Annotated in this window: 59 protein-coding genes and 1 other annotated feature; of the genes, 31 read left to right on the top strand and 28 right to left on the bottom strand. The window is 37.5% G+C overall.

Annotated elements, in window-relative coordinates; all coding sequences use genetic code 11:
• Positions 1–100: 100 nt before the first annotated feature.
• Positions 101–541: a universal stress protein gene (locus V7124_RS16555; protein WP_335491120.1), complete on the top strand. Its 441-nt coding sequence runs from the start codon at positions 101–103 to the stop codon at positions 539–541.
• A gap of 80 nt (positions 542–621) precedes the next feature.
• On the opposite strand, the gene V7124_RS16550 is transcribed toward V7124_RS16555, so the two are convergent.
• Together V7124_RS16550 and V7124_RS16545 are read right to left on the bottom strand one after the other, a co-directional pair.
• Positions 622–1,074: a CBS domain-containing protein gene (locus tag V7124_RS16550; RefSeq protein WP_335491117.1), complete on the bottom strand. Its 453-nt coding sequence runs from the start codon at positions 1,072–1,074 to the stop codon at positions 622–624.
• 150 nt (positions 1,075–1,224) lie between these two features.
• On the bottom strand, positions 1,225–1,983 hold the full coding sequence (locus V7124_RS16545; protein ID WP_335491114.1) for a DUF3891 family protein: 759 nt from the start codon (positions 1,981–1,983) through the stop codon (positions 1,225–1,227).
• 155 nt (positions 1,984–2,138) lie between these two features.
• Here V7124_RS16545 and V7124_RS16540 point away from each other — a divergent pair, with 155 nt between their 5' ends.
• The 4 genes from V7124_RS16540 to V7124_RS16525 all read left to right on the top strand — a co-directional run bounded on the left by V7124_RS16540 (position 2,139) and on the right by V7124_RS16525 (position 4,545).
• Positions 2,139–2,552 (top strand): RidA family protein, encoded by a 414-nt coding sequence (locus tag V7124_RS16540; protein WP_335491110.1) that lies wholly within the window; start codon positions 2,139–2,141, stop codon positions 2,550–2,552.
• A 187-nt stretch (positions 2,553–2,739) separates the two neighbouring features.
• Complete coding sequence (locus tag V7124_RS16535) at positions 2,740–2,889, top strand: hypothetical protein (protein WP_335416672.1); 150 nt, start codon at positions 2,740–2,742, stop codon at positions 2,887–2,889.
• A 174-nt stretch (positions 2,890–3,063) separates the two neighbouring features.
• Complete coding sequence (locus tag V7124_RS16530) at positions 3,064–3,306, top strand: hypothetical protein (RefSeq protein ID WP_335416674.1); 243 nt, start codon at positions 3,064–3,066, stop codon at positions 3,304–3,306.
• A 159-nt stretch (positions 3,307–3,465) separates the two neighbouring features.
• Positions 3,466–4,545, top strand: coding sequence for an NAD(P)H-dependent flavin oxidoreductase (locus V7124_RS16525; protein WP_335491106.1), 1,080 nt, complete (start codon positions 3,466–3,468; stop codon positions 4,543–4,545).
• 19 nt (positions 4,546–4,564) lie between these two features.
• On the opposite strand, the gene V7124_RS16520 is transcribed toward V7124_RS16525, so the two are convergent.
• Positions 4,565–4,900, bottom strand: coding sequence for a DUF2809 domain-containing protein (locus tag V7124_RS16520; protein WP_335491102.1), 336 nt, complete (start codon positions 4,898–4,900; stop codon positions 4,565–4,567).
• A gap of 145 nt (positions 4,901–5,045) precedes the next feature.
• On the opposite strand from V7124_RS16520, the gene V7124_RS16515 reads away from it, so the two are divergent.
• The 4 genes from V7124_RS16515 to V7124_RS16500 all read left to right on the top strand — a co-directional run bounded on the left by V7124_RS16515 (position 5,046) and on the right by V7124_RS16500 (position 8,095).
• The gene (locus V7124_RS16515; protein ID WP_335491099.1) at positions 5,046–5,930 is read left to right on the top strand and encodes an alpha/beta fold hydrolase; all 885 of its coding nucleotides are present in this window, start codon (positions 5,046–5,048) and stop codon (positions 5,928–5,930) included.
• 30 nt (positions 5,931–5,960) lie between these two features.
• Complete coding sequence (locus V7124_RS16510) at positions 5,961–6,512, top strand: DUF6155 family protein (RefSeq protein WP_335491095.1); 552 nt, start codon at positions 5,961–5,963, stop codon at positions 6,510–6,512.
• A 249-nt stretch (positions 6,513–6,761) separates the two neighbouring features.
• Positions 6,762–7,514, top strand: coding sequence for a hypothetical protein (locus tag V7124_RS16505; RefSeq protein WP_335420453.1), 753 nt, complete (start codon positions 6,762–6,764; stop codon positions 7,512–7,514).
• 104 nt (positions 7,515–7,618) lie between these two features.
• Positions 7,619–8,095, top strand: coding sequence for a hypothetical protein (locus V7124_RS16500; RefSeq protein WP_335491091.1), 477 nt, complete (start codon positions 7,619–7,621; stop codon positions 8,093–8,095).
• A gap of 262 nt (positions 8,096–8,357) precedes the next feature.
• Here the strand turns inward: V7124_RS16500 and V7124_RS16495 are convergent, their stop codons facing one another.
• The 3 genes from V7124_RS16495 to V7124_RS16485 form a co-directional block, all read right to left on the bottom strand.
• Positions 8,358–10,670, bottom strand: a complete 2,313-nt coding sequence (locus tag V7124_RS16495) for a thiamine pyrophosphate-dependent enzyme (RefSeq protein WP_335491087.1) — start codon at positions 10,668–10,670, stop codon at positions 8,358–8,360.
• Between the two features lie 20 nt (positions 10,671–10,690).
• On the bottom strand, positions 10,691–11,701 hold the full coding sequence (locus tag V7124_RS16490) for a 2-oxoacid:acceptor oxidoreductase family protein (protein ID WP_335491083.1): 1,011 nt from the start codon (positions 11,699–11,701) through the stop codon (positions 10,691–10,693).
• 316 nt (positions 11,702–12,017) lie between these two features.
• On the bottom strand, positions 12,018–13,262 hold the full coding sequence (locus V7124_RS16485) for an aminopeptidase (protein WP_335491080.1): 1,245 nt from the start codon (positions 13,260–13,262) through the stop codon (positions 12,018–12,020).
• A 133-nt stretch (positions 13,263–13,395) separates the two neighbouring features.
• On the opposite strand from V7124_RS16485, the gene V7124_RS16480 reads away from it, so the two are divergent.
• The 5 genes from V7124_RS16480 (at position 13,396) to V7124_RS16460 (ending at position 16,511) form a co-directional block, all read left to right on the top strand.
• A complete protein-coding gene (locus V7124_RS16480; protein ID WP_335491077.1) occupies positions 13,396–13,851 on the top strand; it encodes a GNAT family N-acetyltransferase in 456 nt (151 codons plus the stop codon).
• Between the two features lie 293 nt (positions 13,852–14,144).
• On the top strand, positions 14,145–14,879 hold the full coding sequence (locus V7124_RS16475) for a TerC family protein (protein WP_335491074.1): 735 nt from the start codon (positions 14,145–14,147) through the stop codon (positions 14,877–14,879).
• Positions 14,880–15,141: 262 nt separating this feature from the next.
• On the top strand, positions 15,142–15,282 hold the full coding sequence (locus V7124_RS16470; RefSeq protein ID WP_335491071.1) for a sporulation histidine kinase inhibitor Sda: 141 nt from the start codon (positions 15,142–15,144) through the stop codon (positions 15,280–15,282).
• Positions 15,283–15,580: 298 nt separating this feature from the next.
• Entirely contained in the window at positions 15,581–16,069 is a 489-nt protein-coding gene (locus V7124_RS16465; RefSeq protein WP_335491068.1) for a GNAT family N-acetyltransferase, read from the top strand.
• 19 nt (positions 16,070–16,088) lie between these two features.
• The gene (locus V7124_RS16460) at positions 16,089–16,511 is read left to right on the top strand and encodes a DUF1801 domain-containing protein (RefSeq protein WP_335416382.1); all 423 of its coding nucleotides are present in this window, start codon (positions 16,089–16,091) and stop codon (positions 16,509–16,511) included.
• Positions 16,512–16,556: 45 nt separating this feature from the next.
• Here the strand turns inward: V7124_RS16460 and V7124_RS16455 are convergent, their stop codons facing one another.
• On the bottom strand, positions 16,557–17,393 hold the full coding sequence (locus V7124_RS16455) for an RMD1 family protein (protein WP_335491062.1): 837 nt from the start codon (positions 17,391–17,393) through the stop codon (positions 16,557–16,559).
• A gap of 169 nt (positions 17,394–17,562) precedes the next feature.
• Positions 17,563–18,270 (bottom strand): cell wall hydrolase, encoded by a 708-nt coding sequence (locus tag V7124_RS16450; RefSeq protein ID WP_335491059.1) that lies wholly within the window; start codon positions 18,268–18,270, stop codon positions 17,563–17,565.
• Positions 18,271–18,599: 329 nt separating this feature from the next.
• Here V7124_RS16450 and V7124_RS16445 point away from each other — a divergent pair, with 329 nt between their 5' ends.
• Positions 18,600–19,799, top strand: coding sequence for an MFS transporter (locus tag V7124_RS16445; protein WP_335491056.1), 1,200 nt, complete (start codon positions 18,600–18,602; stop codon positions 19,797–19,799).
• Here V7124_RS16445 and V7124_RS16440 read toward each other — a convergent pair.
• Together V7124_RS16440 and V7124_RS16435 are read right to left on the bottom strand one after the other, a co-directional pair.
• Entirely contained in the window at positions 19,796–20,266 is a 471-nt protein-coding gene (locus tag V7124_RS16440; RefSeq protein ID WP_335491053.1) for a divergent PAP2 family protein, read from the bottom strand. The genes V7124_RS16445 and V7124_RS16440 overlap by 4 nt on opposite strands.
• A 132-nt stretch (positions 20,267–20,398) precedes the next feature.
• Positions 20,399–20,641, bottom strand: coding sequence for a glutaredoxin family protein (locus V7124_RS16435; RefSeq protein WP_335491049.1), 243 nt, complete (start codon positions 20,639–20,641; stop codon positions 20,399–20,401).
• A 285-nt stretch (positions 20,642–20,926) separates the two neighbouring features.
• On the opposite strand from V7124_RS16435, the gene V7124_RS16430 reads away from it, so the two are divergent.
• Together V7124_RS16430 and V7124_RS16425 are read left to right on the top strand one after the other, a co-directional pair.
• Entirely contained in the window at positions 20,927–21,649 is a 723-nt protein-coding gene (locus tag V7124_RS16430) for a TerC family protein (RefSeq protein ID WP_335491045.1), read from the top strand.
• A 108-nt stretch (positions 21,650–21,757) separates the two neighbouring features.
• Positions 21,758–22,636: a proline iminopeptidase-family hydrolase gene (locus tag V7124_RS16425; protein ID WP_335491042.1), complete on the top strand. Its 879-nt coding sequence runs from the start codon at positions 21,758–21,760 to the stop codon at positions 22,634–22,636.
• A gap of 53 nt (positions 22,637–22,689) precedes the next feature.
• Here the strand turns inward: V7124_RS16425 and V7124_RS16420 are convergent, their stop codons facing one another.
• From V7124_RS16420 to V7124_RS16410, 3 genes are all read right to left on the bottom strand, one after another.
• Positions 22,690–23,115 (bottom strand): spore coat protein, encoded by a 426-nt coding sequence (locus V7124_RS16420; protein WP_335491039.1) that lies wholly within the window; start codon positions 23,113–23,115, stop codon positions 22,690–22,692.
• 25 nt (positions 23,116–23,140) lie between these two features.
• Complete coding sequence (locus V7124_RS16415; RefSeq protein WP_335491036.1) at positions 23,141–23,698, bottom strand: spore coat protein; 558 nt, start codon at positions 23,696–23,698, stop codon at positions 23,141–23,143.
• Between the two features lie 141 nt (positions 23,699–23,839).
• Positions 23,840–24,061, bottom strand: a complete 222-nt coding sequence (locus tag V7124_RS16410) for a spore coat protein (protein WP_335491033.1) — start codon at positions 24,059–24,061, stop codon at positions 23,840–23,842.
• Positions 24,062–24,215: 154 nt separating this feature from the next.
• On the opposite strand from V7124_RS16410, the gene crcB (V7124_RS16405) reads away from it, so the two are divergent.
• The 3 genes from crcB (V7124_RS16405) to V7124_RS16395 all read left to right on the top strand — a co-directional run bounded on the left by crcB (V7124_RS16405) (position 24,216) and on the right by V7124_RS16395 (position 25,174).
• On the top strand, positions 24,216–24,587 hold the full coding sequence (gene crcB / locus V7124_RS16405) for a fluoride efflux transporter CrcB (RefSeq protein ID WP_335491030.1): 372 nt from the start codon (positions 24,216–24,218) through the stop codon (positions 24,585–24,587).
• Between the two features lie 11 nt (positions 24,588–24,598).
• Entirely contained in the window at positions 24,599–24,955 is a 357-nt protein-coding gene (crcB, locus tag V7124_RS16400) for a fluoride efflux transporter CrcB (protein ID WP_335416400.1), read from the top strand.
• 78 nt (positions 24,956–25,033) lie between these two features.
• On the top strand, positions 25,034–25,174 hold the full coding sequence (locus V7124_RS16395) for a hypothetical protein (protein ID WP_335491027.1): 141 nt from the start codon (positions 25,034–25,036) through the stop codon (positions 25,172–25,174).
• Between the two features lie 61 nt (positions 25,175–25,235).
• Here V7124_RS16395 and V7124_RS16390 read toward each other — a convergent pair whose 3' ends face one another.
• Entirely contained in the window at positions 25,236–25,748 is a 513-nt protein-coding gene (locus tag V7124_RS16390; protein WP_335491023.1) for a gamma carbonic anhydrase family protein, read from the bottom strand.
• Positions 25,749–26,206: 458 nt separating this feature from the next.
• Here V7124_RS16390 and V7124_RS16385 point away from each other — a divergent pair, with 458 nt between their 5' ends.
• Positions 26,207–30,499 carry a S8 family serine peptidase gene (locus V7124_RS16385; RefSeq protein WP_335491018.1) on the top strand — a complete coding sequence of 1,431 codons (4,293 nt, stop codon included), beginning with the start codon at positions 26,207–26,209 and terminating at the stop codon, positions 30,497–30,499.
• Between the two features lie 145 nt (positions 30,500–30,644).
• Positions 30,645–30,891: a binding site (T-box leader), on the top strand.
• An 86-nt stretch (positions 30,892–30,977) separates the two neighbouring features.
• Positions 30,978–32,249 carry a threonine ammonia-lyase IlvA gene (ilvA, locus tag V7124_RS16380; protein ID WP_335416407.1) on the top strand — a complete coding sequence of 424 codons (1,272 nt, stop codon included), beginning with the start codon at positions 30,978–30,980 and terminating at the stop codon, positions 32,247–32,249.
• A gap of 34 nt (positions 32,250–32,283) precedes the next feature.
• Here ilvA and V7124_RS16375 read toward each other — a convergent pair whose 3' ends face one another.
• The gene (locus V7124_RS16375) at positions 32,284–33,006 is read right to left on the bottom strand and encodes a toast rack family protein (RefSeq protein WP_335416409.1); all 723 of its coding nucleotides are present in this window, start codon (positions 33,004–33,006) and stop codon (positions 32,284–32,286) included.
• 244 nt (positions 33,007–33,250) lie between these two features.
• On the opposite strand from V7124_RS16375, the gene V7124_RS16370 reads away from it, so the two are divergent.
• From V7124_RS16370 to V7124_RS16350, 5 genes are all read left to right on the top strand, one after another.
• A complete protein-coding gene (locus V7124_RS16370; RefSeq protein ID WP_335491015.1) occupies positions 33,251–34,843 on the top strand; it encodes an amidohydrolase in 1,593 nt (530 codons plus the stop codon).
• Between the two features lie 91 nt (positions 34,844–34,934).
• Entirely contained in the window at positions 34,935–35,516 is a 582-nt protein-coding gene (locus tag V7124_RS16365; RefSeq protein ID WP_335491012.1) for a DUF4256 domain-containing protein, read from the top strand.
• A gap of 145 nt (positions 35,517–35,661) precedes the next feature.
• On the top strand, positions 35,662–36,123 hold the full coding sequence (locus V7124_RS16360) for a flavin reductase family protein (RefSeq protein WP_335416414.1): 462 nt from the start codon (positions 35,662–35,664) through the stop codon (positions 36,121–36,123).
• An 86-nt stretch (positions 36,124–36,209) separates the two neighbouring features.
• Positions 36,210–36,440: a DUF3953 domain-containing protein gene (locus V7124_RS16355; protein WP_335416416.1), complete on the top strand. Its 231-nt coding sequence runs from the start codon at positions 36,210–36,212 to the stop codon at positions 36,438–36,440.
• Between the two features lie 180 nt (positions 36,441–36,620).
• Positions 36,621–37,889: a S8 family serine peptidase gene (locus V7124_RS16350; protein WP_335416418.1), complete on the top strand. Its 1,269-nt coding sequence runs from the start codon at positions 36,621–36,623 to the stop codon at positions 37,887–37,889.
• A gap of 43 nt (positions 37,890–37,932) precedes the next feature.
• Here the strand turns inward: V7124_RS16350 and V7124_RS16345 are convergent, their stop codons facing one another.
• The 4 genes from V7124_RS16345 to V7124_RS16330 all read right to left on the bottom strand — a co-directional run bounded on the left by V7124_RS16345 (position 37,933) and on the right by V7124_RS16330 (position 41,939).
• Positions 37,933–38,844, bottom strand: a complete 912-nt coding sequence (locus tag V7124_RS16345; protein WP_335416420.1) for an EamA family transporter — start codon at positions 38,842–38,844, stop codon at positions 37,933–37,935.
• A gap of 126 nt (positions 38,845–38,970) precedes the next feature.
• Positions 38,971–39,870, bottom strand: coding sequence for an alpha/beta hydrolase (locus V7124_RS16340; protein ID WP_335416421.1), 900 nt, complete (start codon positions 39,868–39,870; stop codon positions 38,971–38,973).
• Positions 39,871–40,005: 135 nt separating this feature from the next.
• The gene (locus V7124_RS16335) at positions 40,006–40,410 is read right to left on the bottom strand and encodes a hypothetical protein (RefSeq protein WP_335416423.1); all 405 of its coding nucleotides are present in this window, start codon (positions 40,408–40,410) and stop codon (positions 40,006–40,008) included.
• A 260-nt stretch (positions 40,411–40,670) separates the two neighbouring features.
• Positions 40,671–41,939 (bottom strand): S-adenosylmethionine decarboxylase related protein, encoded by a 1,269-nt coding sequence (locus V7124_RS16330; RefSeq protein ID WP_335416425.1) that lies wholly within the window; start codon positions 41,937–41,939, stop codon positions 40,671–40,673.
• Between the two features lie 166 nt (positions 41,940–42,105).
• Between V7124_RS16330 and V7124_RS16325 the strand changes: the two genes are divergently transcribed.
• On the top strand, positions 42,106–42,699 hold the full coding sequence (locus tag V7124_RS16325) for a class I SAM-dependent methyltransferase (protein WP_335416427.1): 594 nt from the start codon (positions 42,106–42,108) through the stop codon (positions 42,697–42,699).
• A 132-nt stretch (positions 42,700–42,831) separates the two neighbouring features.
• On the opposite strand, the gene treR is transcribed toward V7124_RS16325, so the two are convergent.
• The 3 genes from treR to treP form a co-directional block, all read right to left on the bottom strand.
• Complete coding sequence (gene treR / locus V7124_RS16320; RefSeq protein WP_335416429.1) at positions 42,832–43,548, bottom strand: trehalose operon repressor; 717 nt, start codon at positions 43,546–43,548, stop codon at positions 42,832–42,834.
• A 12-nt stretch (positions 43,549–43,560) separates the two neighbouring features.
• Positions 43,561–45,228, bottom strand: coding sequence for an alpha,alpha-phosphotrehalase (gene treC / locus V7124_RS16315; protein WP_335491004.1), 1,668 nt, complete (start codon positions 45,226–45,228; stop codon positions 43,561–43,563).
• Positions 45,229–45,305: 77 nt separating this feature from the next.
• Positions 45,306–46,730 (bottom strand): PTS system trehalose-specific EIIBC component, encoded by a 1,425-nt coding sequence (gene treP / locus V7124_RS16310; protein ID WP_335416431.1) that lies wholly within the window; start codon positions 46,728–46,730, stop codon positions 45,306–45,308.
• 478 nt (positions 46,731–47,208) lie between these two features.
• Here treP and V7124_RS16305 point away from each other — a divergent pair, with 478 nt between their 5' ends.
• On the top strand, positions 47,209–47,619 hold the full coding sequence (locus tag V7124_RS16305; protein ID WP_335416433.1) for a VOC family protein: 411 nt from the start codon (positions 47,209–47,211) through the stop codon (positions 47,617–47,619).
• Positions 47,620–47,783: 164 nt separating this feature from the next.
• On the opposite strand, the gene V7124_RS16300 is transcribed toward V7124_RS16305, so the two are convergent.
• The gene (locus V7124_RS16300) at positions 47,784–48,176 is read right to left on the bottom strand and encodes a thiol-disulfide oxidoreductase DCC family protein (RefSeq protein WP_335490999.1); all 393 of its coding nucleotides are present in this window, start codon (positions 48,174–48,176) and stop codon (positions 47,784–47,786) included.
• A gap of 152 nt (positions 48,177–48,328) precedes the next feature.
• On the opposite strand from V7124_RS16300, the gene V7124_RS16295 reads away from it, so the two are divergent.
• Positions 48,329–48,700 carry a DUF2500 domain-containing protein gene (locus V7124_RS16295; RefSeq protein WP_335416435.1) on the top strand — a complete coding sequence of 124 codons (372 nt, stop codon included), beginning with the start codon at positions 48,329–48,331 and terminating at the stop codon, positions 48,698–48,700.
• A gap of 128 nt (positions 48,701–48,828) precedes the next feature.
• Here V7124_RS16295 and V7124_RS16290 read toward each other — a convergent pair whose 3' ends face one another.
• The 5 genes from V7124_RS16290 to V7124_RS16270 form a co-directional block, all read right to left on the bottom strand.
• A complete protein-coding gene (locus V7124_RS16290; protein ID WP_335490994.1) occupies positions 48,829–50,019 on the bottom strand; it encodes a M14 family metallopeptidase in 1,191 nt (396 codons plus the stop codon).
• A gap of 170 nt (positions 50,020–50,189) precedes the next feature.
• Positions 50,190–50,861, bottom strand: a complete 672-nt coding sequence (locus V7124_RS16285) for a DUF2642 domain-containing protein (protein ID WP_335416439.1) — start codon at positions 50,859–50,861, stop codon at positions 50,190–50,192.
• Positions 50,862–51,023: 162 nt separating this feature from the next.
• Positions 51,024–52,229, bottom strand: coding sequence for a hypothetical protein (locus V7124_RS16280; protein ID WP_335416441.1), 1,206 nt, complete (start codon positions 52,227–52,229; stop codon positions 51,024–51,026).
• A 65-nt stretch (positions 52,230–52,294) separates the two neighbouring features.
• Positions 52,295–52,840, bottom strand: a complete 546-nt coding sequence (locus V7124_RS16275; RefSeq protein WP_335416443.1) for a hypothetical protein — start codon at positions 52,838–52,840, stop codon at positions 52,295–52,297.
• Positions 52,841–52,992: 152 nt separating this feature from the next.
• Positions 52,993–54,060: a CotH kinase family protein gene (locus V7124_RS16270; RefSeq protein ID WP_335416444.1), complete on the bottom strand. Its 1,068-nt coding sequence runs from the start codon at positions 54,058–54,060 to the stop codon at positions 52,993–52,995.
• Between the two features lie 319 nt (positions 54,061–54,379).
• Here V7124_RS16270 and V7124_RS16265 point away from each other — a divergent pair.
• Positions 54,380–54,670 (top strand): hypothetical protein (locus V7124_RS16265; RefSeq protein WP_335490987.1); only part of this gene is annotated, 291 nt, incomplete at its 3' end.

Here is a 54,670-nt window from a genome sequence, read left to right as displayed (position 1 = left end):
AAGCGTAGCCCCTGTAGCGTAAATTAACAGCCTAGTTAACACAGCCATATTTTTAAAAGCACAGAACATCTTACATGTTCGAAAAGGAGATATTTACAAAATGGCAAATCATTATAAAAGTATTCTCGTAGCAGTTGATGGCTCAAAAGAAGCTGAATATGCTTTTCGTAAATCAATCGATGTTGCAAAACGTAACGCAGGTTCGGCCTTAAATATCGTAAATGTAATCGACACGCGCACATTCGAAGCTTATGGTCGCTCATTTTTGGAGCGTGCACAGCAGTTAGCAGAAGAACTTGTAAATGGCTACAAAGTACAAGCGGAGGCAGAAGGTTTAACGAATGTTAACGTAGTGATCGAGTACGGTTCTGCCAAAACCATGATCACAAGAGAGATTGCTAATTCTGCACAGGCTGACTTAATTATTTGTGGTGGTACAGGGCTAAATGCTGTGGAGCGGTTTTTCATGACTGGTTCTGTTGCAGACGCAATCGTACGTTCAGCTAAATGTGATGTTCTAGTCATTCGAACACCCGAATGATTGGTTTAATGTGAAAGTGACTTTTAAAAACAACCTTTGTAAAAGTGAATTTTTACAAAGGTTGTTTCTATTTATTTATTTCATGAAATGATTTTTCTCGAAAGATTATGAATAATGTCTCCCCGGCTCAGAACACCTACGACACGACCAGCACCATTGACCACTGGGAGTTTTTTGTAATGATGCCGTGATAATAAACGAATGGTATCTTCAAACTCTTCATCCGGTGAAACGAAAAGGATGTTTCTTTTGGTCATAATTTCTTTAACAGGTGTATCCAGTTTTGCTAGTAATACATCCTCAAATTTCCCATCCTCCATGATATACACGAGGCCAGCTACGCCCAAGGGTTTTGGAGATAGGTAGCGAAGAACGTCTCCATCGGATACGATACCTACTAAATGGTCTTTATCATCAACCACGGGTACGCCGCCAATTCGATTTGAATTTAGTATGTGTAACAACTCTTTAACCGTATTTGAAGGTTTTATCGTAAACACTTTTGTAATCATGAAGTCCCTTACTTTCATCATAAATCCCTCGCTCTCCATGGTGTAAACGTATTCATTGTGTTATTGATATTTTAACATACATTCAACTTACATCGTAATTTGAAAAATGTGTCTAAAAAGTGATTTTTTCAATCCTTACATGATATTTAAAAGAACGTCTGCCCAATTATCCTAATAAAAAGTGATCTTGCGAAAAGAATTAGTGGTATCTTTATAGGCTTGTAAGATGCCATGTTCCTCAATTTTATCTTTGAATACTTCCTTATAGGGCAGGTTTACCTCGAATTTTTGTTCAAAAGGGGAGAAGGATAGTGAAACAGTTTCTGTATACAACCAATGAGCAACGATGGGTTTGTCGGTAACAAATGCAAACAATTGCGGAAATCCATTACGGAAAAAGGGGTGTATCCTGTTATTATCTCCAGGCTCATTTAAACAAATATAAAGGGAAAGATAATCACAAAATTTCAACAAATCTAAGTGGTACATCAGGGTTTCTTCCGTTTTTTCTACTATTTGCAAATCCATTTTAAGCTGCTTTTGTCTTTGCTTTTCTTCTTCCCAAAATTCTCTGACAGCCGGATCGCTGGGATCCTGGATGAAGGAGGTATAATGCGAACTGCCTAACAAACAAGCGTACTTGCTCATGATTTCGACTTCATCTAATCCTTTTTTATAAAAAGGTATTTTGAGTGCTAACGGATAATCGATGAAAGAGTATGGCTTTTCACTTTTATCATTCCAGACTGGGGACGAATCTAGAGCGATCCAGCCCCGGTCATGCTCTTTGATGGCTAGCAGCACTTCTTCAATGCGGCTTCCATCGGAAAAATAATCGTTTTTACAGTTTTTGGCGATTTCCCCAGCGATGTTTGCATGATCATTCTGTTTCACCATCATATAGCTTAGTTCCCGTTCTAGTATAATCATTTTTGTAATCCTTTCTTTGTAAACTAATTAATCCTTTTCCTTTATTATTTCCTATTGAGAAATAAAAAAACTATTTAAAAGTAAACTGGTATATAGGAAGGGAAATTAGTGATAAGCTCGAAATAGAATAATATAAATAAGAGGATGGTATACCTATGAACAGAAAAATATCACTCATTCATTCAAACCATTTAGCTCAAGTTGATTATGCTTATGCTAGTCGCATTCCTGCTGAAATGGATTTACTATTTTTAGCTGGAGCCTGCCCACTGACAAAAGAGGGAATCGTCCCTGAATCAAGAAATGTCGAGTTACAAGCAAAGCTGTGTGTGGAAAATTTGAAAGCGGCTTTAAAAGAATGCGGTGCCACATTAGAAGATATCGCATATACAAGAATTCTTGTAGCTACTCAAAATCAGTCTGATTTGGTAATCGCATGGGAAGCAATACGAGAAGAATTTGGTGATTACGATGTTCCTAGCACTTTATCTGGAGTGACGGTATTAGGATATAAAAATCAACTGGTGGAAATCGAAGCGGTAGCGGCGGTAAATAAATCAATAGAGTAGAAGGTAAAAAGGGGACTCGAGAAGAGTTCCCTCGTTTCGCTTTTTGTAAAAATCTGAACGCTTCATTGTCTAACTATTCACTATTATTTTCCTATTCCGCCTTTTGTGTAAACGCTTTTATGTGAGAGGATTCACATGTATAATAAGGATATAAGGAATTCCAATTATACTAACTGGAGGAATCAAGATGCTAACAGAACTTTTTCTTGAATTCAAAAACTGGTGGTTAGGCGAGTCCGTTTTTAGTGATGAGATTGAAGAGTTTGAAAGAATTGAATCCAAGCATACAAGGGTTCATCATGATGAAGATATATATGAAATCATTCGAGTCCACTAATCTATTAAAAATTTTTCAAGAAGACTTCCTCCACGTGAAGTCTTCTTTTTTATTTTCAAAGGGAAGGAACTTACCAAATAGAAATGTGTACCTTTTTTGCCACATCAATCCGATTACTTCTATGCTATTCTAAATGTACTAGTTTAATAAATATAACTTCTTGGAGGGTTTAGTATGAGTTGTGGATGTTCGTCGCATGTAAAAGATGGAAGAGATATCGTTGATCATGTTAAAGGTAAGGGAAAAGAAAACTTTGCACCAGCCGTTGCACACGAGATTAACTGCGAGTGTGGAGAAACTTTTACTCTGGAAACCGTTATTATGAATTGCCCTAAATGTGAAATGACGTATGCTGTTACACCATGTAGTTCCAGTGATATCAACAATATCAAGGCTGCAGGAATTAAATACGCTTAACGAATTTGGTTGCCGCTGGCAGCCATTTTTTATTTTTAAAAAAATAACTATAATTGTAAATATATGTTCAATGGACTAATCTAAATATATAAAGAAAGGGATACACGGAGTAACTGAACCGATAGTGATTCCATCAAATATAAGTATTGAGGTGATAGTATGTTAAGTAATGAAGTTACAAATCTGTTAGAAATTAAATATCCTATAATACAAGCTCCTATGGCAGGCGGGGTAACCACTTCGAAATTAGTTGCCGGGGTTTCAAATGCAGGGGGACTTGGGATGATTGGGGCAGGATATATGTCTCCTGGTCAAATACGTGAACAAATCAGGGAAATAAAGAAGTTAACACCCCACTATTTTGGTATAAATCTATTTGTGCCTAGTGAGTTTACTTTTACAGAAGAAGAAATCAATTCTGCTGACCAGCTTTTGCAGCCTTATAAAGAGCACCTAAAATTACATAAAAAAGATACGCTGGAGATTCCAAACGCTAAAAAAATAGTAGAGACCTTTAATGAGCAAATTAAAGTTGTAATAGAAGAGGGGGTTCCAGTTTGTACCTTTACCTTTGGTATTCCTGCAAAGGAAGTGATTACTGAGTTAAAACAACGGAATATTATTCTAATGGGAACCGCGACAACGGTTGAAGAAGCGATTGAAAATGAAACCAAAGGAATGGATATTGTTGTGGTCCAAGGTAGTGAAGCGGGAGGACACCGTGGAAACTTTATACATGGACATCAGGAAAGCTTAATTGGTTTAATGTCACTTATTCCCCAGGTTGTTGACCATGTGAGCATTCCTGTTATCGCTGCAGGGGGAATAATGGATGGGCGAGGTTTAATGGCTTCTCTTTGTCTAGGTGCTAAGGGTGTACAAATGGGTACTGCTTTCTTAACTTGTATTGAAAGCGGAGCACCAAAGGTATACAAAGAAGCCATTCTTCAAGCTAAAGAAGACCAGATTGTTTTAACTAGAGCGTTTTCTGGCAAATGGGCAAGAGGTATTAAGAATAAATATATTTTAGAAATGCAGAAGCATGAAAATAGTTTACCAGATTTCCCAATTCAAAATACACTCACTCAGCCAATTCGAAAAGCATCTACGCTACAAAATAATCAAGACTATATGTCACTATGGTCCGGTCAAAGTCCAAGATTGGCTAAAAACCAAACGGTAGAAACCTTAATGAAAAATATAATAGATGAAGCGAAAAAATTAAAGGTATTATTCTAAAAAAAAACCTATGTGTGACCTAATCCATAGCAGCGGCAAGGACAATACCTGTTGTATACCTAAAAAGATCTACGGTAAGGAAGCCTTTTCCTAGAACCAATGCGCCAACTACTGTTCCTCGAAGCTGATTAATCCAGTCAGCCTGATAAAGCTGACTGAATTCGACACCAAAACTGAACAAAAAACTGAGCAAAATCGCTATAAATAATCGCTTTTGCACAAAAAGGAAACGAAAGCCGAAATAAACCATCATAGCCCAGATGACATCCCCAGCATTCTCGGCCACAAATTCACTTAATAGATGGCTGAATTTCCTGGAGGCTAAACCCAATAAAATGGTGATTATAACAGACATTAGGTACGTTATTCTCTGCTTGTTATAGGAAATCATCTTTATCACTCTTTTTTTATAATTAATATTCTTAAATTCTATTATAATCCTTCTTAATAGCAAGAGGGCAATTATATAAAAAGAAAAATACATAGAAAATGAGGTTCTAATGTTAATGACTGATGGGGAATATAGGATCGAAATAAACGGAATTAATCATTGGGTGAAAATTGATGGCAGTGAAAATGAAACAGTGCCATTAGTTATTATTCACGGTGGTCCCGGTGGAAACCTTTATACATTTGAACGAACAGTTGGTCCGTTGCTTGCTGTTAAAAGAACCATAGTCTATTATGAACAACGTGGAAGTGGTCGAACAGAAAAGCCAAGTTCTGATCAGGATTATTCAATAAAATTTCTTATTGAGGATTTCAAAGAAATAAAGAATTGGTTAGGGGCAGAAAAAGTAGATCTATTAGGGTTTTCTTTCGGTGGAGAATTAGCGCTAGAGATTTCAGATGCACTTCCAGAAGTTATCCATTCCATTGTTCTTTCTGCTCCTAGCTTAATGAATTCAGAAATAAATAAAATGGTGCAGATAACAGGTTTTATGTCAGTGGTTAATAATGAACTTTATAATGAAATTCAGAAAATCCAAAAGGAAGCTCTATCTATTGATGAAATTTATAATAAAGTTTGGAGCTTGGTTGATACTGAAACAGTTGATTTATTATTATTTGAAAATCAAGAAAATGCAAAAATGAATAGGAAATTGTGGGAAGAAAGTAATTTGGTTAACACTGGACTAATGTATAAAGCTCTTCAAAAAATTCCTGTTGAAAAACCATTAGTTGATAGACTTAAGTATATTCAGCAACGGACTTTAATCATTACAGGTGTATTTGATCGGAATACTGGAATACCTGTTTCAAAAATTTTTGCTAGGGAGATTCCTAACAATAATTGGGTATTATTTAATAGGAGTGCCCATTTTCCTGATTTGGAAGAGACTAATCAATTTGTTAGAACCGTCATCGACTTTTTAGAATCTTAAAAGGAAAAAGTGGAACAGTGGAGGGTTATTATGAAAATTAAAATAACAGAGTTAAAAAAACATTTAAAACAATTTGAACAAAAAGAATTAATAGATTTAGTCTTAGAGATGTTCAAGACCAATAAAGAGGTTCAAAACTTCTTGTCTAGTAAATTTCTTGGGGACGAAGCGATTGAGGTTCTTTTTAATCAGGCACGGAAAAAAATAGAAAATGAGTTTTTTCCAGATCGGGGACACGGTAAACTTCGATTAGCTGAAGCCAAAAAAGAGATTACTGCTTTTAAAAAGGTAACAAATGATGAAAAACGTACAGTGGATTTAATGCTTTTTTATGTTGAACAAGGTGTTGAATATACATGTGCTTATGGTGATATTTCTGAAGGTTTTTACTCCAGTATGATCAAAATGTTTGATCAAGTAGCCGTGGAATGTGACCGGGATGAGGATCTATATAAAGAGTTTTCAAAAAGACTAGAAAATGTAATATCCAAGGCACCTGAAGGCTGGGGTTTTCAAGAAGCTTTAGTAGATTCATACTACGCAATTGAATGGGTTATTGATGAAGAAGATGAAGAGTATTGAAGGTATATTAGTTACTTTTAACATGTAGTTTTATTTACAATTTGGAAAGAAATATAGTAGGTAAAATAGGCGACGATCTTGGTTGCCTTATTTTATTAAGGATTGTTCCCGATATTAAGAGATGAAGGGATATTCGTGATGTAAAATAAAGTTAGTACGTTTATACCTTAAAAATAAAATAGAAATAAAGAGGATTATGTAATACTATGTCGAAATAATTATAAGCAGTTATGAAAGGAAGGTGTATTTATGGCAAGGAAAGTGACAATTGAAAAGGTGGTACCCTTTGCACAGTCGGAAAAGAATGCCAAAAAATTTCGGAATGATTTACCTGTTTCTGATGAATTAAGGGAGGTTATGCTGAACGAGGTTATGCTTGATTTTATGAAGTATACTTGGGAGTGCTGCTATCTTGAATACCTACCGATATTAAAGGAATATGTAAAAGATCATGATCCTAAGGAAGAAAAACAGTATGGCTTAGTGAAAAACCTATTTTGGTGGAAGATTTTTTATGAAAGCAGTCAGGATTTTAGAAATAGTTTTATTGAGGATTACATTGCTGATCATTATTCTAAGCTAAGCAAAACACCCATTCTTATTTCATGGCTCAGAGAATGCAAGAAATCAATTTCTAAATTCTATTTTGTTGGGTATAAATTTAATGATTACAACCTTGTTGTAATGGATATTTTGGATGAAAAACCTCTCAATGTAACCATTCTAGATCCGCTTGCTATTGCACCTAGGCAAGGTGAAATCGTCATGGGAACATTGCTCCCATTAGGTGATGGATTATTTACCCCAATTATCGACTTTTATCATTTCGATTACGAGGCTAGGAAAGATATTGCTATGTGCATTCACCACTACTATGATCAACATTTAAATACTTCTTCTATGCATGACGCATTTATCCACGTACTATCCGCAATGTTGCAAATAGAAAGACTGGTTTTCTTAGAGCAACAGGAAAAACTACTTCATAATATTAACTCCTAATTACCTACTCATCATAATTCAAACTAAATTATAGTTTCGTTCAGATTTACAATCCTAATGAATAGCGTTAAGGTTAAAATAATTTAAAATCGGAGGCAAATAAAATGAAAGAAGCTATAAATGAAATTCTATATATATTGCAAAAATCCGATGGTCGGTTAGGGAATATAGAAAATGGACAAATAGAATTAACAAAGGGTCAAAAAGAATTATCCAATCGTATGGAAAACGTGGAAAAAGGACAGATTGAATTAACAAAAGGTCAAAAAGAATTATCGAGTCGCATGGAAAATGTGGAAAAGGGACAGATTGAATTAACTAAAGGTCAAAAAGAATTGTCAAGTCGCATGGAAAATGTGGAAAAAGGGCAGAGTGAAATATCCAGCCGAATGGAAGAGGGATATAAAGAAATCAAGGAAACGATTAAACATACAACAACCCTAATGACGGAAAATTTCACACATATCCGGAAAGATATCCGATCCATTGAAAGAGATTTTAATACTGATATTGAACTTGTATTTAAGGAAGGCGTAGACCTGAAAAGAAGAGTAAATAAGCTAGAACAATCAAACAATTAGCAAGAAAGCAAGCGCCAGATTTCTAGTAAAATCGAGTAATATTAATAATTTATGAAGCCCAAAAACCAAAGAATCTCAAAAAAATGGACCTCATGAAGCGTTCATGAAGTCCAAACTCAACGGTTACCAGAGAAAACAGGCCTCATAAAGAGTTCATGAGGCCCAAATTCAACTGGCAACAGAGAAAACGGGTCTCATAAAAAATCAGCCATTATTATAACGTAAAAATCCCAAGTGATTTGCCATCACTTGGGATTTTATGTTATAGATACGGACTTTCATGCTTCGCCTTCAACATATTCCAACGGCGGTCAACCTCTTTATCAAACATCGCGAGCATGTCTTTGCTATTCTCATTAAGCAAATGCTTCGATTTACCCATCAACTTCAACCATTCTGAAACTTCTAAGCGTTTATTTTTACTCTCCGGATTGTACGTAAGAGTCGTGACCCCGTGTTCTACTTCATAGAGAGGGAAGAAGCAGGAATTGACAGCTGCTTCAACAATCGTCTGACCTAATTCGTCCTTGGATTTCCAGTTCAACGGACAGGTAATTAAAATTTTTCCGTAAACCAAGCCTTCATTATTTGCATACCACTGAGCTTTTGCGGCTTTCTTCAATAGGTCCCGATCAAAGGCTTCCGTTCCAGTAAAGACATAAGGAATATGGGTAGCGGCCATAATTTGAGCAGTATCCTTATGGTGGAATGGCTTGCCGTTTTGGAAGCCTCCAATATTAGATGTGCTTGTCATATGGCCCATCGGTGTGGAGTAGGATAACTGGCTGCCTGTATTCATGTAACCTTCATTATCATACTCAAGGATAATCATTTTATGGTTACGTAAAGCTGTACCAATCGCAGGACCCATGCCGATATCCATGCCACCGTCACCTGTTACCATCACGAAAGTAAACTCATCGCTGAGCCCAAGCTCTTTCAATTCACCACGTCTTTTTCTTTCATGAAACATCTCCACAAGTCCAGAAAGGGTAGCTGATCCATTTTGAAAAAGGTTGTGAATATAGGTAGCTTTGTGGGAACTGTAAGGGAATCCAGTGGTTACGACCATAGCACAGCCGGTATGAAATAATGCGACAATATCTCCTTCAATTCCTTTAAAAAACAATTCCAGTCCAGAGAAAATACCGCATCCTGGACAGGCACCGTGACCTGAAGCAAGGCGTTTTGGTTTTTTCGTTAAACTGCGCATTGGTGGAATTTTCACCTTTAGTTCACCGGTTTTTTCATCCGGTGTTACAGTAATTAGACCAGTATTTAAATCTTCTTTTTTCATTGGATTTAATACACGCTTTGGAGCAAATTCTGGTTTACCTGGATTGTGTCCAAAGTAATCAAATTGCTTTTCCGCAATTCCTTTTTCCACAGCATCAAGAGATAATTGGAAAAATTGCTCCGCGTCATCCGCATAAAAATCTTTGCCGCCCAATCCGTAAATTCGGTTAATGACCTTGGTATGGGCATTCCCAACTGTTTGCAAGGCTGCTCTTAATTCAAGGGCCATATTTCCGCCACGAGCTCCATAGGAATCCGCACGGTCTCCGACGGTAACCGCTTTAATATTTTTCAAAGCTTCCGCTAATTGTTTTTGTGGAAAAGGGCGGATCATGTTTGGTGAGATAACCCCAGCCTTAATCCCTTTTAGACGGAGTTTGTCCGCTACGTCTTTACAAACTTCGGCAGCTGAATTCAACATAAATACAGCAATCTCTGCATCTTCCATACGATATAAATCAAGAATCGGATATTCACGCCCTGTTAAGGCTGCATATTCCTTCGATATTCTTTCGAAAACCGCTTCTGCCTTATACATGGCTTCTGATTGTTGGTAACAATTATTAATATAATCTGGTTCATTCATATAAGGACCAATTGTAACCGGATTTTCACGATCTAATGCATGAGGAAAGTTCCTAGGAAGCTCCCCAATAAATTTTTGAACATCACTTCGATTTTTTATTACCTGCACGCGCCGTTTTTGATGGGAGGTGAAATACCCATCAAATGATACAATTACGGGCAGTCTGACTTCTGGATCTTCTGCTAGTTTAAGAGCAAGAATGTTCATATCATAGACGATTTGTGGATCACGGGCCATTAAAATGGGCCAGCCAGTATTTAAAGCAAAATATAAATCCGAATGATCGCCATGAATATTTAATGGTCCTGAAACAGAGCGGTTTACTAAATTCAAAACCATGGGAAAGCGGGTTCCTGATTGAACAGGGAGTTGTTCCAGCATGTAGAGAAAACCGTTCGCGCTGGTTGCGTTAAAAACTCGTCCGCCGCCAGTAGAAGCACCGTAACATATCCCTGCTGAACCATGTTCACCGTCTGCAGGAATCAACACGATATCATGTTCTCCTCGAGCCTTCATGCCATCGAGGAATTGAGCGACTTCTGTGGAAGGAGAAATAGGGAAGTACCCCATGACATGATAATTAATTTGATGCGCAGCATAAGCAGCCATTTCATTGCCTGATTCAAATACAAAACTTTGCTCAACAGTACCTTTTTCGGGTGTAAGTTTTTCTTGGTTTAAATCGATAGACATCTGCAAATCCCGTCCTTTCCTTAGTTTTGAATGGCTAAATCAAATATATGTGGTACTCGATTTTTGTCTGCATAGCCATCATTATATTCTCTTTCTCCTGATAGCGCTTCCACTGGACAGGCGGTTACACATTTTAAACAGCCTTTACAATACTGATAGTCAATCCCACTAAGGAACATTTGCGGACGACCCTTTTTGTCTGCTTTTTCTTCCCAAACAAAACAGAAGTCTGGGCAAGCGGTATCACAAGCGGCGCAATTGATGCATTTCTCCTCATGAAAATGGGGGAGCATTCCTGCACGTGAAATACTTAAATCCTTTAACATGCTGTTTCCTGGATTGGTAATCATCCCGCCAATAGCCTGAGTTTCATAGCCTAAAAGAGGTTCTGCTCTCCTAAAAGGTTTTTCCTCAACACCGTCTTCAACCACATAGGTTTTAAATTCGACTTCATTAAAACCACGATCAAAGGTACGAAGGTTGGGTTCAACAAGATGAGGATATTTTTTTTCAAACGTACGGCGAATCGTTTGTTTCATTGACTCTGCGTCTAAGAAGTCCATGATCCGATAAAGGGCTCCCAGCATCGCGGTGTTCGCTTTTGTTTGTTCTTCTAGAGCAATACCAGTAGCATCCACAATGGCAATGGTGCCGCTAGGAATCTTCATTTGATTTTTCAATTCATCTGGGGATTTTTGTGAGTTTACTAAGATGGTGCTATCGGGATAAATTCCGCTGGTGCAATCGATTGTTTTAAAAAGGGCATCATGAAAAATACCGACAACATGAGGACGCTCTATAGGTGTGGTGTCACGAATGTTTGTCTCTGGGTCGCAGAAACGAATATGTGCTTTGACTGGCGATCCTTTTTTCTCTGATCCGTAGGATGAAAAACCGATTCCATTGAGACCGTTTCCGACAACACCGTCCTCGGAAAGCAATTTTCCCGCCAAGTTAGCTCCTAACCCACCAATTGATTCAAGACGGATTTCAAAAAAACCAGATTCATTTGTTTTCGGCAATTTTGACAAAGGTATTCCTCCTATCTTTAATACGGAGATTAACGTAGAATATTATAAATATTCTATAAATTATGATGATTTTATTGTAACAGTATGCTAAAACAAATACAACAGAATATTTTGTTAAAAGGGAGGCACCTATTTATTGCTGTAGTTATTGGGATTAACGAATAAATCTAGTTCATTAATTGTTTTCTTGTGATATAGTACAGCTGATGTATTGTTATATAACATGTAATGATTAGAACCAGATATCTAGGTCACCTAGCACTAACTCAACATAAAAAAGTCCAAGAAATAGAATTTCCTGGACTTTTTGTGTGAATTATATGGCCCAATCTCCATTACGGAAGATAGGAACAATTGTACCATCTTGTTTGATGCCATCAATATCCATCTTGTCAGAACCAATCATGAAGTCAACATGAACAATTGAAGTATTCATGCCATTTTTCAATAATTCTTCTTGACTCATTTTTGTTCCACCTTGAATCGTGGTTGGATAAGCTGCTCCGATTGCTAAGTGATTAGAAGCATTCTCGTCATAAAGAGTTGTAAAGAAGGTTATACCAGATTGAGAAATAGGGGATGGATCTGGTACTAATGCTATTTCACCCAATCCAGTTCCACCTTCGTTGTCAAAAACCAACTTCTTAATTGTTTCATCACCTTTTTCAGCTGAAATATCCACGATTTTCCCATCCTTAAAGTGCACCTCAATGCCTTCAATTAATGTACCAGCATAGCTTAGTGGCTTTGTGCTGCGTACCACACCGTCCATACGATGAGTGTCGGGAGCAGTATAGACTTCTTCAGTAGGCATGTTGGCAATAAATTCTTCGCCTTTTGGATTTTCACCTTCTGCACTACACCATAAATGGTTTTTTGGTAAGCCTAACGTTAAATCCGTACCAGGTGCGGTATAATGCAATGCATCAAATTGAATTTCATTTAAGAAGGCTGCTTTATCATTTAATGTTTTTTTATGTTCGTCCCAAGCAGCAACAGGGTCATCTGCATACACACGACACGTTTTAAAAATCTGATCCCATAGCGCATCGACTTGTTCTTCGGAAGTTTTCAAATCTGGGAAGACTTTTGCCGCCCAATCAGCACCAGCAGCAGCCGCAACAGTCCATTTTAAATCGTTATTTTGCGTTGCAATCCGTTGGGCACTGAAAGCTTTTCCAGCTTTGTTTTGAAAAGCTGCAATTTTTGCAGGGTCGACTTCATTTAGTAAGCCAGGGTCACTGGAAACAATTGATAGACGACTTACATGATGATTTAACACATGATCTTCGGATTCTTGAATTTCGTATTCAGCGATGTTGGTCAAGACTTCTAAAGGTTGATGTATGTAATTTAGTTTGGTAATTTCGTCATCTGCCCATTTTACAATTACTTTTTCAGCACCTAATGCATAAGCTTCTTGCGTTACTAAACGAGCTAGAGGGGCTTGATCAACTGTAATGGTCATCTTTACCCAATCACCAGGTTGAACATTGATACCCTTTGCCACTAACAGTCTTGCGTATTTTTGTAAATTTTCTTCAAAGTTTGGTAATACCATGATTTACCTCCAAAAAATTATTTGCAAAACTATAGTACCATAGTTAATTAAAAAATTCAGAAATGAAACTTTTATTCAAATGTAGAAAACTGTTTTGTATAATGAATAAGTAATTAAATTGGGGGTATTTTAAATGGAAATTATCGAATTAAGGAATAGGGATGAACTTTTTGAAAAAGCCATTCAAGTTTTTTGGCAAGAATGGGGGAGCGAAGATAATTATAGTTTTTACGAAGATTGTATAATCCATTCTACTTCTGGAAAACTTCCAAAGTTCTATGTTGCAATAGAAGAGGGGCAGATCATCGGTACATATGCTTTATTGAGAAATGACATTAATAGTCGCCAGGATTTATACCCGTGGCTTGCTTGCTTGTACGTGAAGGAAGAATATAGGGGGAAAGAAATAGGTTCAAAGCTGCTCCAACATGGTCTAGAGGAGGCTGCGAGAAAAGGCTATAAAACACTATATCTCAATTCAGATCTCGAGGGGTATTATGAGAAATATGGGTGGAGAAATATCGGGGTATCATATGGATTAGGCGGGGGAGATATCAAAATATACGAAAAAGATACTAGTTTACTATGATCATTCCATCATAAAATTGAGCAGGTAAAAAACCTGCTCTTTTTATTTTTAACCATTCGATTGATTATATTTATGCTGGTATTACCGCGCCAAATTAAATTTTAAATTTCGGTCCATGCAGATCCCTTCTTATTAAAAAAGTTTAATTCCAGTTCTTTAAGTAAATAATAATATTAATAATAGAAGTGTGTTTGAAATGGAAATTTTTATCAAAAAATTGCAATAACACTATTAAGGAAGTATAAACCTGATTTATACTAATGAAGTGATGTAATCATACAAAGGAGGGTAAAATGGAACTTTCTTTATTATTAGAATATGGGTGGGTATTACTTATTTTAATCCTTTTAGAGGGTTTATTATCTGCTGATAATGCGTTAGTCCTGGCCATAATGGCGAAGCATTTACCAGAAGAACAGCAAAAAAAAGCAATCAATATTGGTTTGTTAATGGCTTTTATCTTTCGAATTGGTGCAATCTTTATTATTTCGTTTTTGTTCCATGTATGGTGGATTCAAGCAATTGGGGCTGCGTACCTTATTTTCATCGCATTAAAACATTTATTGAAAAAGGATCATGGCGGAAAAGAGAAGCCAGGGAAAAGCTATCGAGCGACAGTTGCACAAATCGCCTTAGCCGATATTGCTTTCGCGGTTGACTCCATTTTAGCAGCTGTTGCACTTGTCATTGCCTTGCCTGGTACGCCAATGGGTGATATAGGTGGTATGGATGGCGCACAATTTATTGTCATCATAATAGGAGCGATTGCAGGGTTAATCGTTATTCGATTTGCAGCAGGGTTCTTTGTAAAAGTATTAACTGAACGCCCTAGTCTAGAAACGGCTGCTATGTTACTTGTTGGTTGGGTTGGGGTTAAGTTATTGATGCATACTCTAGCACACCCCGCTTTACATATCATTCCTCATGATTTTGTTGAAGGTCCGATTTGGAATACCATCTTCTGGTCAGTTATGCTTCTTATCGCATTAGGTGGATGGTTCCTTTCAGGGAAGAAAAAACAGAAATAACAGCTTAAGTAAAACATACAAAAGTAGACTACTGAAGCAATTGAACTTCAGCTAGAAAATCCATACATCCATATTCCCTTATAAGGGGGATATGGTTGTTTTATTTGCTCAATTTATGTCATCAGGCAGGTATTTATTGTCTATTTTTTCTAATAACTTGGAATTAATTAGCATGGTTTATTGAATTGTAAAAAAATATAATGGAAGTAGGTGAAGGGACTCAAAAGCCATTCGCTTTGAGGAGTAGGATATGTTTTCAAGCATGAGTAACAAAGTTTTAATAGACACATATTTTAGTGCAGTAAGGCTTAAGTTAGAAGCAGATTTTATCATTTTGTTAGAAGAAGAAATTAGTCGAAGAGGATTAATAATAGATAAAGTAGAAGGTGTAATTCGACCATAGCTTTTTACAAATTCTATAAATCTTCTTATAAACATCTTTAGTTTAATGCAATATGAATAGTGAATGGTTTTTGTTCTTTCACCCTTTCATTACTCTAGTTAAAATTTTCGAATTATAAATAATGATGAACCATTTAAAAAGCTGGGCTTGCCTAGTTTTTTTCTTTTTGTTAATTGGAAATTCTTGCTTTCTATCTCATGAAATAGTTGTATAATTTAATATAATAAGAAAACTATTTGAAGTAGTATAAAGATTTGACTGATCAGATTTTATAATAATAGCAATTGGAGTGCTGGTAATGTTGAGAATACGTAACGTAACGATGAGTGATTTACCTGATCTTGTAATCATAGAACACCTATGTTTTCCAATAGAAGAGGCTGCAACAGAAACGGCATTTATTCGTCGGATTCAGTTAATTCCAGATAGTTTTTTTGTAGCAGAAGAAGAAGGAGTAATTGTGGGGTTAGTCAACGGACCTGTCATCGAAGATCCATTTATTACCGATGAGTTATTCTTAAACATTAAGAAAAATCCGGAATTTGGTGGACACCAAACGGTTTTAGGAGTTGCAGTGACCCCTCATTTTCAAACACGAGGAGTAGCAACAGCGCTACTAACACACCTTGAAAAGGAAGCAATTTCAAAAAAACGTGTGAGCATTACACTTACTTGTAAAGAAGAGTTAATTCAGTTCTATGAAAATTTAGGATATCGTAATAGAGGAGTATCTAAATCAGAACATGCCGGTGTCACTTGGTACAATATGAGTAAAAGTTTGTCATAATTGTTTGGGAGGGATATGGATGTACGAATTAAAAACAAAGGAAACGGACAGTAGTGTCATTGAGTTTATCGAACAGGTAGATAATTCAAAAAAACGTGAAGATGCCTATCGACTTTTAGATATCTTCACAGAGACCTCTGGATATGAGGCAAAGATGTGGGGACCAAGTATTATTGGCTTTGGATCGTATCATTACAAATATGCAACGGGTCATGAAGGAGATGCACCACTAGTTGGTTTTTCCCCGAGAAAAGCAAAAATCAGCTTGTATTTTGCACCTGGTGACAAGAAGCGGGAAGAATTATTAAAGGTATTTGGTAAGCATACAACTGGAAAAGCATGTGTGTATATCAATAAAGTAGCCGATATCAAAGAAGAAGTCTTAAAGGAAATGATTAAAGAATCTATCACTTTTTTAACCGAAATGTATCCAAGTAATTAGTGTAAAGTCCCTTATTATTAAGTAAGGGACTTTATTACATATAGGTTAAGGGAGCAAATCAAATATTCCTAAAAGAGACAATACAATTTCAAATAAAATGAGGATTACAATAATCCATTCAACGAATAGGCCGCGAATCGAATGACTGATGGTTGAAAATCCATCCATGATGTTATAAAGTATTTCCGTTTTGCTTTTCAAAATTTTATAACGATCATTTAACTCAAAAAACTCCAGCATTCTGTCATAAAATTCGCCGGCGGAACTGCTTGTCCAAGTAATGTCAGGCTTATCTAATATCATGATGTAGGCAAGGGTATTATACTCATGACGGATGATTTTTGCTGTCGTCCTTGCTAGTTCCTTATTTCCAATTCGGAGCTTGCCTTTCTCCAGCCGGTCAATCATCGTTTCAAGTTTATCATTAATTTGTCCAAGCTGTTCTTCAGTTTTCTCTAATGCCACCGATTTCGCTAATACGGTTGAAATCAATTCTGGGTAGTAACTTTCATATTCAGGTACTACCACATATTCATCCGTTAACTCGATACTTTCTGTTTCTTTTACATGAAGGCTATAATCATCACTATATTTTCCTGCGTTTTTGACATCAATGTCCGACTCAAAGGAGTGGAGGTAGTTCAAAAAAACAGTTATCTGAAGTGGAGAAGAGGAATTAATGAAGACAATGCTACCGAAGGAAAAAACAAGTACCATTTGGGTTTCATCCACATCTTTTTGGAGAATTGATCTTAATATTTCACCTTTTATAATTAAGGGTTCCTCCCAGGTGAATTTCTTTGGTATTCCACAATGAACGGCGATTTTGTTCAAATCTATTTCGTTGGTAATCGCAAAGGCTTTAAAGGTTAAATCTCTCATATTCACCACTCTTTTCAAGATTACTTTCCTTACTAGTATATGAACTGTACATTGAATTTAATGAAGGATATGGGAAAATATTAATATGAAAAGTTTGTTTGAAACCAGAAATACTCATCCTGCCCCTTAAATTACATAAAAAAAAAGCCGTCATAAGCGGCTTTTGTCATTATTTTGCAAAAACATGATTCCCAATTGTCTTCACAACTTCACGTGTTGTAATCCATTTATCGGTTGCAATTTCTGGATTATAAAAATAGATTGAATCATTTAACCGATCTTGTCTTGTTAGAGCTTCTTCAACAGCTTGTACCGTTTCATTTGAAGCTGGCTTATTTATTTCACCATTTTGAACAGGGGAGAAGGCATAAGTGCCACCGACAACTTCGTTGATAACTCCCGAAATTGAATTTGGAAATTCAGGTGAGTCAACCCGATTTAATACCACTGTTGCAACAGCAACTTTCCCATCAAATGTTTCTCCTTTTGCTTCTGCGTCGACTAATCTGGCAAGTAAGTCTTTCTCTTCATTTGAAATTGAAAGTGTTGGGGCAACAACTTCTTGTTCTGGCGCTTCTATTGATGGATCAGCAGATTGAGTATCTAAACTAGGCGTTTCTTCTTCTGCCTGTTTTGCTATTTCTAGTGATTTGGAGTTCGGTTTGTAAGCAATGTATTCTTTTCTCTCATCATAACTATTAATGGCTTGTTGAACTTCTTTCAAGATTAAATCTTGAGGTTGTCCAACGGTAGTAAGACTATCAACTTTTACGACCTGATATTCGGTAATCGCCTCAACGGTTGTATTTTGTAATCCTATAAATGCAAATGTAGCTACACAAGCTACAGTAACTTTTTTAAAATAAGTGTTTTTCATGCGGCTACCTCCTGGTGTTTTGTATGTTATAACACTAACATGGTTATCCAAGTGTTATACAGAACGAGGAAGTTACATTTCTTTATAATTTGATGAACAACATTACAGCTTAGATGTAAATGTGACACAATTCCTATGGATTTGCCATAATTAAGCCAAATTTTATGAAATGAAGGGATTAATTGGATAGGAAAAATAGGGCGAACGTCAACTAATAGGTTAAAATAAAGTTATTTCTATAATCTAATATTTCGGAAAGGAAAATATATTTGCGTTGTGGTACGATATCCATATCAAATTTTAATTAGACATATTGGAGTTGGAGTAGCATGCTAATTTGGAAACGTAATTTATGGGTGCTGTGGATTGGAGTGTTTTTCTGTTCAGCGAGCTTTTCCATGGTTATCCCATTTTTGCCGATTTTCCTACTTCAAATTGGTGTGCATGAACACACGGAAGTATGGTCGGGATTATTGTTTAGTGCTGCTTTCTTTGCAGGTGCGATTGCTTCACCATTCTGGGGAAGAGTGGCAGATAAACATGGAAGAAAGCCAATGTTAATTAGAGCAGGATTTGCTCTTTTTCTAGTCTATACATTAACTGCTTTTGTTACAAATCCTTATCAGCTCCTAGGATTACGGATTATGCAGGGATTATTAAGTGGATTCATTCCAGGGGCAATTGCGTTAGTCGGTACGAATACACCAAGCAATAAAGTAGGATACGCACTATCCATGATTTCCTCTGCGTCTGCTTCTGGGGGAATAATTGGACCGCTGCTAGGAGGGGGAATTGCAACGTTAGTGGGGAACCGAGTGGCCTTTGGCAGTGCAGGGGTGTTCTCGCTCGTATCAACTCTCCTTGTAATATTTTGGGTTACCGAGGAAAATTTCTCACCTAGCAAAGAGAAAGGGTCGATTCGAAATGATTTTCGTATCGCACTCTCGAACCGTCCATTAATGATGGTACTGGCTTTAACCAGTTTGACATCTGCTTCCATTATGACGATTGAACCAGTACTTCCTTTATATATAGTGGATTTGGGCGGTTCTACACAGCATGCATCATTACTGGCAGGAATTGTTTTCTCACTTCCTGGAATCGCGAGTGTTATCTTTGCTCCATTGTGGGGGAAATGGGCAGATAAAGTCGGTTTTCAAAAAGTATTATTTATCGGACTAATGGGTGGCGGAATTGGAACTATCGCTCAAATCATTTTCAGTAATATTTGGGGGTTTTCACTAACCAGGTTTATTTTCGGAATTTTTTTCTGTGCGGTATTCCCGGCATTAAATGGTCTAGTTGTAAGATCAACACCTAAAGATTTTCGCGGGCGTGCATTTGGATTACACCAAACCTCCAATCAAATAGGTGGGATGATTGGTCCAATCATTGGTGGGATCTTAGGCGGCATTTTCCCTGTTGGAACCGTATTTGTTGTAACGGGTATATTACTCCTAGCTGGTACAGGTTTTGCATATTTAAATGGAAACCAGTTAAATCAGGGGTTAAAATCGAAAAACATCTAAAAAAGATACAAATAGTAGGTAATGACACCAACAATAATTCCAGTTATAGCTCCAAAAAATACTTCAGTCGGTTGGTGACCTAATAATTCTTTTAATTTTTCTCTAGACTCCGGTTTCTTTAAATTGGGGTCTTTTAACGTTTCAATCAGACTGTTAAAATCAACTAAAAGCGTGTTTAAGATTTCTGCATGATATCCAGCATGCCTTCGGACCCCCATTGCATCGTGAAGGACAATCGCTGACATGACCACACAGATGGCAAACTCATTTGATTTAAATCCAGTCATTAAACCAATAATGGTGGTTAATGAGATAATCATCGCAGTATGTGAACTTGGCATGCCGCCAGTACTAAACATTAAACCCCATCTTATTTCTCTTGTCGCAAAAAAGTGAATCGGGACCTTAACGAATTGTGCAATCAACATTCCTAAAAAAGCAGCCAAAATCGGACCTGATAAAAACATAAGGACCTCCTTCAATAAATGTGTTTTTTTTATCATATCAAAAATATCTTATATTTAACCAAGTGATTTGAAGAATATGAAAAAACGGTCACTTCGGGAAAAGGTGAAATGACCATTTTATGTATTTTTGTGTTAAATTCCAAGTATTTGTTCTAATTGCTCTTGATTAAATCCAAATACAACCTCTGACCCATTTTCGTCCTCTATAACGGTTGCGGGTGTTGCTGAAGCACCTATTTCAACAATTTCATCTAGATATTTAGGATTTTCTCTGATATTTCTTTCCTCGAAATCAATTCCGTTAGCTTTTAACCATAGTTTTTCAGCTGTACATGGACCGCAGCTATCTTGGGTATATATGACCACTTTTCGCACTTACATTCCTCCTTTATTTAACTACCGTTATCATAATACATTACCCTAAAAAAAGTCTCTTCTAACGCCTGTAATTTTCAAATCGTACATGTAGCTATTTGATAGCAAAATGATAGCAACTGCTAGTTGGTTGCTAAAACTAAAAAACCACTGAATCGGCAGTGTTTTGTGTATCTATAAAACGTAGTAAAGACTCATATTTATATTTAATCGACATACATATACAGTAGGAGACAAGCTTTAGGCTGGTGGTAAAAATATTGAAAAGGAGATTGGCACATAGGGATGGAGTTCTTACAAGAAATCATTGCGAATTATGGGTCATTTTTATCATTAGACGCATTGGGGGAAGTATTAACAGATCCTGCTAGTTGGGGAATAATTGGTACCTTGGTCATTCTAGAAGGATTACTATCGGCCGATAATGCGTTAGTACTTGCTGTTTTAGTCAAGCATCTGCCGGAAGAACAACGAAAGAAAGCACTATTCTATGGAATTATTGGAGCTTATCTTTTTCGGGTAATTGCGATTGGAATAGGTGTAACGTTAATTAATATTGGTTGGATTAAAATCGTTGGTGGTCACTATCTTCTATGGCTTGTCCTTCAACACTTTGTTAATAAAAAGGATGGGGAGGAGGATATTCAAACTAAAAAGGTAGGGTTTTGGAGCACTGTTTTGACCGTAGAGTTGATGGATATTGCTTTTAGTATCGATAGTGTTATCGCAGCATTTGGTGTATCAAATCAAGTGTGGGTGCTCTTTTTGGGCGGAATCTTAGGAATCTTAATGATGCGCGGAGTTGCTCAACTTTTCTTAGCGTTAATTGAAAGAATACCGGAGTTTGAAACTACTGCATTTGTCATAATCGGTATTATTGGATTACGAATGATTTCGGCAGCCTTTGGTTTTCAGATGGATGAGGTCATATTTTTTAGTATTATCATTGGAATCTTCCTAGGAACATTCTTGGTACACTTTTTTAAGGCTAAATTGGTTATCAAATAAAACATAGAGACCTATCGGGGTCTCTTTTTCAAGTGTTCAAATTATCTGAATTAGGTTAAACTTAAAGAGTTGTTCGATCAATTTTTGGTGTTACAGGGGGGATAAATTATGCATGTAGAGGGATACATAGAGGTTACAGGCGGACGAGTTTGGTATCAAATATTTAATAAAAATTCAGTAGCTACACCTGTCATAATTTTGCATGGAGGACCAGGATCTTCCAGTTATTCTTTAGAAGGCTTACAGGCACTCGAAGCTGAGAGACCCGTTATATTATACGACCAATTAGGATGCGGTAGATCAGATCGTCCAAAGGATACATCTTTATGGCAGCTTGAGCGATTTGTTGAGGAACTGGCTCAGATTAGGGATGCATTAAATTTAGAAGAAATCCATATTTTAGGACATTCATGGGGAACAACCTTAGCAGCTGCTTACTGTTTAACCAAACCAAAAGGTGTAAAGAGTGTGATTTTTTCAAGTCCGTGTCTAAGCGCTCCGCTTTGGGAACAAGACCAGATAGAGAATCTTAAAACACTTCCGAAAGAAATTCAGGAAACCATCAAGCACTGTGAAGAAACGGGTATGACCGATTCTGAGGAATTTAAAGCTGCCATTCAGGAGTTTAACAAACGCTTTGTTTGTAGAGTCGAAAAAGATCCAGACCCTGAATGGTTACAAAAAGGTGCCGGATATCGAAACCCGGAGATTTACAATATTATGTGGGGTCCATCTGAATTCAGTGTAAAGGGTAATTTAAGATCTTTCGATTGCACAGCTCGTTTGAACGAAATCAACTGCCCTACATTATTTACATGTGGACGCTATGATGAAGCTACACCTGAATCAACAGAATATTTTAGCAGACTAGTACCCAATGGGAATTTACATGTTTATGAGAACAGTGCCCATATGGCATATTTTGAGGAACGTGAAGAGTTTTTACAAGTAGCAGGAGACTTTTTAAGAGCTATCGATTCCAATTAAAACCTTGCTTCTATCAAAAAAATCCACCGTGAAGGTGGATTTTTTTATTTGCATTAAAGAACGTCTAATTTAGCAACGATTGTAACAAGAATTTGAAGAAGAGCCTGGATATTGACGGCAACTTGGGTATCAGTAGTAGTTACTTTGATGTGTTTAGATCCTTGGATAATCGTTTTTTGAGAATTTTTTTGCTTATTTTTAAAGATTTGTTTTAAGTCTTGTACCACTGCATTTCCTTTGTCAGTATCACCAATCGTGACGCTAATAACAATTGCAATGGCTACTTGGATTGCTGCTTGCAATGAGACTGCTACTTGTGTATCCGTAGTTTGTACGTCTACACCTTCAGAATCTTTAATGATAATCCATTCGTAGGATTGTTGCTTGCTGGAAACAAATTGATCTGCCTCTTGCATAACGTCTGCTTCACTACCTTTAGGATGGCAAGAGTCTAATGCTTTCCATTTATTTTCTGTCATGTTTTTTCACCTCTTTTTATATTTTTTATAAAACATCAATTTTGGCAACTAAAGTCAGCAAAACTTGTAATAATGCCTGGATGTTAACTGAAACGTCCGTATCAGTAGTTGTGATGTTAATATCTTTGGAATTTTCGATGCTAATTTTTTGGAAGTTATTTTGTTCTGAGTCGAAGTATTGAAGAAGATCTTGTGCAACACTTTGACCTTTGTCAGAATCAAGAATAGTTATTCTAATGACGAGTGCGATAGCAAGTTGCAAGGCAATTTGTAGAGAAACTGCCGCTTGCGTATCAGTTGTGTGAACACAGATATTACAGGAATCTTTAATGAAGATTAGTTCCTCGGATTCTTGTTCCATCAATGAAACCTGGTCTGCGTTTTCAAATACATCTGCTTCATGAGATCCATGCGATTGGTGTGCCGGAGCAGGATGGAAAACTTCTGGCTCATGATGGACATAAGCAAATTGCGGTGCTTCCTCATACGGTTGTTGTACGGATGGCTTGTCCTCAAAATGCATATCTGAAGATTCATCCTTCCGGTATTTCTTCCCTTGTTTATCCTTTTTGTTGGATGGCATTTTTTTACACTCCTTTGTTATAGTTTGTATTTCAATATAATATATGGAGTTGTCCAATATTGTGTTTGTGTTATTTGCAGATTTTTCTTGTTTTACCAAAAATGAAAAGAACGCCTAATCTAGACGTTCTTTGGGAAAGTATTATTCTGCGTTATCAGCTTTATTTGTAGAGTTATCTTTCTTGACAAATGCATCTACCTGCTTGGAAAGGTCTTGTACTAACTCTTTAATTGCATGTTTTTGTTCGTCTGTTAACTTTTCCTTTCCTTGTTCAAGATTGATACCGTTCTTTTTAAAAATATCACTTACAAGCAAATCAAGTAGTTTACTTGTGAATAAGGGGTTTTGATTTGAATCACTCACACCATATCGCTCCTTTTAATAGAAATATCCATTATCAGGATATGCAAATGGTTACAAATATTCCTGCACAATTTGTCCAAAAGATAAAGGTAAATAATAAAAACATGCTATAATTTGGTATTAAAATTAATTTGAGGATAAGAAGGCTGAATTCGTGAAATTATTATTTGTCATGCTTGGAGGATTTTTGGGAGCAGTATCAAGATTTACTCTTGGTGAATGGATTAAAACAGATAGTGGTTTTCCTCTGGCCACCCTATCGATTAATCTCTTCGGCTGTTTTATACTGAGCTGGTTCCTCACCTTTATAACGTTAAGAAAAAGTAGTAAACCAGAATTCACTTTATTCATTGGGACTGGATTTATAGGTTCATTTACCACTTTTTCTACTTTTTCAGTAGAGACCGTTTTATTATTTAATAATGGACTTACGGTTTATGGGGTTATATATATAGTAGCAAGCATTTTTTTCGGAGTGCTGCTTGCATACATCGGATATAAAATTGCTCGAATTAAACGAGGATAAGGGGGACCACATTGATCTGGTTAATCGGTTTAGGCGGTTCTTTAGGAGCAGCAGCAAGATATCTTTTGAGCTATTGTATTAATAATAAAAAGATTTCCAAGAACTTCCCAGTTGGAACTTGGGCAATTAATATTACTGGTTCCTTTCTTTTAGGGTTTCTAGCTAACCTTCATCAAGCAGGTGGCATCAGTGATGGGGTGTGGCTTTTTACTGGGGTAGGTTTTTGTGGTGCCTACACCACTTTCTCGACATTCGGTTATGAAGTGATTACATTAATTCAGCAGAACAAAAAAATGCTGGCCGGTATATATGTTTTAACATCAGTATGCGTAAGCATTGGAACTGCTGCTATAGGTTTTATGCTCTGAATAATTTCTATGATTAATTTGATAAAAAGAAAGCAAAATAAGAGGGGAAAAAGAATGATTTTTATTAGGAGGATTTTGATGTCTAAGAAAAAATATACCCCTTCAACAGAAGTTGATCAAAAGCAATTATTAAATGATAAGGTAGAGGAAGCTCGTAAAAACAACTTCGAAGATGATCATGTACGCAGAGTTACTCCAAATGGCGCCCAGGGGCAATAGGTTTATTAGGGTTGTTGTATAAGCAGCAACCCTTTTTTGTGTGAAATTTTAATGTTATAAATTATTTTAGGATATTTTTATACTCTTTTCCCTTTTGTACATAGTTTTCACTGGAATATCGCAGCATTTCAAAGTCTTTTTCTGTCAATTCACGCACCACCTTACCAGGGGAACCGATAACGAGTGAGCGGGGTGGTATTTTGATTCCGCTAGCTAAAAGCGTGTTTGCTCCGATGATACATTCTTCTCCAACCTCGACATTGTCTAATAAGGTTGACCCCATTCCGATAATAGAACTTCTGCCAATCTTACATCCATGTAATATAACATTATGACCAATCGTAACATCGTCTCCAATCACTACGGGTGAGCCTTCATACAGGTGGATGGTAGAGTTATCTTGAATACTGGATCTTTTCCCAACCGTAATCGGGCCATCATCTCCACGCAATACAGCATTAAACCAGACAGTTGATTCCTCTCCTATCGTTACATCACCAATTATATAAGCACCTGGTGCTACAAATACACTTTCATGAACTTTGGGTGTAATACCATTATAAGGAATATGCATGCACTCTCTCCTTTTATATTCAGAATTGTTTTGCATTTCAGCAAGATTATACCACTTTTTTCAAGGAAACGAGAAACGTTAGAATTGAAAAATACTACTTTTAAAATGCATTGGTGAATAAGACCCTTTTTTAAGGAACAATATTACTAGGAAGAAATAATCATTTTTTTAAAATGGAGAAAAGTACCCCCATAAAAAGTTGGATTAAATAGTATAAAAGGCTCTCATCCCGTAAGAGGGTGATAACGTGTCTACTTTAATTTGGACTATTTTTCCATATTTCCCAATGACTACTAAACTCTCAATTTCTGCTCAATGCTATTTTTCACCCTAGATTCGACATAAAATCCAACGCTCTAACTGTATTTTTAAATTAGCACCATGTTTGGACATAAATTGTGCGATTGGAAGGGGGGCAGTAGGTTATAAGTCTAGAAAAATACTTAGGGGGTAATGGGATGAGAAAAAAGAAACGAAGGTTTCTATCGGTGCTTTGTACCGCGATGTTAGTTGTACCAATGCTCATGCAGCCTCAATTGAATGCGGTAGCCGCAACGAAAGGGGGAAGTGTTTCGGTAAAAGAAACACAAGCTTCCCCAGCTAAAAAGATTTCAACCAGCCTAGAGAAACAATTTGATGAGAATGAAAAAGTAACCTTTTTAATTAAGATGAAGGAACAGGTCGATACGGCCAATGTCGCAAAAGAAGCAGATAAAAAAGCTAGCTTGAATAAAGCGACTCCTGCAAAAGCCAAATCACTAAAACGTTCTTCGATTGTTTCTGAGTTAAAAGCAACGGCACAGGAAACTCAGTTCGAATTGCTAGCATTTCTTCAAGAACAAGTCGAAGCTGGAAATGCAAAAGATGTACATTCCTATTATGTCGTAAACGGAATTGCGGTAACGGCAACAAAAGAGGTTATGGAAAAGGCTGCCTCGTTCGAAGAAGTTGAAAAAGTCCTTCCAAATGAAACAAGACAATTATTCGTTCCTGAAAAATCTGTCGTTGCGGTGTTAGAACCGAATGCAGAAACCAATGCGATTGAATGGAACATTGATCGTGTCGGAGCTCCAGCCGTTTGGGAAATGGGGATTGATGGAAGTGGAATTACCGTCGCATCCATTGATACAGGAGTTCAGTGGAATCATCCAGCACTACAGTCAAAATATCGTGGGTTTAATGAAGCTACAGGTCAGGCAACACATGAAAACAACTGGTTTGACGCGGTACGCGGTCAATCAGCTCCATATGATGATCTCGGTCATGGTACTCATGTAACCGGGACAATGGTAGGATCTGAGCCAGATGGATCGAATGCGATTGGTGTTGCACCTGGTGCTAAATGGATTGCTGTTAAAGCATTCACATCAGCTGGTGGAACGGATACTGACTTATTAGAAGCTGGTGAATGGATTTTATCACCGAATGGTAATCCTGACTTAGCTCCAGATGTTGTTAATAACTCATGGGGTGGAGGAGCAGGATTAGATGAGTGGTACCGCCCAATGGTTCAAGCATGGAGAGCAGCAGAAATCTTCCCTGAGTTCTCTGCAGGCAATACGACGTTATCAAACCCTGGCGGACCAGGATCTGTTGCCAATCCTGCCAACTATCCTGAATCAGTTGCTACTGGTGCAACTGATATTAATAACTTACTAGGAAGTTTTTCTTTATTAGGGCCATCTCCTTATCAAGAGATTAAACCAGAGCTAACTGCACCAGGCGTCAACATTCGTTCTTCCGTACCTGGCAGCAGCTATGAAGGTGGATGGAATGGAACATCTATGGCTGGCCCGCACGTAGCAGCAGCGATTGCCTTATTACTACAAGCAAATTCTAGTTTAACAGTAGATCAGCTAGAAGAAATTTTACAAACAACCGCTATCCCCTTAACAGACAATACCTATCCGGCATCTCCAAACAACGGATATGGTTCGGGATTATTAAATGTGTATGACGCAGTATCATCTGTCATTTCTGGCTTAGGAAAGCTGAAAGGACAAGTAACAAAAGATGGAAACGACAGTGAAGCTCCGGTGCTAGAACATTCCCAACCTGCCACGGTTTTTGCAGGAATGCCACTAACGTTACAAGCTTCAGCTGCCGACAATATCAGTGTAACAAATGTGGAAGTTGAATATCAATTAGAAGATGGAACAACGAATACTATCACTGCAGAGCGTGTTAGCGGAGATTATAAAAGTGGGGTCTACCAAGTAATAATTCCAGGTGAGGATATTGCTGGTGACTCGTTCTCTTATACCATTAAAGTCTCTGATTTCGGTGGTAACCAGACAGTTAGTGAACATACATTAGCAGTACTCCCAGGAATTACAGTTGGATATGCTCAAGATTTTGAAAATAATCCAGATGGATGGACTTCTTATGGTGCAGTAAATACTTGGGAATGGGGTACTCCGACAAGTGGTCCAAGGGCAGCATTCTCCGGGGAAAAGGTTTATGCAACAAACCTTGACGGCACATACGATAGCCGTGCCAATATGTCATTGCAAATGCCTCCAATTGATTTGCCAGAAGGAAGCAGCTATTTACAATTTAAGCAGTGGTACAATCTTGAAAGGAACTATGACTATGGCCATGTTTATGTTTCTACTGATGCCGTAAACTGGGTTCAAAAGCTACGTGTTAATAATTTGTCTAACGGCTGGATTGATGGAGAAGTTGATCTAACTGAATATGCCGGTCAACGGATCTATATTGCTTTTAATGTAAAGACTGATGGCAGTGTAGTTAAAGATGGCTGGTATTTAGATGATGTCCGCCTATCTGACACACCACTTGCCGTACCAGAAGGACTTGGTGTTGTAGAAGATATAGAAGACTCCTCTTCTAATGTCGGATTAAAAGAAAAAGTTGATCCGAATAAAATAACGATGCAAATTCCTGAGGTTTCTAAAGAAACGTTTACTGATAATATTGCACCGATGGCACTACCCATGCAGGCTCAGGTAACTGTATTAGAATCCGGACGAAGTGTAAAAACCAATCCAGCAAACGGAAGCTTCGAAATGACGCATGCTGCTGGTGAATTTACCATCGTTGCTGAAAGTTATGGATATCACCCAGAAACACAAACTGTTACCATTGAACAGGATGGGGAAGTAACAGCAAACTTTACTCTTGAAGAACTTGCTGAAGGTACTGTGTCAGGAACTGTTACAAACCAAGCAACCGGAGAGCCTGTTGCAGGTGCCACCGTTTATGTGATTGAGGACGCTAAAGTAGCTCCTGTCCAAACCGATGGAAATGGACAATATTCGTTAATAGCCTATGAAGGTGAATATACACTAAAAATCATTGCACCACATTTCTACAGTCAAGAAGTCACCATTTCATTGGATGGAAGTATCACACAAGACTTCGAAATTAAGCCTTTCATCGGTTACCCAAGTGAAATTGGCTATGATGATGGAACTGCTGAAAATGCTAGAGCATTTTACGACGCAGGAAACGGCTGGGCTGTGAAAATGTCATTGGCACCAGGGAATGAAAAAGCACTCGTTTCCGGGGGATTATTCCGATTCTGGGATACAGAATGGCCAGTTCCGGGTGGTACCAAATTCAAAGTAGAAGTTTATGATGCTTCTGGCGTTGATGGTGCTCCGGGTAAAAAGCTTGCCGGTCCTATTGACGCTACTGCTTTACGGAATGGTCAATGGACACATGTTGATTTAAGCAGTCTTGGTATTATTGTGGAAGGAGACTTCTATCTAGTTTATATCCAAGCGGGAATCAACACCGCTTCACCGGGGCTAGCAACAGATGAAGATGGTGAAAATGCATTAAGAAGCTGGCAATATGTTGGCGGCAGCTGGTCTCAATCACCTGAAGATGAAGGAAACTTTATGATTCGTGCGGTAGTAGATTACGAGGTTATTGCTCCAACCATCACATCTCCAGTTGATGGCTCATTCACGAATGTTGCTCAGGTAACGGTTGAAGGAAAAGCTGCACCAACTACAACGGTTCATATTTATAATCATGGAGAAGAAATTGCAACTGTTGAAGCAACGGATAAAGGAACTTTTGCAGCAAAAGTTACCCTTGAAGATGGAGAAAATAGCTTAACGGCCAAAGCTTCAACACTTCAGGGAATTACCGATGCTTCAGCACCTGTAGCTGTAGTGTTTGACCAGCAAGCTCCAGAACTATCCATTACCAGTCCATCAGACGCTAGTAAAATGAATAAAGAAACCGTTACGGTGACAGGTACAGTTGTCGATGATTATTTGAATTCGGTCACAGTTAACGGTACATCAGCCAGAGTGGAGGATGGCATCTATTCTGCAAGAATTATATTAGATGAAGGAACAAATACAATTAAAGTCACAGCTAATGATTTGGCCGGGAACACAACAGAAAAAACCGTACAAGTAAATGTAGATTACACAGCACCAGTGATAGCCAATGTGAAACCTGCAGAAGATAAGACGCTAAAGAAGGGTGAAAGTGTAAAAATTGAGTTCACAAGTGAGCCAGGATTAACAACCTCTTTTGCGATTCATATGCCATTAACTAACCTTAGAACATCACAAGTACAAAATGCAACGGAGCTGCCGATGAGGGAGGTATCTCCAGGTTACTATGAAGGCTACTATACTGCAACGAAAGATATGGTTGCTGATGGTGCTGTTATTGAAGTAAAAGCAGTGGATTCATTTGGAAATGAGTCTAGAAAAACTGCAGACGGTAAATTGTTTATTAATGTGAAGAATAAAGATAAGAAGTAATTAAAAGAGGAGTATCTTCCCTAGTTGGAGGACGCTCCTTTTTCAAATTCAAAATGAAAGCGCTTTAAAAATTAACAAAATAATTAAAATAGTCAAATAATATTGACGAAGCCGATTTACAGTGATAATCTAATTAATAATTTAAAATGAATCAATGACGAGAAGAGTAGGATTTGCTTGTTGTCCAAAGAGAGTCGACAGTTGCTGGGAGTCGATGTCAGGGCTTATCCGAAGATCATCTCTGAGACGTATTGCTGAAAACTGACAGTAAGCTATACCGGTATAGTCCACCGTTACACGGAACACGTAAATTTTTTACGTTAATCGAGAGTCGCAGTCTAGTTTTTTTGCTGCGGAAGTAGGGTGGTATCGCGAGTTCACTCGTCCCTATACAAGGGGCGGGTTTTTTGTTGTTTAAAAACAATTGAACGCCTTAAAAATGGCAAATTTTTAATGAAAGAAAGAGGAGGAAAGTGAAATGAGTCAACAAGTTGATCAAAAAGAAAAAGCAATTGAGGTAGAGGATATTATTATTGCAAGCCACACCATTAAGGATGTGATTTCGCCTACTCCTCTGCAGTTTAATCACTTATTATCTGAGCGGTATGGCTGTCATGTTTATTTAAAGCGTGAGGACCTGCAAAGTGTTCGATCCTTTAAAATCCGCGGTGCTTACAATCGAATCAAAAAATTGACAGAAGATGAATTGGAAAATGGGATTATTTGTGCCAGCGCCGGAAATCACGCCCAAGGGGTTGCCTATTCTTGTAATCATTTAAAAATCAATGGGAAAGTCTTTATGCCGAGTACAACGCCAAAACAAAAGGTCAATCAAGTGAAGTTTTGGGGGAAGGAACATGTAGAGATTGTTTTAGTAGGCGATACCTTTGACGATGCCTATGAAAAAGCAATGGAATGTAGTCAATTAGAAAATAGGACGTTTATACACCCTTTTGATGATCCAGATGTTATTGCCGGTCAAGGGACAGTTGCGGTAGAGCTACTTAATGAGTGCCCAGAGAAAATTGATTATCTTTTTGCAGCCATTGGCGGGGGAGGCCTTGTTTCTGGAGTTGGTACCTATATGCAGCATTTCTCACCAGAGACACAATTAATTGGCGTGGAGCCTCAGGGGGCTGCAGGAATGAAGGAATCGATTTCAAAAGGTGAAGTTACTTCATTGAAAAAAATTGACCCATTTGTTGATGGTGCAGCTGTAAAGACGGTCGGTTCCATGACCTTTAATATTTGCAAAGACCTTGTAAAGGATATTGTCGTTATACCTGAGGGAAAGGTTTGTACTACATTATTGGCGCTTTATAATGAAAATGCCATTGTGGTTGAACCAACAGGAGCACTGTCGATTGCAGCATTAGATGACTATGCAGAAGAAATCAAAGGGAAAACGGTTGTCTGTATTGTCAGTGGCGGTAACAATGATATCGGTCGTATGCAGGAAATTAAGGAGCGCTCGAAGCTCTATGAAGGACTTCGTCATTACTTCATTGTCCAATTTCCACAACGCCCAGGTGCATTGCGTGAGTTTTTAGATGATGTATTAGGACCCAATGATGACATTAGCCACTTTGAATATACAAAGAAGAATAATCGTGAAACCGGGCCTGCTTTAGTGGGGATTGAACTAAAGTCTAAAGATGATTACTATCCATTAATGGAACGGATTCATGCCAAGGGGTTTGTTTTCCGCGAAGTAAATAATGATAGTACCTTGTACCAGATGCTTGTATAAAATTGAAAAAGAGCCCAGCGACGGGCTCTTTTACCTATTCTAATTTAAAAACCGCTTCTCCTACACCTAAATCTGTTGTTAAATTAATGACTACCTCTGCGTCTTCGTACGCTTCGTTGACGTATACGCCGTTCCCCTTGGAAATAAAATCAACAAAATCTGCCGTTCCAATTCCTTTTGAGGCTTTAATTTTCACACCAACATCTTTGGGAAGAATGATGGTCGATTTCCCAACACCTAATGCTAAGGCTGCATCAAAGCTTTTGTCCCAATTGCCGCCAAGGTCAATTGTGATATCGCCGACACCAGCATTCACATCTAATTCTTTAATTAATAAACCCTTTAAATCTAAATTTGTTTCAGAAGCCCCTGAATTAACACGTAAATCTAAGGGAATTTCATCTGTAAGAGTGAGGTTCCACTCGTTTTTTAACTCGCCGATTTTAATGTTATCTACTAGCCCTTTTTTATCCTGTTCTATAACCCCAATCCCTTTATCACCCTTAAGCTTATAAGAGACTTCAGGTTTTAGCTTATCTTGATTATAATCAATTGAACCTTCAACCCATTCATTTGCACCTTTTTCGACTTTTAATTCTCCGGCACCAAGGTTTAGTTCAAGTTGTAATTCTTTAGCTTTATCTTTCTCAATCATGACTTTCTCATTTTCATCACTGCCATTTGCAAATATTCCACAACCAGATACTCCGATAAGCATAGATACAGCTAACACACCAGCAAAAATTCTCTTTTTCATCTTTTTCTCCCCCGTTTCTTCATCTACCATCATTGTACTGAAAGCAATCAGGTTGAAAAAACGGCGCAAGATGGAATTTACTCTCAGACTTGAGACCTATGGTAAATAATGCCTATATATCAATATTACTACTTGACTACAAAAATCTCTATTATTAGCTAATAGGGTAACAATCCTAGCACTTTGAACAGTATATCATTTATAATAATTTAAAGATTAAAATAAATAACAAGGTGGGGGCTACGTGTCAAAAACAATTTACACAAATGGATTAATCTATACTCTTGATTCTAACCAACCAGTGGTTGAGTCTGTAGTGGTTGAAAATGGAAGGATTATAGATTTAGGTTCACACCATGAAATAAACCTGCAATGGGGAAGAGCTGGGTCTAAGATGGTTGATTTAGGCGGAAAAATGGTAACTCCAGGTCTAATAGACAGCCACTTACATCTATCAGGATTGGCGTTTAATTTCATAGACTTGGATTTGACAGGCACTAAATCGAAAACAGAAATGTTAGGTAAAATAAAGCAAAAAGCGGATACCATTGAACCAGGGAAATGGTTAATTGGAATGGGATGGGACGAAAATCTATTTACGGAAGGAACGACTCCTACTATAGAAGAATTAGATTATGTCGCACCGCATTGTCCGATTTTCCTAAAGCGAATTTGCTATCACGCATTTTTAGTGAATAGCAAGGCACTTGAAATGATAGACTACCATCCTTCAAAAGAGGTTCCGAAAGGTGGAAGTGTTGTTCTTGATCCCCAAACAAAAAAACCGACAGGAATGCTGTTGGAGTCTGCTTCCCAATTAGTCACGAAACACATTCCAGAAAAAACATATGAAGAGCTAAAAAACGGGTTGGGTCTAGGAATGAAATTTGCCATTAAAAAAGGTTTAACCAGCGTACATACCAATGATCCGGCCTACCTAGGGGGACTTGAACAAACATATAAAATGTATGACGAATTAATCAATCAAGAAAAATATGATTTACGTTGTAATCTTTTGATTGACTATCCATTTCTGCCTGCCTTAAAAGAAAAAGGAATGTTTGCCGGTTTTGGTAATGAGAAATTACAAATTGGTGCGATAAAAATATTCGCTGATGGTGCATTTGGAAGAAGGACTGCTTTGCTTTCAGAGCCATATAACGATGAACCAAGTCAATATGGCGAAGCCATGCAAACACAGGATGTCTTATTTAACATGGTGAAAGATGCAAGGGAGCAATCCTTCCCCATTGCCGTCCATACCATTGGAGATCAAGCATTGGAAAATGTTCTCGATATCCTCGATCAATTTCCAAAAGTAAACTATCGTGATCGAATTATTCATACTTCCTTAGTTCGAGAGGATTTAGTGAAACGATTAGCAGATCCAAGCAGAATTGCTGACATTCAACCACGATTTGTGGTCGGAGATTACCCCTGGGTGATTGATAGAATTGGAAAAGATCGAGAGCGTCATCTATATGCTTGGAAAACCTTATTGTCAGAAGGAGTTTTATGTGCGGGAGGATCAGATACTCCTGTAGAACCAGTAGATCCATTATTAGGGATTCATGCGGCAGTTACAAGAAAAACACCAGGTCACCTCGAGACTTGGAATGAAAGTCAAAAGATCTCCATGCTTGAAGCCATAAAGTTATTTACCATTGGCGGTGCCTATGCAACAAACGAAGAAGCAAAAAAGGGAACCATTTCAAGAGGAAAATTAGCGGATATGACCGTTTATTCTAAGAACCTATTTGAAATGGAAAACCCTGACGAATTGCTAGAAACAAACATTGAAATGGCCATTATTGATGGTAAAATACAAGAGGTCTAGGAATAGTAGAAAATAGGGCATCTTATATCCGAAAAGGATTAAACATGTATACGTTAACTATTATTTGTAAAAAAACAAGGAGGTAAATTCCATGACAAATGGAAATAAAATCAGCAATAAAAAGGAACTGGCACTAGAACAACGTGAAGAATTACTGAAGGCATTGTCAGTTCGTTTTGAGAAAAACATGCACCGTCATGAAGGTCATGAATGGGCGAATGTCCTAGCAAGGCTGGAAGCTAATCCTGAAAAACTGTGGTCGCTCAATGAAATGGAAAGAACTGGCGGTGAACCGGATGTTGTAGGGTATGATCAGGAGAAGGACGAATACACTTTTTATGATTGTTCAGCAGAAAGTCCTAAAGGCCGCAGAAGTGTTTGTTACGATCGTGAAGCTCTGGAGTCAAGGAAACAGCATAAACCAGAAAATACCGTTATTGATATGGTAACTGACATGGGCATTGAACTACTAACGGAAGAACAATATCGAGCGTTGCAGGAACTTGAAGCTTTCGATAAGAAAACATCGAGCTGGGTGCTAACACCAGCTAATATTAGAAAACTCGGAGGCGCAATCTTTTGTGATCGGCGCTACGATACTGTCTTTATGTATCACAATGGTGCAGACTCTTACTATGGTGCGAGAGGGTTCCGTGGCTCATTAAGAGTCTAAACTTTATTTTAAATGTTCTAAAAGGTCAATGAAATGTTGGGCTAATCATAATATTAGACACCTGATAACAAAGATAATAAAATTAAGTTAGTGCTTGTAAACTATGAGCAATCCAAGATTGTACTATGAGTAGGGGTGTCGAGAAATGGATGATCGTTTTTTTAGAAATGCAATGGGGAAATTTGCAACGGGTATTACCATCGTTTCAACTGAAGCAGAGGGCGAAGCACATGGAATGACAGCAAATGCTTTTGTTTCTGTTTCATTAAGTCCTAAGCTAATTCTTGTATCGATTGATAAAAGAGCAAGAATGCTGCCACTTATCCAACAATCTAAGAAATTTGCCGTTAGCTTCTTATCCGAAGCTCAGCAGACTGAATCAATGCGTTTTGCGGGACAAATTAAGGAGGAAACTCCATATAGCTTTGAACAATTTGGAGAGCTACCAGTTATTCAAGGTGCACTTGCCAACATGACATGCAATCTATATAACGAAGTTGAGGCAGGAGATCACATTTTATTTATTGGTGAGGTTACCGACCTTAAAGTGAACGAAGGGGATCCGTTGTTATATTTCGGAGGGCAATACCGTAAATTAACAGAATAACAAATTTCGAAAAAGCTGTCCTTGGCAGCTTTTTCTTATTGTACTTCTTGTTTAGTATTGTACAATAGGAAAAGGAGGGATGTCCTTTGTTAAAAAAAGTAAGAATTACATTAGGAATTATCGTATTACTATTAGCGGGATTTGGATTAATCACTAAAAACTTCGTGGCACAGCCATTTATGATGTTAGGCCTATGTGCCTTTATATTAGTTGGCGGGATAGACGAGCTTAAACAGGGAAATAAACGACGCGGCTATATAAATATTTTCTTATCGGTATTTGTGTTAGCTGTTGCCATACAAACCTTTATAGCTTAAAAGGAGAAGTCTTATGATTTCTCCTTTTTTTTGTTGATTTTTTGGATTTCTATTAAATATATCTCAATTATTTCCCAACTTTCGTAGGTAATTAATACGTTGATTAATTAGAACTTTCTAAATAAACTCAATGTTACAGCCGCTCAAAAGCTGTACCTAAAAATAGGAGAGGGAGATAAGATGAGAAAGAAAAAGAGATTAGCTTCTGCATTACTAGCAGTTACAATGGGTGTATCATTATTTGCCTCAGCCGCTTACGGTGAGGTTACAGATTCAAAAGAAACCTTCCGGGTCTATGTTAATGGACCGAGTTCAGAAAAAGCAAAGGCAAAGCAAGAGACCGGAGTGCGTTGGGATTTTGGAGCTGAAGGCTATTCCACCTCTGTGAACTTCAAACAATACCAATCCTTATTACACAATAAGAATTTAACGATTACCAATGTCCAAGAAGTACATTTGGATCGAATTGATAATGCTTCAAAAGACAAAATTGGGACAACCGCTATTACATCTCTACCAAGTGATCGTACTCCTTGGGGTATGCAAGCCATTTACAATGATCCAAACCTTACAAGTACCGCCGGAGGTGTAGGAATTAAGGTGGCTGTCTTAGACACTGGTACGTATATTAATCACTACGATTTGGTTGGTAGTGGAGAACAATGTAAAGATTTTACTCAGTCCTCTTCACCGATTATTAATGGTTCCTGCACAGATCGAAACGGACATGGTACACATGTCGCTGGAACTGTACTCGCACATGGAGCCACAGATGGTTTAGGGATTTATGGGGTAGCACCGCAAGCTAAACTATGGGCATATAAGGTTTTAACAGACAATGGATCTGGATATTCCGATGATATTTCGGGAGCCATTCGTCACGTAGCGGATGAAGCAATAAGAACAGGATCAAAAGTGGTTCTTTCCATGTCGCTTGGTTCGAGTAGTAAGGATAGTATGATTGCTAGTGCAGTAGATTATGCATATAGCAAGGGAGTTCTAGTTGTTGCTGCTGCCGGTAATAGTGGTTATGCCGCTAATACCATTGGTTATCCAGGTGCCTTAAAGAATGCTGTAGCAGTAGGTGCTTTAGAAAATGTTCAACAAAATGGTAGCTATCGTGTCGCCGATTTCTCATCACGTGGCAACCCTCTAACTGACGGTGATTTTATTATTGGAGAAAAAGATGTGGAAATTTCTGCACCAGGTGCTGCGATTGAATCAACATGGTACGATGGCAATTACAATACGATTAGCGGTACCTCTATGGCAACTCCACACGTATCAGGCTTAGCTGCAAAAATTTGGTCAGCGAATTTGTCTTGGTCTCATACCCAGCTTCGTTCTGAATTACAAAGAAGAGCTAAGCTTTACGATATTAAAGGTGGGTACGGTGCCGCTACTGGTGATGATTATGCTTCTGGGTTTGGTTTTGCTAGAGTAAGATAATTATAGAAAATAGCCATCTATATTTTTAGATGGCTTTTAAAATTTACCGTTTTACTGCGGATAAAATAAAAATGGTTGCAATGATAGAAAATGCACCTACCCATTCAATTGGACTAAAAGCCACTTGAAGCCATACAACAGCTAGAAATGCTGCGGATAGGGGTTCAATACTTGCTAATAGACTCGCTTCTGAGGCCTTAATATATTTTAGACTTTCCATGAAGCACAAGAATGCGATTAAGGTGCCAACAATCACAACAAAAGCAACCGCTAAAAAAGAAGTGAATGACCAGTGACCTTCAAATCTCCACGGAGGATGGATAAAGCACATAACAATGCCACCGACCATCATTCCCCAACCAACAGTTAAAGTTGTTCCCCATTTGGATAACAACTTTACAGGAAATAAGGTATAAAATGCAAGGGCGAAGGCGGATAAAATTCCCCAGTAAAAGGCCGGACCAGATATTGATAGTGAATGGATATTCCCTTTTGTTACGAGAAGAAATGTCCCGCCTAGCGCTAAGACAATTGCTAGAACTTCATGTTTTACAGGCAATGACCTTGCAAGGAAACATATATATAAGGCGATGATAACGGGTGCCAAGTATTGTAAAACAGTAGCGGTTGCGGCATTTCCATGCTCTATGGCTGCAAAAAAAGTATATTGAACACCGAGCATTCCGATGATCCCAAATGCAACGAGTCGGAAAATATCTTGTTTACTTTTCCATATCGTCCATATATTTTGTTTCCCAACAGTGTGAGAGTAAAAGAGCAAACCCATTCCAGCCAAAAGCAGGCGAACGACGACTAGCCAGCTTGAACCGAAGCCTTGCTGGTGAAAAAGATATTGAGCGACTGTTCCCGAAACACCCCATGATGTTGCTGCAATTAACACTAATATAATACCTCTTGCTCTGGGGTATGACCTAACTGCACCCATTGTATTCATAAAAATCCCCTCCAAAACAACCATTCTATTAATTTAGCAGAAAGTTTGTAAGATTTAAAGAGGAGTTTTTCCAAAAATAACGAAAAAAATCCCTAGTTTCAATTGAACCAGGGATGATGCATAGAATTAAGCATTTACACTAAGCTTTTGATTAACAAATTCACCTATTTCATCAATGGCTTGTTTTGCTTCTGGGATTTCAAATGTTTGGAAAACATGCCACATATCATCCCAGACTTTAAAACTCACTTCTACTCCAGCAGCACTTGCATGATCAACAAGACGTACGGAATCACTTAAAAGAATTTCATCATTACCTACGTGAACCAGCATAGGAGGAAGTCCCTTTAAGTCTGCATAAATCGGAGAGACAAGAGGGTGACGACGGTCTAGTTTGCCAATATACAACACGGGAGTTGCACGGGAAGCCTCAGGTTTTAACCAAGGGTCTGCTTCCGCCCGCGTTTCCATGGATTCTCCAGTTCCCTCTAAGTCTGTCCATGGAGAAAGAAGCACGGTTAATGCAGGAAGTACATCACCAGCCTCTTTTAATGATAAAAGTGTTGAAAGGGTGAGACCACCACCTGCAGAGTCTCCACCAATAATCATTTGTTCGGGTTTATATCCAGAGGAAATTAACCAGCGATAGGCTTGAACAGCATCTTCAATCGCAGCAGGGAAAGGATTTTCTGGTGCAAGCCTGTATTCAGGAAGCAGCACTTTTGAAGCAGTTGAACGAGAAATTTTAGCTGCTATACTACGATGGGTGTTACAGCTTCCTAGAATATAAGCACCGCCGTGTAAATAAAGGAAAACTCTACTTTCAACAGCGTTAGGGGCAGCAATCCATTCTGCTGGAATACCTTCAACGGTCGTTTTCTCCACTTTTATATCCGGCGCAACAGGGGTTAAGCTAGATAACATTTCTAATCCTTTTCTTGATGCTTCAAGATCTAAGCCAGCAGGTTGAGATGCAACAAAAGCCTTTAAATATTGTTTTACCGCAATACTTTCTGGACTTGGCATTTCAGTGTCCTCCTATTAAAATAATATTTTTACATATAAATAGTTCGCTATCATTTGAAAAATCCCTCCAGTATTTAACAATTCCTACAAAAGAAAAGCCATAAGCATTAAAAATATGCTTAATGGCTCTTACCATTATTTTGGAGTTAATGTCTTAATAGAAAGGGCAGGGGAGTAGGTGGTTATGATACACCCTTCTAAATTTTGTTCATTTAACAACCCCAGTTGTAATGCAGATTTAATTTTTGCATCATCAGGTTTCTTGATAACATGAACGAGGTCACTCAATTGTAAGTCCTCTAACCTTCTCACCGTTACTTCATCGTTATATTTTTCAATCTTTCTCATTTGCCGCTGCAATTTGTAACCATTGATTGTGATCTCGGCCTTTTTATCAGGACCTACTAGTTTATTAAAATAGTCATGAAACGTGTCTTTTAATTGATTCATTTCCAACTCGATTTCCTTTTTCTTTTTATTAAGTTCGTAATATTTCACCAACATCTCATCTGAAATGAAGGAATCACTCTGTTTCACCATATTTCACTCCTCCTCATCGAACGTATATTCTATTGTATTAGCTTCCAATGAGAATTAGTACTATTATCCATCTACAATATTTTTAGAGAAATTAAGAATAGGATCCGTGATATATATTTCTCAGAAATCTTCACCGTTAAGCTCTGGACTAGAAATATTTGTGGAGTTCAGAAAATAAGATGAGGGTAGGATTTGCCCATAGTATGAAAGATATAACTCCAATACCTATTTGATTTTCACCATATGGAATGTAAACTATTCTAATCTGTGAATTCTCTCATTCGGTTTAAAAGCATTCCATCAGTTTGATTATTTTCTCCAAAAACAAAGTCAGTCATGTAGCAGGATAAATATTGCCCGAAATTAGTTTTTGTTTTTAGTAATAGCTCGTCCACATAGTGAACACCTTTTGGTATTTGATCAAGTAGAAGGACAGAAAGGGAAGCGTATATCCCACATGCCACTTGGAAGTAGGTAGCATTTGTTTTATACTTTGAAAAAATCCTTTCATTACTCATGATATTATACATATAACGCTCTTTATCAGAATAAACGAGCAGTACGCCAACTAAATCTTCACCAGCGAGCGGTGCCTCATGAGGATCGAGTACCTTCATTTCAAAATCCCACAATACATCAGTGTTATCTAGATTATTACGGATAATTTGGGTAGTATGGTCATTAACCTTATACAAAAATCCACTTTCCATATCAAACATCTTACCCAAGGTATAAACTTCTTCATGGGGCATCAAACAACCATGGAACTTCTTTTTTCCTAAAGTAACTTTAAATTCTACATTATAGACATCTTCATATAAATAAAGAGCTGTCCGATTCTTCATGAACATCGGATAGCACAAAATTGCTTCATCTAGGAAGCATTCAGAAGACCAGGTGGTATAGATGACGTTATTTTTAGCTTGTGACTTCTCCTTAAAAAAAGAGGTATCATGCTCGACGATGTAGCAGGCTTGTGGTTTTTCATTGGAATATTGACGCATAAGCTCAATTGCCATCCATTGGACTACTCCTGGATTCATTCCTGAACATACAATCGCAGTAGTATTTTTAAAGGTGTCTTTGTGTTTTTCAAAGTAATGTATTCGTTCTATCAACGGAAATCCTGCGAACTGTTCTTCATTATCATCAATAAACGTATTTTCCAAAGCGGAATTCACATATTTGATACCTAGTTGGTTACAACATTGCAGCATCTCAACTGTATCTGCCCAGGAAACATCAATGACGATGCTTGTATTCGTGTTAATAAGATGATTCAAGAACTGATCTTTGTCTTTAAGGTCAAACTGATGTAAAATCAACTGGTTTATTAATTGAGGATATAGGTTTTGATAATATTGTGGTTCCTTTTGTTTAACGTCAATTAAGTGAATGGTACTATTCAAGATGATGCTATGAATAGGATCATTTGTATCAACAACTGTATTATTCAAAATCGAAAGAATAGATTTCCCCACCCCGCCAGCACTACCTAAAATAGATATAACTGTTTGGTGATCTTTCATTTCAACACCTCGTCATAAGTTTTTATACTATAATATGTTTATAGGGTGGGAATGGATTGGATGATTATCGGAGAATAACAATATATGAAATTTTTCACGTTAAACTTAGGTCAGAGTGATAATCATAGTAGATATATTGGCACGTAGACTAGGAGTTGAAGTTATATTGAGTACATTTCCAAGATGGTATGATTTTTTCATGGGACCTTTGGAACGGAGAAAATTTAAAAGGGTCCGTCAAGACCTGCTTGAAACTGCGACTGGGAAGGTACTTGAACTTGGTTCAGGTACAGGAGTTAATTTTCCCTTGTATAGGAATGTTGATCATGTAATCGCGATTGAACCAAGTCAGCATATGATAGACCAATCTCTTTCTAAGCTTAAATTAGCAGTGGTACCAATTAAAATGGTCAAAGCGAGCGCGGAGAGGCTTCCGTTTGAAGATCATACTTTTGATACCATAGTTGCAACACTTGTTTTTTGTACGATACCGAATGTCGAAGAGGCCATTAAAGAGTTAAAACGGGTATGTAAACCTAACGGAAAAATTCTATTATTTGAACATGTCAAGATGGAAAATACCGTGCTTAGCCGTATGCAGGAAGGTCTAACGCCTCTGTGGAAAAAAATATGTGATGGCTGCTGTCTAAATAGAGACACTTTAGAGGCATTTACATCTCAGGGATTGAAGATTGAGAGTGTAGAGAAATTTTATCAAGACCTCTTTATTGTAGCTGAGCTAAGGAATAGAAAGGAGTAAGTACCTTTTGATTCCCGTCAATCAGCTTTTTTCACTTAGCGGGGAACCAAAGATACTTTTGGATTCCTTTTAACAAGTATTTTTCGAGTCGAAGGGAAGCAAAAAGAAAAACCTCAAAATGAATTGAGGTTTTTACTGTGTTCTCCGTGCAAAGTCGACAAAACGAAATTTGTCCGGTCGATGCCGGGATTCGGTATATTGAAAAAGACTGGCATCTTCTAAATATACGTAGTTTTTAATCACGACAATATTATGAAAACCATCCAAATCTAAAAAAGAACGATCTTCTGCTGTTGGCTCTTCGACGACAATCTCTTTTTTTGCAAAGCTGATTTTCAGGTTTAGTTCATTTTCAAGGTAGGCATAAATAGAATCGGCGCAAATTTCTTCGGTAATCGAAGGAACGTAATTTGCTGAAAGATAATCTTTATCAAGGATGATTTTCTTGCCGCCGATCTCTCGGGTTCGAACGATTTTCCAAACCTGATCTTTCCCGGAAAGCTGCAGCTGTTGCTTGAGAAAGGCATCAGGTTTGATAATGAATGACAATTCATTGACAATTGTTCGTGGTTTTTCCTGCATTTTTTCAGCCAGCTCTTTAAAACTAACCAATCCTGAAACAGGAAAATCAAATTTATTAATATCAATGACGATTGAACCTTTGCCTCTTACTTTTTGAATGTACCCATTTTGAGCAAGCAGGTTTAAGGCTTTTCTAATCGTTTCTCTTGATGTATCATACTGGTCCTTCAGTTCATTTTCAGAGGGAAGGAGGGTATTCGGCAGGATTTCCCCGCTTTTAATTTGATCTACGATGGTATTAAAGATAAGTTGATACTTGTTTGTCATAAAAATCTCCCATTATTTTTTCAAATGATAAACAATGGACTCGTATGGCCGTAACTGTATCTCTTTGCCCAGTGGTGCAGAGTCCTCATAATTTGAGAGTAACACATCGTTTGGCAAGCCATCAATGTTTAACGTCACAGGCAAAGCATAGGTGGTGTTTATATTATAAAAATTATTGATTACTAACAACAATGCATTCTCTGTTTTTCGGACAAAAGCAAAGATCGAGTCATGGTTTTCGGAGATCATTTCATAGTCCCCATCAGTGATTACATCATATTCTTTCCGTAGACGAATCAGCTTTTGGTAGTGATAAAAAATGGAATCTGAGTCCTTCAGGGCGTTCTCTGCGTTAACTTCTTTATAGTTTGCTGCGGTATGAATCCACGGTGTGCCAGATGTAAAACCGGCATGTTCGTGCGTATTCCACTGAATTGGCGTTCGAGAATTATCCCTCGATTTCTGCTTCAAGATATCGATAATTTCCTTGTCTGAAAGACCTTCTTTTTTCTTAATCTCATAGATATTTAGGGACTCAACATCACGGTAATCTTCAATCTTGTCGAACTTCGGATTGGTCATCCCGAATTCTTCCCCTTGATAGATATAAGGGGTTCCTTGCATCATATGGAGGGTAGTTGCGAGCATTTTGCCCGATTGATTGTGGAACTGTTGATCATTACCAAACCTAGAAATTGCCCGTGGCTGGTCATGATTGCACCAGAAGAGGGCGTTCCAGCCACCGCCTTTATTCATTTCAATCTGCCATTTGGACAAGATATTTTTCAATGCTTTGAAGTCAAAATCTGCTTTCGTCCATTTGTCACCATTTGGATAATCCACTTTTAAATGGTGGAAGCTGAACGTCATATTAAGTTCTTCATCACGTGGATTGGTGTAGCGAATGCAGTTATCGATAGACGTAGATGACATTTCACCAACGGTCATAATATCATATTTTGAAAATACCTTTTCATTCATCTCATGAAGGAACTCATGAATTCTTGGACCATCTGTATAAAATTTACGTCCGTCACTATTATCCTGAGGGAATTGCTGATCTTTTGAAATTAAATTGATGACATCTAATCTGAACCCATCAACACCTTTTTTGAGCCAAAAATGCATCATTTCATATAATGCTTCTCGAACTTTTTCATTTTCCCAGTTTAAGTCTGCTTGTGTTACATCAAATAAGTGCAGATAGTATTGCCCGGTCGTTTCATCCCACTGCCAGGCTGAGCCTCCAAATTTAGATTCCCAGTTGGTAGGAGGGAGGCCATCTTTACCATCCTTCCAGATGTAAAAATCACGATATGGATTGTCTTTAGAGGATTTTGCTTGCTGGAACCACTCGTGTTCAGTGGAAGTATGATTAATGACAATATCCATGATGATTTTAATACCGCGTTTATGTGCCTCGGCAAGGAGTTGGTCAAAGTCATCCATCGTTCCATATTCTTCTTGAAGGTTGTAATAGTCGCTTATATCATAACCATTATCTTTTTGAGGGGACTTATAAATAGGAGTTAACCAAACCACATCTACTCCAAGTTCTTTTAAATAGTCTAGTTTCTTAATTATTCCTTGAATATCACCGGTACCATTACCGGTTGTATCATAAAAACTTTTAGGGTAAATTTGATAAACGACTGCTTTTTTCCACCATGCTGTTGACATGATATACACCTGCCTATAATTTTTTGTGACTCTAATGTGGAAAAGGAGGGAGATGGTCTCCCTCCTTAATAGGAGTATTACTTTTTAAATGAAAATTTGTTCATTCCTGTTTTAGCAAAAATGATTGTTAAAATGAATGGAACGACAATCGCTACTAACATAGCTATCGCAAACATCATCATGTACTGCGGCTGGATAGAAAGGAATCCAGGTAGTCCGCCAACACCGATTGAGTTAGCCATAACGTCACTACCTACAGAAATAACTGCCGCTACTAGCGAACCAATCATCGCTGCAAGGAAAGGGAAACCGTATTTTAAGTTAATACCGAACATCGCTGGCTCAGTTACCCCTAAGTAACACGAAATAGCTGCAGGAATCGATACTTGCTTTTCTTCTTCGTTTTTACGATTGATATAAATCATCGCAAGTACAGCAGAACCTTGAGCAATGTTTGATAAGGCGATCATTGGCCATAGGTTTGTTCCGCCTAACTCTGACATTAATTGCAGGTCAATCGCATTGGTCATATGGTGTAAGCCCGTGATAACAAGTGGTGCATAAGCAAAACCAAAGATAGCTGCAAATAACCAGCCAAAAGCTGAAGTTAAACTTGAATATACAACATCAGAAATCCATGAACCGATTGTCCAGCCGATCGGACCTAATACAATGTGGGCAATCAAGACTGTTGGAATTAAAGCCAAGAATGGAACCACTATCATCGAAATGGAATTAGGAACAATTTTACGTAGTTTAAGTTCTAAGAAAGAGAGAACAAATCCGGCTAAAATAGCTGGTATTACTTGTGCTTGATAACCAATCATTTCAATTTCAGCAAAGCCAAAATTCCAAGTTGGGATCGTTTCTGCACCTGCAACACCATAAGCATTAAGTAATTGTGGAGAAACTAAGGTAATACCAAGGACGATACCAAGGATTGGTGTTGCACCCATTTTTCTAGCAATCGACCAAGTTATACCGACTGGGAGGAAGTGGAATACTGCTTCGCCAATCAGCCATAAGAAGGCATGAACTCCAGCCCAGAATTGTGAAACTTCAACGATGGTCTTTGTGCCATCTTCAAGTAGTTTGATATCACCAATAACATTTCTAAATCCTAGAATTAAACCACCCACAACAAGGGCAGGGATTAACGGTGTAAAAATATCGGCAAGATGAGCAATCATTCGTTGCAGCCAGTTCATATTTTGTTTGGCAGCAACTTTTGCTTCGTCTTTACTAGCTTCGCTGACACCAGCGATTTTTACAAAGTCATTATAGAACGTAGAAACATCGTTTCCGATAATAACTTGAAATTGACCAGCTTGTGTGAAGGTACCCTTTACTGGCTTTAAACCTTCAATTTTTGTCACATCCGCTTTGCTTGGATCATTTAAAACAAAACGCATTCTTGTTACACAGTGAGTAACGGCTGCAATGTTTTCTTTCCCACCAACGTGTTCGAGCAAATCTTTTGCTGGCTCTGTGAATTTAGACATTGTTTTCTCCCCCTAATTGAAATGAAAGTCATTCACTTCTTTGTCTAATAGTAATTTTCATGTATTAACATGTTATTTGCTTATGTTTTCAACAATCGACTCAAAACATGTATATACAAGGTATTTGATTACGTTTACATTTTATCTTGTATATACAAGTATGTCAACACATTAATCTTAAAATGGAGTAGAACTATTATTTAGGATTTACTAATAATAGGAGGTAATATTACAAGTTCATTACTTTTAACCTTTAACGCTTTAAACTATTGAAAGAATTTTCGGAAAATGCTATGATGGTTTTGTTTAAATTCTTCTGAGTTTAGACCTCCTAAAACTAGGGCTTAGCCTTGACCACTAAGCTCTCCTTTTGCCTTTGACATCTGTTCAAAGGTATTTTTTTATGCTTTTGATTAAAATCTGTATTTTATGATAAAACTAATATATTGTTGTGTATTTTATTTTAAGGAGTGCTTTTATGAAGAAGCAGATTACACCATATTTAACTTTTGATGGAAATGCAAAACAAGCTTTGGAGTTTTATAAGGAATTATTAGGGGCAGAAATTATTGGATTACAAACTTTCGGTGAAGCTGATTACCCGACTCCGCCTGAAGCGAATGACCGAGTTATGCATGCGCAGCTCAAAAAAGAGGACATTTCGATTATGTTTTCAGATAACTTCCCGGGTAAATCGGTTGTAGTGGGATCAAATATTTCACTTACGCTTGAGCCTGAAAGTGATGAAGAAATCGAAAATCTTTACAATGCTCTAAGTAAAAATGGTAAGGTGCTCAATGAGCTGGAGGACACATTTTGGGGTGCAAAATATGCACGTGTTCAAGATTCCTTTGGAATCATTTGGGAACTAAATTACCAAAAATCATAACTATGTAGAAAAAGCACTTTTTTGAGTGCTTTTTTTATGCAAAAAAAAAGAAAGTGGTGGGGCCACTTTCTAAAGGAGGTATTGTATCATGGGTTACTATAATATATGTCCTTCTTTGTACTGGCATGTAGTGAACATGTCCATAATTTAAAAAAAGATTTCATTTAGTCCAAAAATCTTTTTTTCATTTCCTTTGTGGGGATCATACAACTTTCTTTTTTACCAAACCATTTATAACGATTTTTTGCAACGATATCGTAAAAAAAGTCTCTAAAAGGAGCGGGTAGGATTCGTAAAATGGTGAGGAGCTTCCACATGCCATTTAAATTTCTACATACTCTTAGTGCTGCACTCGATTTTAAATAAATTCTTTGATTTTCAATTAAAATGAAACTGTCGATCTCTTTGTCAAAACCATATTGTTTTAATAAGGATCGTCCCGTCTCACTTTGAATAGAAGCGAATTTAAAGTGACTCTTTGGATCTCTCTTGATAATAAATTGTACGCTGCTATTACAGAGGTTGCAGACTCCATCAAACAGGATGGTTTTTTCCATATTTCACCTAATTTCATTGTTTACTACATATAGTTAGTATAGTTAAAGTTTTCCTGAAAAGGACAAAATTCTCTTGAGGCTCTGGTAACTTGCCTTTATAGTAATATTGTACATTATTATTGAGTTAGCTGGGAAGAAGGAGGGTTATTACTTTGGGTTTAAATGAAGGGTTAGATTTGTTTTCAATCATGAGTATGCTTTTTCCAGTAATTTTTATCTTAGTTTTTGGAATTATCCTTTTTACTATTTTTAAAGGCATTAAGCAGTGGAGTTATAATAACAAGCAGCCGAGGTTGAATGTTGATGCAGTTGTTGTTTCGAAAAGGACAGAGGTAAGTGGTGGAGGAAATGACAGTCACTCAAGCACTTGGTATTATGTTACGTTCCAGGTAGAAAGTGGTGACCGAATGGAATTAGCTGTAAATGGATCGGAGTACGGTTTGCTTGCTGAAGGTGATTTTGGAGAATTAGTTTTTCAAGGAACGAGATATCATGGTTTTACAAGACGACAACAGGCTAATTAAGTTGTGGAAAAAGCATGCGGCTGCGTGCTTTTCATGTTTATGGGCCTGACGGATAGCAGAAAATACTGGCATATAAAAAAGATCATACAAGAAAGACCCATCTCACCAAGGAATAGGTCTTCAAGACATTACATATACAACCCTGCCAAAAAGATTCCTAACGTTTTCTCATAGATCTCATCAAATTGAGTAAGTGGGAGGGGATTTATCCCAGTTCCGAGCTCAACGGTAAAACCTGGTCGGCGCCAGTCTTGGATAAACCAATCTTTATAACCTGCATAACTTTCAATGGTTTTAACTGGCTGGTACCCACTGACTCTACTAAACTCGTTCACCAGGATCTCGGACTCTGGAGGTTCAAGGTTTTCAAATCCCCAGTAAATGACTTCTCCCTGTGTATGAAAGGCGAGCACACGTGAAAAGTCACGCCGTCTTGTCAAATCTGCCATCGCAATCGCTTCAGGCTCGGATAGAGGGCGTTCCCCTACATAATCTCTCGGACCAGGTTGACCAGGATTCCTTGCTTTTTCCAATTCCCAGCGGGCAGGGAATTGATCATTTAAGTCCACACCTCTAATATTGGCCTTCCAGCCAGAAAAGTCAGTACTTCCACGATTTAATTCTATTACTCTATTTCTCCATGTCTCATTTTCCGGTGGTCCATTCATAACAAGACTAACTCCATCAGGATTAACCATGGGAACTAATGATAACATGGTTTGAGAATAGAGTGGGTAGGTTGATAATCCACGAATCGAACTTCCATTTGTTAGCGACAAACAATAATCATTTAAAAATGTCATTAAGATTGGCGTCGTGATCCATTCGTTTGCATGAAAGGATGCATTATAATGAACTCTTTTTCCGCCATTCCCTAAAAGAACTTCGGGAATACGATTACCAAGAACGGAGTTTCCGGTATTAGTCACGCGTAAAAATGGATAAACAGTTTGTAAACGAGCAATATCACTCATCATTCGACTGAAATCATAATGCTGCTTTCCCTTCACAAGTCTCCATGTTATACGTAAGGGAACCCGAATTATCTGGCCAACTTGGAGTCGATTTGGATTTACATTAGGGTTGGCTAATAACAATGCGTCTAGTGGAAGATTCCGACTTCTGGCAATTCCCCAGAAAGAGTCACCGCGTCTAATCTGATAATCCTGCGCAACAAAGCCGGGAATCTGAATTAGCTGTCCAACTGCAAGCTGACTTGGCTGAATTTCCCGGTTTGAATCGACAATCATCTGGAAATTTATTCCATACAGTTGGCTGTAATACCATAATGAATCACCTTCTCTAACATAGATGTCCATGAAATCCTCCTGAGGGTCTAAAATTGTATTATTTAAAATGTATGCACCAGTCTTGAGTTTTTATGTAGGTTTTGATTTTACTTTTTCCATAAATAAAAGAGTGCCGCTAGACACTCTGTAGAATTTATATTTGAACGCTTGGCCCATTGTTGTAAATAAAACTTCACGGGTTAGGTCATATGGACCGTTTTAATATGCTGGAGATTTAAATAGACGGGATCCCCTTTAGCTGTGATTATTTCAACGAAATTATTTTTTATACCGATGATTTTCCCTATAACATTTTCATTTTCACCAATATTAAATACAATTAATGTTCCATTCAACTTTTCAATTTGGACTTCAAAAGACCTTGCAAATGTAATGTTAGTAGGATTAACCGGTAAATTTGCATTGCTTAAACCATATGGACGCTGGCTATTGGTATAGGGAATTAACCATTTTAAGTGATTTAGAGATATAAACATGGTTTTGTAAAGAGGGGAGTAAAAAACAAAGTAATTATTCATGATACTTATAATGTAACCATGTAATGCTTGTTTACTTGTTACGTATATTTCTGTAAAGATTCCCTTTGCAGCAGTCAGAGTTTTTCTTAGAGAAATTTCTTCATTCGGGTTGAAGATGGGGGATTGGTCATCTGATAAAGTGATAATTTCATCAATTTCTTCTTTTTTTGGAAACTTCCAATTTTGAATATGAACGGTAGGAATATATAAATAATCATAACCATTATAAATTACCCATAAATCACTGCCTACATCAATTAAGATTCCACTTATGGGTTTATTACCAGAGATTTCAAGTTTTAAATAGGTACCAATATGGTCTTTTATTTTCACCTAATCACTTCCTTTCCAGTAAAATGATTCTACAAGAAGAGAGGGCCTATAGATGAATAGGAAATGCCCTGCTCTTTATTGTAAAATTCACTTTTTATTATTGGCACAGTGATGAAGAATTTTGGTTTAATGCTATTCATTTGCTGCCATTATAGGGTCGGATTAAATACGTCTTTGCGAATTTCGATTCGGCCATCCCGAGAAAAAGGATCTACGATCAAAATCACGCATTGCTGGTTCACCTGAAAAACGGGAGAATTCGACTTCTTGTGCCGTAGTTTTTTTATCTTCTTTTTTATTTTCAACACTGTTTCTCTTTGTTGTTTCTATTTTCAGTAGTGAATTCTTTTCAAACGTCTCTTTTGCTTTTTTAACTTTATTTACTAACTCCATTGTAGAATTTGCTGTTAACTCCTGTTTCGGTGCAACAGATCTAATCTGAGCTCTTTTATCAACCATGGAAGCAGCTGGTTTTTGAATGGTTTCTTTATCATGCTTTACGATTTTTTGAATGACTACATCTGTATTCTGTTTTTTAATTTCTTCTTTTGGAGCAGGTGTGACATCCATTTTTGTCCATTTGCTTTCACTGTGATTGTTTTGTCTTACAACCAAGCTTGGTTGAACACTCTCACTGTGTGAGGTTTGCTTTTTCTCTTCTTTTATATTTTTACTTTCATTGCTGACCTTAGCTATTGATAAAGAGGTTTTTATAGGTTCTAGCCAACCCTTTTTCTCAATCTCTGGTTGATTAACGGTTGCTATTGGAGCGATCATCGCATCCATTTCAACCTTATTGACAACTGTTTCTCGTTGCGGAGTAGTTGATTCTTGTTTGTTTGATTTAACGAAAACTTGAGTTTCAATATATTTATCGTCTGTTTCTTCTTGTTTTTTCTCTAAAACATTTGATTCACTTTCATTATCACTTTTTTGTTCTTTTTCTTCTTTTCGATAACCCTTTAATATATTTGAGATGTGCGAGATTTTGATTAATATTCTATCTTCACCATTGATTAACGTAACGAAATCAGAATCAACGATGCCCAGTACACCCGTGAATGATTGCTTATTTAAGCACAAAATCGATACCCATGAATTCTTTAATGAGCTTAATAAGTCCGCTAAACTTTGTGTTTTCATAAATTCGGTGGTAATAACTTCACCTTTATATTGCTTTGTATTTTTGGTTATAGCCTGAATTTTATCAATGCTATAGTAATAGACGTATTTGTTTTCATCTTCGAGAATGATATGGTCAGTTTCTACGCCCATTAGTTTCCCTTTTATAATTTCTTCACCCACATATAAATTTACATTAAAGCCTTTAAGTAAATCTACAGTTGATGAAAAATTATTAGATCCCATCAAAATTCCTCCTTAGGGTAAATTTTGTCGCTCCTCTATCCGAGAAGCGACAAGGATTATATTGGTCATTGTCTTACTTGTGAATTTTCTGCACGAATTACTCTTTGTCTGACCACTTGTTTTTCTGTTTGAGACAAAGTGTTCTCTTCATTACCTTGATCTTTATTTTCTTCTTGTTTTTCACTTTCAATTTTTAAGCCGTAGCTAATATTTCGGATGTGCCACATTGATACGCGGATAACTTCTTCTTTACTAATTAACGATACAAAGTCTTTGTTAATTTCGCTAATTACACCTTCAAGTTTTTCAGGCCCACCACGGTTAATTCTTACCCATTGGAATTTCAAGCTATCTAAAAGACCTTGGAAGTTTGATGCGCTTTTAAATTCGAAGTTTTCAGGAACCTCAATTCCTATATCCAGAGTGTCCTTTGAATTTTCAGTTACACTCTTGACATGGTGCGTATTGTAATAAAGCACACCATCGTCTTTAGTTAAGAGTACAAGATGGTCATCAAGAACGGCCATCAATTTTCCAATCCTTGATTCTGGACCGCCTCTATCAACTTTAATCGTCTTCCCCACTAAAGACTTCCACATGTCGTTATTCACAATATTTATCCTCCTTTAAATAAATAAACTTTTACACTGCATTTATATGTGTCACGGTGTGATGTTGTACTAAACGACGAGCCTTTTTTCATGCCTTTTTGTAAAAATAGGCAAAAAAAACGTATATGGGATCCATATACAGAGTGAAAAAGTCATAATGAAGCCATTTCTTTTTTTAAATAACTATTTCTTTTCATAATAAATCGGAGAAACACATATTTTTCTTTTTCAAACTGCTCCTCGTCCATGTTTATATAGGGGTCTGTCTTGATAAAAGGCTTTATGGTTTGAAATTGTCCTTCAATTATGGGTTTCAATGTGACCAAACTAAAATCATTTTCTAAGATAGAAGACAAGATTTCCTTGTATTTGGTTCTATATGGGTAAATATGGAGGAGTCGTCCCGTTAACGTATTATAACCACTTATAGGTACGAAGTCATGGTCCAGCTTCCTGCCGTGAAGATCTCTTCCCCACGTTCCATCATAATCCCAAGGGGTAATCTCAAACAGGTTGGTTTCGCTATTTAGATAAAGAGCATAATTATGAATAAAACCGTCAAAGTTCTGTGTACAAACAACACCAGCGAGCCATCGTAGGTATTTTTCTATATCTAGGATTTTTCCAACTTCTTTTGCAAATTCCTCGTTGCTAGAGGTGTTGATCATTTTAATGAAGTCTTCTAATTTAAAAAGGTCTGTTTGAACTCCATACTTTATTGTGTAACCCTCATCTAAGCTGGATTTTAGCTCATTTTCAGGAGAGAGTAATGAGAAGTTTGCAAAATAATTCGTTGCATATATGATGGGTCCGTCAGGAAGGTTTCTCTTTTTCAAGAGGTGTTGGTCAAAGGACTCGAGCTCTAAATAAATTCCTTTGAAAAATCCATTCATATATAACTGCACATGCATAGAGTGAGGAGAGGTAACCCCAATTCGATTGAAAAAGTCGAGAGATAGCTTATTGCGGCTAAGTGAAATATCATCATATTCAGCATTCAGATGAATTTCGTGAGCGCCTTCGACAAGATAAGGGCTTTGAAAAATGATCGTATAGGACTTTTTCTTCTTCTTTCTAATGACATTTCCTCGGTATTTCAATCCTATTTTGTATCGATTTTCACCAATTTTTAATACTGCCGGGACATGGTCGTCTTGCCAGATATCATCTTCCAGCTTTTGAAGTAATTTTGGATTAATGAAAATTTCGTATTTTAACACGTTATTACTCCTTATACATTCATTTTTTCTAGATAGTATGCCGCATGCAGGTTGAATGTGCTAATCATTCAACCTTTGATAATGCAGTACAAATAACCTGTCTTTTGATGCAGGGCAAAAGGTTAGGTATAACAAAATTAATATGAATTTTAAAAAAATCAATGTTTGTCTATATCAAGTGTACTGTTCTTACCATAAGTTAGAAGTGAATATAATCCTTTTATGAAAGTGGTGGAATAGTTAGTGAGGATGGACATGAATCAATTAATGTCACAGGCAAAGGATAATGGAGTCGTTTTATTTCTAGATAATAATCCAGATGAGAAAACGGACCGAAAATGTTTCTGTGGCAAATCAGATACTAAGGGCAGCAGAGGCAGTCGTGGTTCTCATGGAAGTCGTGGGTCCCGTGGAAGTAGAGGATCAAAGGGGTCACATGGAAGCTGTGGGTCACGCGGTAGTCGTGGAACAGGTGGAAGTAGAGGTAGTAGAGGATCAAGCGGGAAAAGACCAAAGGGTCCAAAGGGAAGAAAAGGAAGCCGTGGTTCACGCGGAAGCAGGGGTAGCCGAGGAAACCACGGTTCACGCGGAAGCAGAGGAAGCAGAGGTT

It is taken from the genome of Neobacillus niacini, from assembly GCF_036961885.1.
Taxonomy (GTDB): Bacteria; Bacillota; Bacilli; order Bacillales; family Cytobacillaceae; genus Neobacillus; species Neobacillus niacini_H.
This window is presented reverse-complemented; position numbering and strand designations above follow the sequence as displayed.

Excerpts from the sequence above, each read along its gene's own strand:
- V7124_RS16555 (WP_335491120.1), top strand. The coding sequence starts at position 101 with ATGGCAAATCATTATAAAAGTATTCTCGTAGCAGTTGATGGCTCAAAA.
- V7124_RS16550 (WP_335491117.1), bottom strand. The coding sequence starts at position 1,074 with ATGATGAAAGTAAGGGACTTCATGATTACAAAAGTGTTTACGATAAAA.
- V7124_RS16545 (WP_335491114.1), bottom strand. The coding sequence starts at position 1,983 with ATGATTATACTAGAACGGGAACTAAGCTATATGATGGTGAAACAGAAT.
- V7124_RS16540 (WP_335491110.1), top strand. The coding sequence starts at position 2,139 with ATGAACAGAAAAATATCACTCATTCATTCAAACCATTTAGCTCAAGTT.
- V7124_RS16535 (WP_335416672.1), top strand. The coding sequence starts at position 2,740 with ATGCTAACAGAACTTTTTCTTGAATTCAAAAACTGGTGGTTAGGCGAG.
- V7124_RS16530 (WP_335416674.1), top strand. The coding sequence starts at position 3,064 with ATGAGTTGTGGATGTTCGTCGCATGTAAAAGATGGAAGAGATATCGTT.
- V7124_RS16525 (WP_335491106.1), top strand. The coding sequence starts at position 3,466 with ATGTTAAGTAATGAAGTTACAAATCTGTTAGAAATTAAATATCCTATA.
- V7124_RS16520 (WP_335491102.1), bottom strand. The coding sequence starts at position 4,900 with ATGTCTGTTATAATCACCATTTTATTGGGTTTAGCCTCCAGGAAATTC.
- V7124_RS16515 (WP_335491099.1), top strand. The coding sequence starts at position 5,046 with ATGTTAATGACTGATGGGGAATATAGGATCGAAATAAACGGAATTAAT.
- V7124_RS16510 (WP_335491095.1), top strand. The coding sequence starts at position 5,961 with ATGAAAATTAAAATAACAGAGTTAAAAAAACATTTAAAACAATTTGAA.
- V7124_RS16505 (WP_335420453.1), top strand. The coding sequence starts at position 6,762 with ATGGCAAGGAAAGTGACAATTGAAAAGGTGGTACCCTTTGCACAGTCG.
- V7124_RS16500 (WP_335491091.1), top strand. The coding sequence starts at position 7,619 with ATGAAAGAAGCTATAAATGAAATTCTATATATATTGCAAAAATCCGAT.
- V7124_RS16495 (WP_335491087.1), bottom strand. The coding sequence starts at position 10,670 with ATGTCTATCGATTTAAACCAAGAAAAACTTACACCCGAAAAAGGTACT.
- V7124_RS16485 (WP_335491080.1), bottom strand. The coding sequence starts at position 13,262 with ATGGTATTACCAAACTTTGAAGAAAATTTACAAAAATACGCAAGACTG.
- V7124_RS16480 (WP_335491077.1), top strand. The coding sequence starts at position 13,396 with ATGGAAATTATCGAATTAAGGAATAGGGATGAACTTTTTGAAAAAGCC.
- V7124_RS16475 (WP_335491074.1), top strand. The coding sequence starts at position 14,145 with ATGGAACTTTCTTTATTATTAGAATATGGGTGGGTATTACTTATTTTA.
- V7124_RS16470 (WP_335491071.1), top strand. The coding sequence starts at position 15,142 with ATGAGTAACAAAGTTTTAATAGACACATATTTTAGTGCAGTAAGGCTT.
- V7124_RS16465 (WP_335491068.1), top strand. The coding sequence starts at position 15,581 with ATGTTGAGAATACGTAACGTAACGATGAGTGATTTACCTGATCTTGTA.
- V7124_RS16460 (WP_335416382.1), top strand. The coding sequence starts at position 16,089 with ATGTACGAATTAAAAACAAAGGAAACGGACAGTAGTGTCATTGAGTTT.
- V7124_RS16455 (WP_335491062.1), bottom strand. The coding sequence starts at position 17,393 with ATGAGAGATTTAACCTTTAAAGCCTTTGCGATTACCAACGAAATAGAT.
- V7124_RS16450 (WP_335491059.1), bottom strand. The coding sequence starts at position 18,270 with ATGAAAAACACTTATTTTAAAAAAGTTACTGTAGCTTGTGTAGCTACA.
- V7124_RS16445 (WP_335491056.1), top strand. The coding sequence starts at position 18,600 with ATGCTAATTTGGAAACGTAATTTATGGGTGCTGTGGATTGGAGTGTTT.
- V7124_RS16440 (WP_335491053.1), bottom strand. The coding sequence starts at position 20,266 with ATGTTTTTATCAGGTCCGATTTTGGCTGCTTTTTTAGGAATGTTGATT.
- V7124_RS16430 (WP_335491045.1), top strand. The coding sequence starts at position 20,927 with ATGGAGTTCTTACAAGAAATCATTGCGAATTATGGGTCATTTTTATCA.
- V7124_RS16425 (WP_335491042.1), top strand. The coding sequence starts at position 21,758 with ATGCATGTAGAGGGATACATAGAGGTTACAGGCGGACGAGTTTGGTAT.
- V7124_RS16420 (WP_335491039.1), bottom strand. The coding sequence starts at position 23,115 with ATGACAGAAAATAAATGGAAAGCATTAGACTCTTGCCATCCTAAAGGT.
- V7124_RS16415 (WP_335491036.1), bottom strand. The coding sequence starts at position 23,698 with ATGCCATCCAACAAAAAGGATAAACAAGGGAAGAAATACCGGAAGGAT.
- V7124_RS16395 (WP_335491027.1), top strand. The coding sequence starts at position 25,034 with ATGTCTAAGAAAAAATATACCCCTTCAACAGAAGTTGATCAAAAGCAA.
- V7124_RS16390 (WP_335491023.1), bottom strand. The coding sequence starts at position 25,748 with ATGCATATTCCTTATAATGGTATTACACCCAAAGTTCATGAAAGTGTA.
- V7124_RS16385 (WP_335491018.1), top strand. The coding sequence starts at position 26,207 with ATGAGAAAAAAGAAACGAAGGTTTCTATCGGTGCTTTGTACCGCGATG.
- ilvA (WP_335416407.1), top strand. The coding sequence starts at position 30,978 with ATGAGTCAACAAGTTGATCAAAAAGAAAAAGCAATTGAGGTAGAGGAT.
- V7124_RS16375 (WP_335416409.1), bottom strand. The coding sequence starts at position 33,006 with ATGAAAAAGAGAATTTTTGCTGGTGTGTTAGCTGTATCTATGCTTATC.
- V7124_RS16365 (WP_335491012.1), top strand. The coding sequence starts at position 34,935 with ATGACAAATGGAAATAAAATCAGCAATAAAAAGGAACTGGCACTAGAA.
- V7124_RS16360 (WP_335416414.1), top strand. The coding sequence starts at position 35,662 with ATGGATGATCGTTTTTTTAGAAATGCAATGGGGAAATTTGCAACGGGT.
- V7124_RS16350 (WP_335416418.1), top strand. The coding sequence starts at position 36,621 with ATGAGAAAGAAAAAGAGATTAGCTTCTGCATTACTAGCAGTTACAATG.
- V7124_RS16345 (WP_335416420.1), bottom strand. The coding sequence starts at position 38,844 with ATGAATACAATGGGTGCAGTTAGGTCATACCCCAGAGCAAGAGGTATT.
- V7124_RS16340 (WP_335416421.1), bottom strand. The coding sequence starts at position 39,870 with ATGCCAAGTCCAGAAAGTATTGCGGTAAAACAATATTTAAAGGCTTTT.
- V7124_RS16335 (WP_335416423.1), bottom strand. The coding sequence starts at position 40,410 with ATGGTGAAACAGAGTGATTCCTTCATTTCAGATGAGATGTTGGTGAAA.
- V7124_RS16330 (WP_335416425.1), bottom strand. The coding sequence starts at position 41,939 with ATGAAAGATCACCAAACAGTTATATCTATTTTAGGTAGTGCTGGCGGG.
- treR (WP_335416429.1), bottom strand. The coding sequence starts at position 43,548 with ATGACAAACAAGTATCAACTTATCTTTAATACCATCGTAGATCAAATT.
- treC (WP_335491004.1), bottom strand. The coding sequence starts at position 45,228 with ATGTCAACAGCATGGTGGAAAAAAGCAGTCGTTTATCAAATTTACCCT.
- treP (WP_335416431.1), bottom strand. The coding sequence starts at position 46,730 with ATGTCTAAATTCACAGAGCCAGCAAAAGATTTGCTCGAACACGTTGGT.
- V7124_RS16305 (WP_335416433.1), top strand. The coding sequence starts at position 47,209 with ATGAAGAAGCAGATTACACCATATTTAACTTTTGATGGAAATGCAAAA.
- V7124_RS16300 (WP_335490999.1), bottom strand. The coding sequence starts at position 48,176 with ATGGAAAAAACCATCCTGTTTGATGGAGTCTGCAACCTCTGTAATAGC.
- V7124_RS16290 (WP_335490994.1), bottom strand. The coding sequence starts at position 50,019 with ATGGACATCTATGTTAGAGAAGGTGATTCATTATGGTATTACAGCCAA.
- V7124_RS16280 (WP_335416441.1), bottom strand. The coding sequence starts at position 52,229 with ATGGGATCTAATAATTTTTCATCAACTGTAGATTTACTTAAAGGCTTT.